The sequence below is a fragment of the Desulfovibrio oxyclinae DSM 11498 genome (assembly GCF_000375485.1).
Lineage (GTDB): Bacteria > Desulfobacterota > Desulfovibrionia > Desulfovibrionales > Desulfovibrionaceae > Pseudodesulfovibrio > Pseudodesulfovibrio oxyclinae.
On the sequence record NZ_AQXE01000002.1, the window covers coordinates 1 to 57,671 of the forward strand.

A 57,671-nucleotide genomic window follows, 5' to 3' on the forward strand; every position below is an offset into this window, starting at 1 on the left:
GAATATACCGGGCCAAATGGAACAGCTTTTACCATTCTCATTCCGATAGAATCAAAAGGAACGGCGTAAATATGAGTGCCAAGATTTTAGTTGTAGACGATGACAAAGCACACCTATCAATGCTTGAAACGATGCTTACGGGGTGGGGGTATGCTGTTGTGGGCGTGGAAGATGGGGCAGACGCCATTGANAAGGTGAAGGAGGCTCCCTTTGACGCTGTTCTGATGGACGTCAGAATGGCAAGAATCGGTGGCATTGAAGCCCTGAGCCAGATCAAGGAATATAACCCGGCCATTCCGGTTGTGATCATGACCGCATACTCTTCCGTTGATACGGCTGTGGAGGCGATGAAGTTGGGGGCGTATGACTACCTGACCAAGCCCTTGAACTTTGATGAACTCAATATGACTTTGGAGCGTTCTCTGGACCACATGACGCTCATCAAGGAAAACCAGTCCCTCAAAGAGAGAATATCGGAAGACTCAAGCCTGACGGACATTATCGGCAACAGCAAGCCCATGAACGAGCTTATCAGTATGGTTAAGACTGTCGCATCGACTGAGGCCACGATCTTGATCTCCGGCGAGAGTGGCACCGGGAAGGAACTGTTTGCCAAAGCGATCCACGCAAACAGCAACCGGAAGAAGGCATCGCTTGTGACTGTCAATTGCGCTGCCCTGACTGACACTCTCTTAGAATCAGAACTCTTCGGCCATGAAAAAGGTGCGTTCACTGGAGCAGACAAGAAAAGGGATGGCCGTTTCATGCAAGCCAACGGTGGTTCCATATTCTTGGATGAGGTTGGTGAAATACCGATGCCAATGCAGGCAAAGTTGCTCCGGGCAATTCAAGAGCGAGAAATCCAACGAGTCGGCAGTGACAAAGTCTTGAAGGTTGATGTCCGAATCATCGCAGCAACCAACAGAGACCTCTTGGTTGAAGTCGAAAAAGGGAATTTCCGAGAAGACCTGTATTACAGGCTGAACGTGGTGAACCTCTGGATTCCGTCTTTGAAGGAGCGTGGAGAGGATACACCACTGTTGGCTACATTTTTCTTGAAGCGTTTCTCCGAGTTCAACAGAAAGCAGTTGAAGGGATTTACCCCCATGGCAATGGATGTGCTCGTGAAATATGATTGGCCCGGAAATGTCCGTGAACTGGAAAACGCAGTGGAAAGAGCAGTCATTCTTTCCGCTGGTGAATACGTGTCTGAAAAGGATTTGCCTTCAGCACTTACGCAGCATTTCGAAAATGTTAGTGGCTCCAATGGAGGCCAGCATCACGTAGGCGGCAAGTCGCTGCAAGAGATCGAAAAGGTTGCCATCGAAGAAACGCTGACACAGACGGAAGGCAATAAAAGCGAGGCGGCAAAGCTGCTGGGCATCACGCGCACGACGTTGGACAATAAGATCAAGAAGTATGAAATATTTATTAAGAAATAACGATCGCGTTTTTTTACTGTCTCGCAATTAGAAATTATTATTACAACAGTCAGACATTTAAGAGGAGGGGGAACCACTTGGGGCGCTTTCTAAGCGTGCGTTTTTTCCCTTTCTATGGAGTGTCCCCTACACCGAAGAACAAATCGCCTTTGCCCTGCGCCAGGCCGAGCATGGGACTCCCGTGAAGGAAGTGATCCGTAAAATGGGGATCAGCGAGCAGACCTTCTATCGCTGGAAAAAGAAGTATGGCGGCCTTGGCACCAGCGAGCTTCGCCGTCTGAAGATGCTCGAAGAAGAAAACCGCAAGCTCAAGCAGATGGTAGCGGATCTGAGTCTCGACAAAGTCATGCTTCAGGATGTGCTGTCAAAAAAGCTCTGAGGCCTGATCGCCGTCGGGAGTTGGTGGACGACCTTCGGGGCGACTACGACGTGAGCATCCGTCGGGCATGCCGTATCGCGCTCATCTCCCGTTCGCTGTATGCCTACCGACGCAAGACCGACGATCAGGCCGAGCTCCGTATGAGAATCTGTGAGATCGCCGCAACCCGAGTTCGCTATGGTTACCGACGCATTCACGTATTGCTCTGCCGAGAGGGCTGGGAAATCAACCATAAGCGCGTATATCGCCTCTACAAAGAGGAGGGACTGTTGCTCCGCAGCAAAAGACCAAAGCGTATCGTAAGCGCTGTGCACCGTGAAAAAACAGAAAGCGCAACGCGGCCCGATGAAGTGTGGTCTATGGACTTCATGAGCGACGCTCTTTTTGACGGCCGCAGGTTCAAGCTGATGACGGTGGTCGACAACTATACGCGGGAAAGTCTGGCCATTGAAGCCGACCAGGGTATTACGGGTGAGCAGGTGACCGAGGTGCTGGCAAAGATAGCCATTGATCGGTCATTGCCAGCACGTATCAAGTGCGACAATGGACCGGAGTTCACGTCAAAGGCCTTGGACAAATGGGCCTATGAACACCACGTTGAACTGGACTTTTCCAGGCCGGGAAAACCTACAGACAACGGATATATTGAATCTTTCAACGGTCGTTTCAGAGACGAATGTCTCAATGTGAACTGGTTCTTGTCTCTAGAGGATGCCCAGCGTAAGGTCGAGGCGTGGCGGCAAGACTACAATGCGAGTCGTCCTCACTCGTCTCTGGGCAACCTGACGCCCATTGAATTTGCCATCCATTCCGGGCAATTGCCCGGAATGGATGGGCTGGAAAGACGCCGGGAACTCACACAAGCCCGGGCCTAAAACGGGGGCATCTCCAACCGGTCGGAAATCTCTACACTTAACTGGCCCTAAGATGGGGGACTTTACATGGGCTCTTATACCACTTTCAATACCTTTATAAGTTCCGTGCGCCCAAACGTGAGTTGTGATAACCAAATCTTTGCATCAAATCATTGAATGTCGAGTCCTTCATGCGCAAAAAGGATTTATATGTAATATCTTTATCTCGTTGAATCTTCGTTAAATTAAATTTCAATACGATAAATTTGTCAGCAAATTTAGCCGGCGGGACAAGGAAAAGCTTTTGCCCACCATGCTTATTGTCCGAATGTTTCTTTCTCGCGCGATTTATTGTATCGCCCATATACATTGACCCTGCTAAGCATATTTCTCCTTCGGCTTTGCAATTCGCTACATCGCACGGAGGGGTAATGTTGATTAACAACTTGTTCGTGCCACCCTTTCGATAGATAGTTCCTGACAAGCCTTCTCCGTCCTTACCCTCAAGAACTTCAAATATTTCAATGAAGTTCAAACGAGCGACAATGTCATCGTACGCTTCAATGTTTTCATGAGTTTTGGCGGATATTTTTTCTATTTTTTTCCCGATGTCTTTGAGAGAGCGCTTCTGTAGGCCATGTCCATTAGCTTTAAAAGTTTTCTCCATTAGCTTTTTCATGCCTAGGACAGAAAGTTTTCTGGTGTTGAAAACTTTCTGAACACTGTCAATGCTATCATCATAAATGCTCTCAGGAGCTCCAGTGCTAAACCGACTATTCATTTTATCAAACAAGATGTGAGAAATATAACAAAACGAAAACTTGGAGAGCACTTTTTCAAACTCATCACCAGGCTTACTGGGAAATCCAAAATGTTTATATGTTGCGTGTTTTACAACATCTAAAAAATTATCTTCTACACTATTGCCAACTTTATCTGTTAAGACTTCAGCACAGTCCCGTATATAATTGTATGACTCTGCCGTTGAGTCTAAAACCCCTGCCTGCCATGCAGAAAAAAAGGACGCTAATTTAGAATCGCTTAGCTTATTTTTTAACTCGGCAGTGAGCGTTCTAAAGAGATCCGACTTAGTTAAAAAACTAGGCTTATCTAAACTAGTGACAAAAAGCGGCTTGGGCTTTTCAAACCCTTTGCCGTCAAAAGCCTTGTTTATATAAAACAAGGCATCTTGGCCCTCGTCTGTGGGTACACCTTCCTCTCGAGACCATACGACAACACCATACGGGCCGCATTCTGGGGAGAGCCATTCGTTTAGTGCGCCAACCACAAAACTAACTTGATTTTTAAATGAATGCCCATGTCCCAAATCAATATCTAAAAAAACCAAGCCAAAGTTACTCAATGTGTTTTCTGGAAAAGAATCAATAACATTTTCAGCATCCTCTGCCGGGTTTGGGTTCACATATATCGTAGCAATCCCATTTGCGGATAACTGATAGTTCAAGTCTTTTACTTGTTCCCATTCATCATCGATGATTATTGCGGACTTAACCCAGTCGAGTCGTTCAATCTTTTCCATCAGTAACTCCAGAATACTTCTCTATTACTTACTCTTGAAATTTAACGATACAATTGCGCCTTTTGCAAAAGCCAAGTCATTATCAATATGATTTGACACAGTTTCAAAATCGGGGAAAGTTATCTTGCCACCCATCCCTGTCATTAGCTCATCAGCAATATACAGCCCTAGCCCTGACCCTATTGCCATTGGCTTGGTAGATACGAATGGTTTGATCAAATAATGTGGGTCATCTGGAAAGCCTGGCCCGTTGTCGGCAATAATCATGCTTATGTAACCGGTTTCCAAAGAATCGGTTACAGCTACAACTATCCTCTTTCCAAAATCCTTGGTATTGTTAAGCCAATAAATTGAGTTATCAAAGACGTTTAATATAATATTGGTGGCATGAGTTAACGATGCTTTGCATTTGAAGTCTGATTGCTCAAACTCTTTCATCAAATCTATCGAATGGTTTTTAATTCGCATCCGCAAAAAACGGTAGGCATTTGCAAATAGCTTAGATGTTTCTGTTTTCTTTATTTCCGATGGCTTAACTAAAAATGAAAACTTTTTTAAAGTCTCATCAAGCTGCCTCACTGCCTTTCTTGCTTTGTCAAAATCTTCTCCAGAATCAAAGATGGCATTGATTTCTTTAATAACCTTCTCAAGTTCATGGATTATTGAATGACTAAGAACCCCAATGCCTGCACTTTGATACAATCTGCCTATTATGTGCTTGTACTCTTTTTCAATTTTGTAAACAAAGGCTGTAAGCTCTTTCTTTTGACTATCATCTTCAACATTGGCTTGAATGTATTCAGCTGCCTCGCTCAAAAGAGTCACTACGGGCTCAACGGTCTTTCCATAAAATTCAGCAAGATGTCTTTTGTCGCGATTCCTTCGTTCTAAAAACACGTATGTGATGGCCCACTGTAGAGCCTGAACAAACTTTTTATATGCGACATTCTCGATAAAACCTTCTCGGTTAGTCTTTTCAATTAGATCCAAACTTGACTTTCTATCCAAAAAAACAAAGCCTAGTGTGTGCTCATTCCTAAGTTTTTCTCCGATACTGCCCACAGCAGTCAATCCAAGCCAATCGTTGCCCTTTTCTCCATAATCGTATACCCTGATACCATCACGATATACCCTGACTCCGCAATTCTCCTGCAAGTAATCCTTAACTGCTCCTCGAGCATCAAGATGTTTTGTGATTGATGTTGTTTGTTCAAAGACATAAATCTTCACATAAATTTGACCTATCTCAACGTCAGCGAGATCAACGTCCACAAATTTCTTGCTTTTTAGTAGCGGATTGCGAGCGTCCTCTTCATCTTCTTTTTCTTTCAGACGTTGAAGATTGCGTTCGATTGGCGTCAGTTCATCAAAACTAACTTTTCTGGGTGGAAAGTTTTCAGAAATTGACGGCCAAGGATTAAAGTTATATTCGAAATCTGTAATTCTATCTCCTTCCAATAATATATCACACTCATAAAGGGCTGACTGCTTAATATCATCGAAGCTTTTTAACCCTGCGAAAATGGTATCATTCCCTTCGCTTGCCACAGATACTTTAAATTCATCGCTTGTTGATTGGATTGCTTTAGAGTGAGCCAAAAAATTATTAGCCCTAGGGCTTGAGAGAAGACGGCAATCCTCTTCGGAAAAGCTCATATTTAACGCTGTAATTGCTCTGAATATGCTCCTGAGCTTACCTCTAGTCCACCCAGCCTTCTTTCGAAGATTTTCAATTCGAATAGTGACTCCACTATTTCTTTCAAAATTTCCCTTGTAAGGCTTGATTGGAAAATTAAAATCTTCCAGCTTTTTGGCCGTACTCAGGTTTGACCAATCAATCTCCAACTTAATGGCCTCAGATGATTTCGTTTTAGTTATCAGCGTAACTTTTTCACCAAGTTTATGAACTCCCAAACGCCCGATTCCTTTTTCTCCTAATGGCAATCGAGTGGCTTTGTCTGGGCAAGATTTGTATTCATCTATTATTTTTTGTTTATTATCCGTACCAACTGTTAGCCAGTGGTTGACAATGTCATCAGAAGTCATCCCTGTACCATTGTCTTGAATGTCAATACGAATTGGCAGGAACTCTTTCTTTTTATTGGGGTCAAAATAAAACGTCACTTTACACTTCGTCGCAAATGCGTCGTAAGCATTCTTAACTAATTCAGTAAGAGCTATGGCCTCATTTCGGATGAGTTCATCACCAAAATGAGCCAAAACTCTTGGTGTGAAGCTAAATGATTTTGTTGTCATCTCATTTCCTTGTAGTGCGATTATAGATTATCTCAACAAGTGTTCAGCATGTGTCGACCCTATCTGTCTCCACTTAACGACTCATTATCTCACCATGAGACTTCAACGATCACCCTCATATGTTGTCTTAGCCGCCACAATCTTGAAAGCTTGAACTCACATACAGTACGGAAAGACTATAATCAAGAGGTGAATGACCTGTTTTGACCCAATGTCAGTAAGTGAAGCCACTGATTAACTCTCGCAGCCCACCCGCCGACAGAGTCAGGTGCAAGCATACCCTTGTTACCTTCTGGCGCTTTTGGGTGGTGCACCCCCCTGTGGCCATTTTCACCGCATATAATATCAAGCTGTTTTAGGGGCCACCTGAGGGAGGATCTAACCAGTTCAATTGCAACCGTCTCAATATCATGTTTCCAGGATTTCGGATCGTTAGGGAGAAGAATCTGGGTGGACACAGAGCTTTCTGCATCTGAAGTATCTACCTCAAGCAGATGGAATGTCTTGCCTTGAACGCTCAGGGCCACGTCAGCAAGCGTCCTAGCAGAGCCATCGGCAAGAAGGTGCTTCTTGCTCTTTCCAACTTTTCGCAACTCAATGATCTCATTCGATATTAAAAAGCATCCATGCTCTTCAATCAGCATTTGAACCATTTTTGAAAAACATTTGAACTTACTAGCGTAGATTTCGCTATAATCTGTTTCGTCATCTAATATGTCCAGATCACCCCCGGGAAGCCCGTATCCTTGCACTCCCTCTTCTGTGCTGACAAACACAAGTCCGTCACCGCCATCTTCGTACGAATCACTGGCTGCCCGTTTTCTTTCTTTGGTAGTGACTTTGGACACATAGAAAGGATTCTGGAACTCCATAGACACAGCCTCAGCTTCCACCGTGATGGGCTGTATGTTGGCATTCGATTCAGTGTCATCACAGACAGTCAATGGCGCCTCACCATCTCCGCCAACAAGTTGAGCAATAGTACCTTGTCCAGGGACGAAATGCTCAAAATTCGGGTGCCAAATGCCAATGCTTTTATGCACCTGGTTGGGAATCCTTTTTAGTTTGACGATTTCAAAGACAAAACAAGTATTGTGCTCACGGGAATACTGACCGCGGACATGCAGTTCAACCCCTTTAAGTGGCGGAGGATCAAATTGGAAATTCCATCTACGGTAACTCTTGAAATCGATCCCATTCATTCGTTGATATCTTGTGATACTCTCAAAAGACTTTCGCACATCAACATCAAGCAAAATCCACGAAAGATAATTGCGAGATTTTGGTTCGTTGAGATGTGCTAAAGTGAAGCCAGATGATTCCATCACACTGATGAGGACATTATCCTCCTCATCAATTTCTACAGAGAATTCACCCTTCAGGCATTCAGACTCAATGGCGGTTCGTGAAAGGTAGTTTCCATGGAAGAAAAGGATGCGCGCCAACTCAAACTGAGGAAGATAAATAGTGAGTCCACTACTAAGACTGAAAACAAAACAGAACTGATGAGGATTCGTTTTTTTTTCCAAACGGTTGACCGGACATTCCCCGATGGTCTTGACAGTCCAGTTTGCGGTATTGGTAATATGAAAAGAATGCTCCCATCCTCGTTTACTATCCTTCACAGCTGGGTTGATGATGCGCCCCCTAACTGCTGATGATGCATTGGAAGCACTAAACGAATCTTTGGCCTGTTTTGGGGAAAGCTTTAAATCAACCCTCCACCTATTACCACCAACTGGCCGGAAATATGGTCCTACCCCAACTATCTCAACGTCGTTGTCAATGCCATTGTGTGTGAGTATCGTCATGTTGGCCATCCTAGAGTTCGCAAAAACAATCTGGTTTGCCTCTTCAGCCTCTCGTCGCTCAAACCGGACAATCGCAAAAGTTCCCAATATGGTAATTCAATAGTTGTATCTTGAGCCTGCAGGACCCGAACAATCCTCCTTATCTGATAACTGGCAACATCTTCGTTATTCTCTTCCAGAAAAGCCCTTGAAAATGGCAGCTTGTGCATCTTACGTATCATATTTCTGCAATCAGCTTGATCACAGTACCAGCCTTTGCTTTTGCGTGGGGAATCAAGCTTGTCAGTATGTGCCCGTTTTACACTCTCAAGTCTTTCAAGAATCTTCCTGTCGCGGTCTTCCCAATTGACTCGCCGATTTACAGATCGTGTGGTTCTTTTGAATTTCTCGCAAGCTTGCCTCAACCAAGCCCTATCGTGTCTGTTAAGCCAAGTGTAAATGGCATCACCGCCCGCGCGTCTCGCATTTCTTGTCCCCATTGCGCTCACCAAACCCAACCATTCTTCTCGCTTGGCATTAAGAATCGAGGGTGATGCCTGCTTCAATGGCGGATATTTGGACCTTTTTTTAGCGATTTGTCCCTGAACCTTCTTAAAGACATCCTCAAAACGCCACTCTGAATCAAGCAGGGACTCCAAAACTACAATATGCTGCAAATAGCTAAACGTTTTCCGGTGCTTGCGCATAATAAGCCTAAGCCAGTTCGAGGAGCTATCTGTAATCGAGATCCCGAGTTCTGCAAGCAACTGTGGAGGCCAACGGGATAAGACTCTGTGCTTCAACGCTTCAAAGACGACTTTGCTTTTTCGGGTAATCCCTGCATTTCGGGCTGCGTCTTGGTAGAAAAGACTCCACTGTTCGTAGCTAGAAGACTTTTCTGGTGGATGATTCATTAGTTCCTGCACCCTTCTTTCGATGCGCTTGTCATGAGGCTGTGACTTAGGTCGTTGAAGACAATAAACAGACGGTGCAAGGGGAATAAAGGCATGCCGATGATAGTGGCTCAGCATATGTTTCGTTTCGTATAGCCTCGCATGTTTGAGGCAGTATCGGCATCCTTTTACTTGCCACTGGCGACTCCAATATAGCTCGCCATATTTCGAAAGCTGTTCTTCCAGGCATTGAGGGCAAATTCGAAGATACTTACCACGCCGCACCAAGGACGTTGTGGCGCCCAAGGCCAAGTGGACAGAACCACTTGTTCGACACATCATCGCTTCAAATGTCTTCTTGCGTCGTGGTTCAGGAACGAAGGGAGCGTAGAGCGGAAACAAGGTGTGTCCATACACGAGTCTTTCCGGGGTCAGTCCAAGGGATGAGGGATATTTAGCAACTATGGATTCAATATGGGAAGGAAGGTCAACAGTGGCCACAGCTTTCCTGTCTCCAAAGACTTCATCAAGGAGTTGCTTTGGACTGGTTATGCCAAAATGAACACCGGCCCGCGCCACAGTACTGTAAAGAAGTTCATCAGGATATGGCACAGGAAAGTTAAGCATTGTCTTACCCTGACTTGCTCAGCCAGTTTTCCACATCAAAGATCAGGGAACGCTTCTCAAACTGCTCATACATTTCTTCAGGACCACCCTGAGAAAACATGAAACGGAGATCTTCGGAGTCAAGGGTATGCCACTTTCTTTGCGGAAGTAACTTGCACTTTTGAAGCTTACTAGACTTACGCGGAGCTTCGTATCTCTCTAGGGCCATTGCGATCATTTGGGACGTTGAGAGATTGGGATGCTCGTCCAGAATTTTCTCAACAAGAGAAGGAACGATCTCTTCATCGCAATCCATCCCGACGAGCAGGTTATACAGCCGTTGCGCTTGAGAATTGCCTTCCAAGGGCGCAGCCTTCTGAATAAGCGGCGCCTGACACTTGATCGTAGCCGTCAGTTCAAGCAATTTCTGATCGATATTGGGGACAATAAGATCAGAGTATTCGGCAATTCGCTCAGGATCTCCAGATCGCAATGCTGCCAACATAGGGTGTACTGGTTTTAGTTCGTCACGATACACCTGCTGCATAAGTCTTGGAGTAATACGCTCTGTGCCGGTTGAAATAGCACGGAGCTGAGACAGTACAAAGAGCTTGACGACTATGTCCAACACCCCTTGCGACAGATCAAACCAGCGGGCACGCAGGTCTTCGCTGAGTTTCTCATCACGCTTTTGAAGCCATTGATACTTCCAGAGCCTATCAGTGAACGCCTGCCACTCTTTCTGAGCTCTGATGCTTGATTCGGGTTCTTTCATTGGCTCCCATATCAGCGCACCAAGACCAGCCCCGCGCCTTGCTGAACGCAAATCTTTCTCAAAGATGGGGATGGCTTTGGGCGTCCCAACGAATATGACTGGCAGGCCAATCGTATTAACGAGCGTGACAAAAAAATTCAGCATCTTGGCCACGCCACCGGAACGCCGGCGATCCAAGTGTTGTATCTCATCAATGATAAGCACTCCGATCGCATGAAGATTAGCAACCTGACTCATCATAGCCAGAAGCTTTTCTACACCATGCCGCTTGCCGGTATATTTTGTCTCATAGTCAGTATGAAGAACCCGGTCGATCTCCCTGAAAAACTGAATACACAGGTTCTTCAATGTCCCGTCATGAGGGCAATCAACCTTGAGATAGGTTATCTGCGTGAAATTATACTCTTCGTGATAAATGACTTGCGGGTAGGTCGCAAAAATACGCGCAATAGTAGTTGTCTTCCCACTCCCAGAACAGCCGATCAATGAAAGGCTTGAAGCTGTTGATTTTGCGTGTTCGAACTTAAAGGCATCCAGTTCTCCCGTCATGACCCTCTCGTACCCATTCTGCATATGGGTATTGAGTGAGCCATCTGCCAGATTCCTTCCGACATACCCCTGCCTCATCATAATCGACACTTTCTCTTCGAGCTGGATATGGGCCGTGAGTGGTTGGAAGAAATCATCCAGGAGAGAGGATATCACATGCGCCCTTTCGCGCCCCTCAGCAAAAATCGTCTTGGGATCAAATTGTATTTTCCCCGTCAGATTTCTGATGACCTTCGTGTTGTTCATCAAAGGCGGCAAGGCCTCAATCAAAGGGTTGCCCTTGTACTGAGGGATGCAGCTCGGCTCATATACGGCTGTCACCATATTCCTTGGGAGAGGCATCTACTTATCCTCGTTACCAAAAATTTCATCCGTCAAGTCAGGATAGGAGTAGTCCTCTGCCTCCGTATCCTTAAACGGGATGGTTTTGGCCTTTACAGCCTTAGCCTTCTGACCATTTTGTTGACTGCGTTGCTGTCGCTCGGCTCTTTTTTCATTCTTCCTATTAGTTCGTATCTCCCGAATACGCTCAGCATTGTTCCGGCCCACATCCCTTGGCGCACGCTGCTGAGCTTTGTTTATTGTGTTCTGGACAAGCTGTTCATGCTTTCTTTTTTCCTCATCCTCTCGCAGTTTCCCTTTCGCAGTTGCTTTTTTCTGGGCGTCTTTCACTTGCCATACTTCCCAAAAGGAGGCTCCAGCAAATTCACGAGAACGTTGGGTTAATCGACATGGCCAATATTCACTGCCGTTTACATCTGGGAATAAGTAAATAATATCAGCGGACGCTGGATCATACGCGGCTTGCAACCCCTGTGGCCTCCGGACTTCCTTGGTCCGATGCAGCCATCCCCTTTCCAGAAGTTCCTGAGACGTATAGTAGACCCCAAATACAGATATCCCGAGTTCGGACACGGTTGCCTTCGTTCGTGGCAACAGACTGATTCGTATGGCTTCTTCGGATGCCGCCCGTAATCGCCCTGTTCTGTTTTGAATCCCCCAATTCCAAAGGGAAAGCGGTGTCATCTCCAAATCTGCCAGCATGTCCGGTTCCCGATCATACTTTTCCAGTACATGAAACCGGTTGTGCATCAATATTGAAGAAAGAATAATCGTTTTAAACTCACGAACAGAAAGCTTGGCATCAAGCCGATAGTCGCGCCCTCCATGTTTTCTAATCATAGTCTTGCCGACAACACCTGGGGCAAAGGGCTTGAAATCAGCTTGGAGAGTTCGGAAATTACGCTCAACAATTCCTTTAGCGTCTCCCCGGTAAGGTGGCGTGTTCTCAACCCGGATTGAGAAGTTGCTTTCCAGCGACTCAATCTGTTGGCCAAGCAACTCTCCCCTGTCAGCGAGTATGGCACTCGGCAAGCCGACGGTTGGCCAGTCTTCGCTGGCAATGTCAAATCCAAACTCGGCACAAAGCTCTACCTTGTCAGTCATTGCCACTGATAGGGCCTGTATGGCGGCAACATAAGAGGCGTTTTCAAAACCAACATAAAAGCCAGCGACCATCCTGCTGAATACATCTTTGACCAGATAGATAACCGGACGCCCAACTATATTGCCCCTCTCGCTGTCCGAGACCAGATAGATGTCAGCAATCGTCGCATCAATTTCATAGCGAGAACCCGGACCAAGGACATTGGTGTTTGCCGTAGAGTCGAGGGGTCTGACATCTTTGTTGTATTTGATGCGGTCCGTTCTTTTCTCCAGACTGTTCGCCTGAGCATATTCACGTTTATAAAAATGCAGCATTTGCCATTTGCTTGGAATTTCCTCTTCAGGAACGTCTGGGTAATACGCCTCATAACGATCCTTGAACCTGCGATGAAGGTAAGAAAAGCTGATTTCTGTGTCCTTCAGCCAGTGCTTGTCGATTGTGATTCGAAAAAGGCGTTCAACCTCATCATCGACAACGGCGCCTACGCCAGGTGTGTATATGCGAGGCCTGCCAAGCTTCTTGGTATTCGCTTTTCTCTTTTTCCCTTTCGCTCCCGAATTCTTGTAATTTGGCAGCAAAGCATTGGGCGTTTGCCCTTGCTGCCAATATCGGCGGATAAGCGTGTAAACTGTCGGCATTGAGACCTTTTGATTGGCAACAACCTCCTTGATCCGACTTGCACGCACATTCGGCTCATAGAAAAACGGGTCTGACACTATAGGCTGTATCAAAGCATGGTTTTTATCGCGTCGCTTTTGCGTAGCACTGCCACGTTTCGGGGTTACTAACGCGAGATCGGCAAAGGGATCATTGGTGCGTTTTAGAGCGTCCTCATCCAGCCCTTTGACGAGTTCGCGAACGAGGACAAGGGACGGAAACGCTTTGGGATCCTCAACCTTAATCCAAACCACCTCCTCAGCCAGCACGGACAGCACTCTGAATAACTGACCGTTGTAGTCAAGGACCTCATTTACTCTGAACATGGAGGACCTCCTGCATGATCTTCGTATCCGTTAAGGCCAAATCTGCCGGAGTCAGTTTGTGGATCTCTTGATGTATGTCGAACGTGAAAAAGCGTTGAGCGAGCAGTTGACGTATTTCCGTTAGGGATTCTCCGTTCGGCATCTCGTAATTAACGTCTAGCATTTTGGCGAGACCAATGACCGGCATGTTTGGGTTCTTTTCAAACTGATAGCTGTAAAAACTGACTCGATGAACCAGAGATTCATCTGGGATTGAGTCACGCTGTGCAGAGTAAAGCCAGTCTATGTTTTTAATCACAACAGGTGACACCTGCTTTTGGGTTACCAAGAACCAAGGAACGCTTTTCTGCTTCCAGTACCTTCGTTCCAGCTCAAGTTTTTCGATTACTCGCGGCTTCGCCAGTTCACTGGAATACTTCACCTGCAATGCGAACTTCGGAATATCTGAACGAGATGAATTCACCAGAAAGTCGGACGACAAATATTGGGGCACACCTCTGATAGACGGGTGTGCGATGCCATGTTTCGTCGATAACTCTTTTGTCACCTCTTGCTGAAGAGGGAACTGCTCCCTGATTTCCATGATGTCGGTCTGCCATTCCAGGATCAGAAATACAGCCAGCTCAAGATCGGAAAACAGGTGATGTGTGCGCTGGGACTTGTGCCCAAAGATACGATGTGAGCGGCCCTGAGAAGGGATATCTCTGACCGTCAGCCACGGTTTATACGCAGCCCCTCGGCCAGCCCCACGCCCTTCTTTGAGCCAGCGCTGAAACGTTGCTTCCGAGGGGGAATAATTCTTCCTCGCCATAAGAAAACCGCTCCTGGTTGTTTCCATTTTCAGGAATACCAGAAGCGGTTTCGCTTAACAACTTTATTACTTGCTAAAGAACTTTATTACTCACTTAAAAACTTTATTACTCAGCCACAAGCTACTAGCCGTTCGGTCGGGAGATGCCCACTGTTACGGTTTTGGCCTGATGCCTGATGGTGTCGATGGGGCGGGTCATTTCCTCGATAGCCTTGTTGAGGGCGTTGAGGATGGTGTCGAGTCTCGCTTCTTCCACGCTGACGCCGCCGGGTTGGGTGGCGAGCCAGAGCATGTAGTTGGCGAGGGAGGCTGCGACGCGTGCGGGCAGGGCGGAGTCGGTCATGCCGGACGCGGTACGGTCGAGGGCCGTGTTGAGGCTGGTGAGCAGCCTGTCGCGATCCCATGTCTCGGGATTTTCTATCATGTCGCCGAGGACCATGCGGGCTTCGCGGAAAGGGGTGGCCTGTTCGTCGATGGCCTTGGCGGCGGCGATGCCCCACCAGTGGCCGACAACGGTGGCGAGGACGAAGTCGAGTCCGCCGCCAACGCGCGGAGTCTTGAGGGTCTGTTCGGCGGCGTTGTCGAAGCGGTCTTCGTCCTCGGTGCAGATGACGAGGGGTCGTCCGTTGTGCGCCTTGAAGATGGTGGTTTCCTTCACCGTGTCCGAGACCACCATTTCGGGCAGGTCGTTGGCCATGACCATGGTCAGGGGTTCGGTGGAAAGGTCGATGTGTTTCTTGTCTTCGGTGACGTCGCAGGGGATGGATTTGTAGCACAGCTCGGAGAGCTTGATGCGCACCTCTTCCGCCGCAATGCGGTTGGGGCCGTTGCCGACCACCGCCCAGTAGCGGTAGCGTGGCGCGTACTGTTCGGCAACCGAGGTGATGATGTCCTTGTTGGCGAGCACTGCGTCAATCTTGTCGGGCAGGGATTCGAGGGCGTCCATGTCGTCTGCGAGCATGTCGCTGCTCATGGTGCCGAGCTGGTCGCCGATCCACATGGCGAGCAGCTTGCCTGCGGCGATCTGGGAGTAGAAGGCCTTGGTGGAGGCCACTGCCATTTCCACGTCGCGACCGTTGGAGGTGTAGATGTGCGAGTCGGACTTGCGCACCAGCGGCGAGTTGCGGCGGTTGACGATGGCGTTGACCCATGCTCCGGCTTCGCGGCAGATGTCCACCACGCGGTTGGTGTCGGTGGTGGTGCCGGACTGGGAGACCGGGATCAGCAGCATGTCGTCCATGCGCTCACCGGCCATGAAGCCGATGAGTTCGGAGCCGACGTAGCTCTCGACCTTGATGTCGGATTTGCCCAGTGCGCGCCGCATGAGCTGGGCCACGCCCATGGCTGCCACGGCGGCGGTTCCCTGACCGACGGCCACGATGCGCTTGATGGGGCGCTCCCTGTCCTGAAGCCGCTTCGCCAGCGCCGGACCGTTGCCGAAGCCTTCGGGGAGGAAGCGGACCGCGCGCTCTTCGCGCAGGTACTTGCCAACAAGGGTGTTCCGCACGGAATCGGAGGCTTCGTGCACTTCTTTTTCGATGTAATGGCTGAACTCACCACGGAAGATATCGCGGGAGAAAATCTGGATCACCTCGGGTTGCAGGTCGATGGCGGGCTGGTCGTCCAGCGGACGCGCCTGCGGCACGGAGTCCGCGGGATCGTCCGTGCGGAGCGTGACGCTGGCTCCTGCGGAGCCGGAGGCTGTCATGGGATAGGAGCTGCGGCAGCGCGCGGCGAGTCCGTATGCTTCGGAGGCCACGATCCAGCCGTCGAGGGTGCTTCCCACGTAAAAGCTCTGCCCGCTGCCTTTCTGGGCGAGGAACTGGCATTCGGGCAGGTTCATGTCCTGCATGACGACCGCCAGCGAGCCTTCGGAGCGCGTGAGCACGTTGCGGAACCGGCTTTCGGCGTCGGCTCCCTCGGGGGCGTCGAGGTGAAAAAGCACGGGCAGGATCTTGGCGTCGGTGCTGATGTGCTGCGGAATGGCGGCGCCCTTGGCGGCCACGCTCTGTTCCACGAGGGCGCGGTAGTTGTCCACGTCGCCGTTGAGTACGAACATGGTCTTCTCCAGCCCGGTGGAGACGTCGCCCTCCACCAGTCCGTCCACCGGGTGGCAGTTGGGGACGGAGATGATGCCGTTGGAGGCCCAGCGGGTATGGGCGATGATGTTCAGGCCGGTCATGCCTTCGCTCATCTTCCACAGCAGGCTGTCGGTGCGGATGAATTCGCGCAATGCAGCGCCGTTGTCACCGAGCTGGCCCACGAGCTGCGCCACCTTGTAGAGGAAGCGGCAGACGGTGCGGCCGTCTTCAAGGGGACGAACGATGACCTGACGCGTGTCCGCGTTGCAGATGTTGATTCGTTCGGAGAGTTCCTTGAGTTCGTCATCGGTGAGACCGGCCTCGGGGTCCCGGCCTGCAGGGAGCAGCACGGTGACCGCAATGCCGGCGGAGTCGCGTCCGCGCACTTCCAGCTTGTCAATGCTCTCAAGCACCTGCTCGGTGCCCCATGCCAGATAGTGCCTGTCGCGCAGGGAAGCGTCCTGTGCAATCGGCTCGGGCATGATGGCCCGGACGCGTCCGAGGTTGGCGAGGACTTCCTCGTTGACCTGCCAGAGGTAGTCTTCCAGCTTTTCGAGCAGCGCTTCAAGCTCGTCGGTACGCGGTCCTGCGGCGAGCTTGCGGGCGGTGCGGTCGCGCAGGGTGCGCATGCCGTCGCGAAGCTTTTCCATAAGCGCCAGCCGCTCCGCCTTGGACACAAGCTCCATGTGGAGCGCGAAAGACATAAGGTCCTGAAAACGGGATGCGAGAGTCTCAAGGGGCTGCTGCGCCTGTTCAAGCTCGCCGTTAGCCGCCGCTTCAACCGCGTCGGCCACGCCGTCGAGCCAGTCGCTGGATATTTCATCACGCCATCTGTTGTTGCTGAGAAAACTGGCGATTCCGCACATGGTGGGTGAGTCTCCTTATAATGAAAAGGGAGGGCGGGCCCTCCCGTTGTGTCGATGGTCCTGAATTACGTCACCTCAGGGCGCTTTGCAAGACCCGGGCGCGCGGCAACCCTTTCTCCGCGAAACGGGGTGCTCCGGGTTGCGAAGGAAATGGTTGAGCGGCGTCTTTTTCTAACCAATTTTGAGCCGAAAGACTGGATTTTCACGAGGCGATCAGCTACTCCGAAGGCGCGCGGGCGTTGGATCTTCATCGGGTCCGTGCGGGACGCATAGCATGATACGACATATAATGAACAAGTGGAACGGGTTCAGTGTTTCCGTGAAGCTGGGCATTGCGCTCGGCTGCATGGTGATGCTGCTCGGCTTCATGGCAATATCCGGCCTGATGATGCTGCACACCATTCAGCGTCATGCAGAGGGCGTCGTTGAGGAGAGCATGCTCTCTCAGCGGCTTTCTCTTGAGCTGGGCAACTCTTTGCAGCAGGCGAGGCAGGCTGAGAAAAACTTCTTTCTCTACGCTCCTGAACTGGGGGTGAGAAAGTCGCGGGAACGCTTTGCTCAAAAATGCTTCGACCAGATCGACGAGGTAGCTGCCGCAGCACACCGCCTGCGCGGAAGGTTGGCGCAAAGTCTGAGCGAGTCGCAGCGAAATCAGGTGATGGCGGACACCGGCCTTATCCTTTCGGCCTCCACCCGGTACCGGGAAACCTTTCGCCGTGCCGTCAATATGACCAAAGATCTGGGGGAAGGGCGCAAGCCGCTCATGGAGCAGCTCCGGCACGCGGTGCAGGAGGCCGCTGTGGCGGTCAAGGCGCTGGAAACTCCCGATCAGATGTGGCGGTTCCACCGCATCCAGCGTACCCTCGGAAAATTCTACGTGACCCATCGCAGCAGGGTGATGCTGGACGCCATAGAGATGATTCGCGTCCTCAGGGATTCCGCTCCCGACACCACGCGGGGAAAGCTTGCCCGCAGGTCGTTGCAGACTCTTATCGAGCGGGCGCTGCTGGTCAGTCGCGTTTCCGAGAGGCTGCGCATGAGCGTGGATCAGCTCGATGCGGAGGCCGTTGCCATGGAGCCTGCCGTGCTCAGGCTGGTCGAGCTCATGTCCGAAGACGCGAAGCGGGTCAGCGCGAGCATCATTTCGCACATCAGGACCCTTCGTTATCAATTCTGGGCAGCCGTGGGCTTTGCCTTTTTGCTGGCCCTGATTCTTGCCCGTGTGCTGCGACATGCTTTCGTGGACAAGATCACCGGCCTCACCCGTGCGGCGGACAGCTTCCGGCGGGGCGAATTCTCCGTGCGAGCGTCCTGCACCACCGATGACGAAATCGGGCATTTGGCCCGGAGTTTCAACAGCATGGCCGATCGCATCGAGGGACTCGTGCGTGAACTGGAGAACGAGGCGGCGCGGGCCAGTGACCGGCTGCTTGAGGCCATTGAGAGCATGTCCGAGGGGTTTGCGCTCTTCGACAATCAGGACCGGCTCGTGCTCTGCAATTCCAAGTACCGGGAAATTGATCTGGAGCAGGCCGAACACATTCTGCCGGGGACACATTTCGTGGATGTGGTTCGCCCCAACGTCATGGCAGGGGTCTATACCGGCATGAACGAAGGGCCGGAGGAGTGGCTGCGCCAGCGTGTGGAGCAGCATCGAAATCCTACGGGACCCTTTGAGCAGGAACTGGCGGATGGCCGGACCCTGCGGGTCAACGAGGTTCGGACGCCGACCGGCGAGACGGTCAGCATCGTGGCGGACATCACGGAACAGCGACAGGCCCGCGACGAGTTGGCAGAGCTCAATGAAAACCTTGAGGACACCATCCGCGACCGAACACAGAATCTCGTGCGCAAGGCACGTGAGCTGCGGCTGGCCAACCAGCGTCTCATGGAGCTGGACCAGCTCAAGTCCCAGTTCCTCTCCTCGGTTTCCCATGAACTGCGTACGCCGTTGACCTCGCTGCTCGGGTTTTCCAAGCTCATCCGCAAGGACTTCGAGCGTAGCTTCAAGCCCATGGCCGAGGGCGATCGTCCCATGGAGCGTGCGTCCGAGCGTATTCTTTCCAACCTCGACGTGATTCACCTTGAAGGTGATCGCCTCACGAGACTCATTAACGACGTGCTCGATCTTGGTCGCATTGAGTCCGGCCGTATGCGCTGGCGGGACGAGCTTCTGCACGTCCCTGATCTGGTGAACCGGGCCGTGAACGCGGTCTCGGGGCAGTTCTTGACAAAAAGCGGTGTGGAGCTGCTGCCGCCGAAGATCAGGGAAGGTCTTCCTAAAATCCATGCGGACAAGGACAGAATTCTTCAGGTGTTGATCAACCTGCTCAACAACGCCGCCAAGTTCACTCGCAAGGGCTCGGTAGGCGTGGAGGCGGAAACCGATGCGCAGGGATACGTCCTCATCAGGGTGCGCGACACCGGCGTGGGCATCAGCGAGAGCGAACTCCAGCGCATCTTCGACCAGTTCCATCAGGCGGAGCAGGGCGATACGCTTCGCGTGGCTGCGGGCGGGTCCGGGCTGGGGCTGACCATCTCCAAACAGATCGTGGAGCACTATGACGGCCGGATCATGGCTGAGTCGCGCCCCGGGCGGGGAACGGTCATGACCGTGATGCTGCCGCCTGCGGACAGGCATCGGCCGGAAAAGACCGAGGGGGCCGCAGACAAGACCGTGCTCGTGGTGGATGACGATCCCGTCATGCGTGAATTCATGGTGGGACTGCTCAAGGGGGCCGGATATCAGGTGTTCAGCGCCGTGGACGGGAAAGAAGCCCTGGAGATCGTGACCGACGTCCGTCCCGACCTCGTCACCATGGACCTGCTCATGCCCGGCATGGGCGGCGATGACGCTATCCGCAGGCTTCGGGATTCCGAGGAACTCTCGGGCACGCCGGTCCTGCTGGTGAGCGTGGAGCAGGGAACGCACGGGGCCGACGCGGCCATGCTCAAGCCGCTGCGACCGGAATCGTTTCTGCAGGCGGTAGGGTGTTTGCTCGGCGTCACGGGTGAGCCGGTACGCGCGCTTTGCGTTGGCGAACCGCCCGAGGATGCGCCGTGCAGTATTGAAATCGAACCCTGCGGAGTTCAGGAGATGCACAGTCGAATTGAGGCCGGTTTCTCCGGGCTGCTGATTCTCCGGGAAAGCTCTGTTTCCAAGTTGGATGCTTCGCTGCTGGAAGCACTGCCCGGCGGTGTTCTGCTGCTGCCTTGACCATTCACGAGGATCCCCTGTTTTCCCGTGCCGCGATGCTTGCCGTAACGCCGGAGTTGTTTTACAGTTTTTCGCAAGATCACCGTAATCACTCAAGGGGTTCATGATGGGCAAGAAGATTCTGATCGTGGATGATGAAGTCCACATCAAAATGCTTCTCGAACAGACGCTCGAGGAGCTTGAGGACGACTTTGGCGTGGAGCTGTTTACCGCGTCGGACGGAGAGGAAGGACTGGAGCTGATCCGCAGCCATCGTCCGGACCTCGTTTTCCTTGATATCATGATGCCTCGCATGAACGGCTATGAGGTTTGCCGCACCGTTCAGGGCGAGGAAGGTCTGGAAAACGTCAAGATTGTCCTGCTCACCGCCAAGGGACAGGAAGTGGACCGGCGACAGGGCCTTGAGCTAGGCGCCGTTCGTTACATGACAAAGCCGTTCGATCCCGACGAAATTCTCGGGGTTTCCAAGGAAATGCTCGGAGTTTGATTCCGGGAGCCTGCATGACGCACATCGCCAAATTTCTGCGTTCCGTGCCCGTGCGGCGGATGCTGGACAAAACGATTGAAAGCCTCGGTGGCGGCACGCTGGCGGTGTTCCGAAACGGGACCGCGCAGTGCGTATCGCCCGACGGCGCTTCCCCTCCCGACCCCGACGATCCGAAGGTAACAACCTTACAAACCGAAGAACCTGCCGGGCTGACTCTGCGGTATCGACCCGGCCCAGCCACTGCGTCGAACGCCTCTTCCGTACTGGAACTGGGACTTCATTCCCTGACACAGCTCGTGGAGCTGGAACTGGCTCGCCGCTCACTGGCGGACGAAGCTCTGAACAAGTACCGCGAGCTGGCGCTTCTCCATCGCTCCGTTCCCCGCTTCAACACGTCGCTCAGGCTCAACGACGTGGTGCGCGCGCTGCTCAACGAGTGCCGCCGCGAATCGCTTCCCGGGGAATCCTGCGCAGTTTTTCTGAACGATCCGGGCAAGGCCGATCAGGGTGCAGTGCGTTCCTTCGGCAAGTTGTCCGGAGCGGAATTGGAAGCCCTTCGCGGCTCCACGCTTTTCAGCGACGTTATCGGCAAGGCGCGTCCGGAGATCGTCAACGACCTCGTCAACGACGACCGCTGGGACGTTTCTCTGCCCTCGATACACTCCCTCATGGCCGTGCCGTTGGTTTCGCCCAACCGTTGCGAGGGAATGCTTATCCTCGCTTCGGGAAAGGCAGGTGTATTTCAGGCTGCCCACCGCAAGCATCTGGCTACCATGGCCTCGGTGGCGGGAACCTCTTTGAGCAACGCATTCCACTTCGAGGAGACCCAGATTCTCATGGACGCCATGCTGCAAGCGCTCGCTGAGGCAATCGACTCGCGGGACCCCTTCACGGCTGGCCATTCTCGCAGGGTCGCGCAGCTGGCCGCTGCCTTTGCAAGGGAAGTGGGCCGTGACACCCGGGATTTCCCTGATATCGCGCTGGCAGAGCATGAGATTCGCGAGATCTACTACGCCGGAATCCTGCACGACGTGGGCAAGATCGGCATCCGCGAGGAAGTGCTGACCAAGGATTCCCGGCTGCCTGCCAAGACCATGGACATCATCCGGACGCGCATGGAGCTTTTCGAGGAACAGGGCGACTTTGATCGAGAAGAGATGTTCAAGCGCCTGATAGAGCTGAACCGGGCCATGACACCATCGGCCGAGCAGCTGGAACTCGTCGAAAAGCTGGGTGAAATGTGCCGACGCACCGAAAGCCGCGAACTGCCGCTGCTTTACGGTGACGAGTGCGCCTGCCTGACGCTGCCTTACGGCAACCTCACCGAGTCCGAGCGCAGCGAGATCGAGCGCCACTCGGCGGAGTCGGAGCGCATTCTGAATCACATCCCGCTCGGGCGCGGCTTTCCGAACCTGCTGACCGTCATCCGGCAGCATCACGAAAGGCTTGACGGTTCCGGGTATCCGGACGGGTTGCGCGGCTCCGAGATTCTCTTTCAAAGCAGACTTCTGGCCGTGGTTGACGTGTTCGATGCCGTGACGCAGGAGCGTCATTACAAACCGGCCATGACCACCGAGGAAGCCGTGCGCATCCTGCGGCTGGAGGCCGAGAGCGGAAAGCTCGACATGCGTCTGGTGGAATTCTTCGTGGAAAACGTGGAAGCCATCGAAAGGCTTGCCGATGGTTTCGGGGTCGAGGGGTCATCCTTCGTGCAGGGCAATGCCTGCGCCTTGAACCGCTCCGTTGCCTAGCCGCTCTTGAACGTCCCGGTCCGAAGCGCTGCCTCGGCGAGATCGAACGGGGCTTCCCCACATTCCAGAACAGTTCTGCAAAAGTAGGCCAGATCGCCGTCGGCGTATCGCTCGTACAGCCGTTCGAGCTGAAAGCGACCGAGTACCGAGGCGATGCGTTCCCCCGGTTCCAGCATCATGTTGCGCAGCACGCGTAACGATTCTTCCTTACCGTATCCGGCCTGCGTGAGCATGGCCACGCAGTGGTCCTGATCCAGACTTTCGCTGTGCAGCGAGGTCTCGATGAAGGCGCTGGCGGCACGTCTGAGCAGACGCCGATGCAGCAGAAGCCGTTGGACGGGATCTTCCATGAGTCCCAGCCGCTCGGGGATGGTCTCTGCAAAGGTGCGCCATCCCCATGAGGAAAGCGGGTTGCGGACCTGTCCGAGGACGGGGTCGTCCAGCGAAAGTTTGACGGTCTCCAGCAGATGACTGCCGGGATAGCCCAGGCCCGCGGCGATGTGGCGATATTCCAGCGCGGCTCGGCGGTGCTTGGTCTTGCCATGATCGGCCACGGCAAACGCCTCGGGATGAACGAAAAGTATGGCCGGATCCCCGGAGCGGGTGCCGGGCGGCTCGTAGAACGCGGTCAGGGAAAGAGACATGGCATAGGGCGGCGGGGTGCGGACTTCGAGGCCGCGATCCCGGAGCATCCCGGGAAACGCCTTGCCCGAGAGTATTCCGCGCAGTTCCTCCATGCTTTCGCCAAAGGCCTCGCGCGGGTCCGGGATGTCGTCGGGCTCCAGGCCGGCCAGCACATCCTGCCAGTTCCTTCCGGGAAAATGCTCCGAGGCGATCTCATCCAGCGTGTCGAGGCTTTTCTGCCACTGCTTTTTCGCGATGATGCGGATGTCGTCCACCGATGCGTCGGTGCCGAGGCCGTAGCGCAGGACGTCCTCAAGCGGCGGTCCCTGCGCCTGCGTCACCTGCGGACGAGTGCTTACGAACCTGTCGAATTCGCGAAGGGCTTCCAGACAGCCGTCGAGCAGGCTGCGGAGCTTTGGCTCCGACGAAAACGGGGGTTCCGTGGCGATGGTGTTGATATAGCGTGCGCAGTCGCGGGTCATGGTCTGGGCGGTGGCCCGGGAGACGGTCGTTACCGCGTCGAGGTGCTCCTGCGAGCAGGCCAGCAGGCCCGGAACCGCCTTGAGCCGTTTGGCCAGACGCGAGTTGAGCTTGCGTGGCGAATCGCAGGGTTTTTCCAGTGCGTGGCGGATGCCGTCGAATGCGGTCTTGAGATACAGCGCCGGGGAGCGTTTCCATGGCTCGTTGGCGGTGAGTTCCAGCAGCAGGCCGTCGGCGTTCAGGGCCAAAGCACGGGCCCGGGCCTTGTCCCAGCCTTCGGAGCGGGTGGCCATGGCCCGGAAATCATCGCGGAACCGTCTGATTTTCTCCGTGATTTTCCTGAGGGCCTTGGGTGAAAAGTCTTCAAGGAGGTCGAACCGTCCGGCAGCGTCGCGGGCGGCGGGCAGATAACGCAGGCCGCCCGTGGCGCACAGGACCGGAAAAGACTTGGAGAGGAACGAGTAGTATTTTTGGATGGTTCTGTTTTTCATGTCCCCTCCGGTGGTTGTCGTGGGCGATTATACGGGCAGGAAGCGCTTGAGAGAGCTGATGAGGTTGCCAAGCTCGGCCTTGGAGACCTGATCGTCAGCGCCGACCGCCTGTCCCTTGTGCTGGAGGGTCTCGGTGATGATGGAAGAGCAGAGCACCACGGGGAGTTCCTTGAGCACGGGGTCTTCCTTGATGCGCTTGGTCAGGTTGTGGCCGTCCATGACGGGCATCTCGATGTCGCTGACCACCGCGTCCACGAAGTCCTTGACCGGGCGTCCTTCCTCGGCGGCCTGCCTGCGCATCCTGTCGAGCTGCGACCATGCCTGCTCGCCGTTTTCCACCGTTGTGACCTGATATCCGGCTTTCTTCAGGATGCCGGAGATCATCTTGCGGGCCATGTTGGAGTCGTCCGCGAGCAGCAGCTTGTAATGCTTGCTCTGGATTTCTTCGACGTCCTTGGTTTCCGGCTCCCGCAGGAAGTCGGCTTCGGGATTGAGGTCGGCGCAGATTTTTTCCATGTCGAGGATGAACACGATACGGTTGTCCATCTTGACCACGCCGGTGATGGAGTTGGCCGTGAGCGAGGAGACGTATTTGGTGGGGGCCTCCACCTCGCGCCAGTTGATGCGGTGAATCCGGGTGACGCCCGAAACGAGGAACGCACTGCGCATCCGGTTGAACTCGGTGACGATGACCTTGGGTTCGTCACTGGCGGCACGGGGCTTCTTGAGCCAGACGGCAAGGTCGATCAGCGGGATGATCTGGTTGCGGAGGTTGAATGCGCCGAGCACCGAGGGGTGCGAAATCTCGGGCATCTCGGTAAGCTCCGGAAGTCGAATGATTTCAAGAACTTTTGCTACGTTGATGCCGTAGTACAACCGGACGGGCTTGCCGCCTTCGGTCTTGGGTTCCTCGTCGAGATAGAACTCCACGATTTCCAATTCGTTGGTTCCGGATTCGAGAAGGATTTCGGACTGTTTGCTCATTCAGGCTCCTTTGGCGTGCCGTGAAGGGACGTGTCTGCGGATAGTACCATTACACCAATCGCGCACGACCCCGCAAGCGGGGTATTTTAGCTTTCCCGCTCCGGTGCGAGTTCGTATTTGTTGATCTTGTAATGGATGGCCCGACGGCTGATGCCGAGCTTTTCCGCGGCCTTTTTCTTGACCCAGCCGCACTGATCCAGCGCGCGCAGGATCGTGCGGCGCTCGTTTTCTTCCAGAGACAGCGGCTCCGGACCGGAATTCCGGTCGTCGGCGGGCGGCGGAGTGAGCTGAACGTGCTCCGGGAGCAGGGTTTCGCCGTCGCAGAACACGAGGCCGCCCTCAATGGCGTGCATGAGTTCGCGGATATTGCCCGGCCACGGGTGGACGCGGAGCTTCTCAAGGGTCTTGGAGCCGAGGCGGACCGTCGGACGTCCCATGCGCTCGTTGTACATGGCGGTGAATCGTTCGGCCAGTTCGGGGATGTCTTCGGGGCGCTCGCGAAGCGGCGGAATCTCCAGCGTGACTACCCGCAGGCGAAAGTAGAGGTCTTCGCGAAATTCGCCTTCGTGAACCATTCGCAGCAGGTCCGCGTTGGTGGCGGCGATGACCCGGCAGTTCACCTTGCGCTCGGTGGTGTCGCCCACGCGGCGGATCGTCCGTTCCTGAAGAAAGCGCAGCAGCCGTGTCTGCATTTCCGGCGAGATGTTGCCGATCTCGTCCAGAAACAGCGTGCCGCCTTCGGCTTCCTCGATGAGTCCCCGTTTATCCTTGACCGCGTTGGTGAAGGCGCCGCGGACATGGCCGAAAAGTTCGCTCTCAAGCAGTGAGCTCTGGGTGGAGCCGCAGTCCACGGGTACGAAGGGGCCGTCGGCCCGCTTGCTGCCGTCGTGGATGAGCCTCGCCGCGCGCTCCTTGCCGGTGCCGGATTCGCCCAGCAGCATCACGCTGACGTCGGCTGCGGCCACCCGCTCCAGACGGGAGACGAAGTCCTGCATGGCCGGGCTCTGGGTCCCCCAGAAGTCCTCCAGAGGCAGGCGCGACGGTTTCGGACTTTTGGGCGGACGTTGCTCAAGGGCGGATTTGATGCGCGAGACCAGTTCCAGCCCGTCGAATGGTTTGGTGAGGTAGTCCGCAGCCCCGTTTTTGAGGGTGTCCACGGCCTCGGGAACGTTGCCGTATGCCGTGAGGAGAATGACCGGAATATGCGGCCAGCCGTGAGAAACTTCATGCAGCAGGCCCTTGCCGCCCATGCCGGGCATCTTCACGTCGGAGACGATGAGGTCCACGGGTTCCTCGGCGATCATCTCAAGGGCCGTTTCGGCACAGTCGGCGGTGAGCACTTCGTATCCGGCGCTCTGAAGTCTGGCTTCGAGCACGGTGAGGATGTCGTCATCATCGTCCACGGCGAGTATCAGCGGGGTGTCGTTCATGCGTTATTCCTGTTCGTTGATTGCGGGCGGCAGCACGAAGGAGAAGCGGCAGCCTTCGCCCTCGGGGCAGTGCAGATGCAGGGTGGAGCCGTGCGCCTCGACGATCTTGCGGCAGATGGCAAGGCCGAGGCCCGCACCGTTCTTCTGCTCCCTGACGCCCTCGGAGCGGTAGTATTTGTCGAAAACCAGATCCTGCTCCTCTTCCGGGATGCCCGGGCCGTGATCCTGTACCGCGAACTCCGCGCCGCCGTTGGAGGGGGTCAGGGTCAATACGACGCGGGAACCCGAGGGGGAGAACTTCACGGCGTTGTCGCCGAGGTTGGTCAGCACCTGTCGGATTCGTCCGGCATCGGCGCGCACCGGATGCCGGGGCGCGGTGACGCTCGTCTCCAGCTCGATGCCTGCCTGACTGGCGGCGGGGAGCAGGCTCTCGGCCACTTCTTCCAGCAGGGCGCTCCCGTCCGTGGGCTCCGGGGAGATGGTCAGCCTGCCGGACTCCAGCCGGGACACGGTCATGAGCTTTTCCAGCAGGTCGGACAGGTTCCCCGCCTGCTGCTGGGAAATATCGATGAACTTGGCCTGCCGTTCGTTGATCTCGCCGAAGACGCCTTCGCGGATCATGTTCAGAGATTCCCGGATGGTGGTCAGTGGCGTGCGGATTTCGTGGCTGAGCATGGAGACGAACTCGGCCCGCATGCGTTCTTCGGCCCTGAGCCTTGCCCCCATGCGGTTGAAGGCGGAGCCAAGCTCGGCCAGCTCGTCGCGCGTGGCCACGCGAACGGGTGTACGAAGCCCGCCGGTGCGGACCTCCCTGATGCCGCGGCGAATTTCCCTCAGGCTGCGGTTGAGCCGCCACGCAAGAAAGAGGCTGCCGCCGGTGCCGAGGATGAAGCAGGCCACGAGGCCCCAGATGCCGGTAAGCATGGCCGTCCTGCCGGAGCGTTCCAGCTCGCGCAGGCGTCGTTGCATCTCCGAACGGTTGCGTTCAAGCGTGGTGTTGAGCACGCCAAGCCACTTGCGGATGGTCGGATTGGGTTCCAGCGCCTTGTCCGGCGGGCCTTCCTGATCGATGGTTATCGAAAACTCTTCGGTCAGTGGGGCCCATTCCTCGTTCATTTCCGGGTGCTCGTCGAGGGTGTCTCGCAGAATTTCGCCAAAGCGGTCGATGTCTTCGACCACGTAGTCCACGGCTTCTTCCGCGCCGAGCAGGGTGAAGCGCCGGATGTTTTCCTGTACGCTTTCAAGCCGCTCGGCCATCTGTCTTGCGGCGACGCCGATTTCGTGATTGCGTGCCACGAGGTCTTCGGCCGCGGCGGTGTTTTCCGAAACTCGCAGGATCAGCCAGCCCGAAGTCACGAAAAAGATGGTCACCAGAAGCAGGGACCAAAGCAGGAGCTTGTTCGAGATGCTGATTCTTCGAGCCATGGGAACCTGTTTGTTTAGGCGTTGGCAGGTCTTGGATTTATAGCCTTACCGGGGCCGCAATGCAACGGGCCGCCGGGACCCTCCGGTCCCGGCGGCCCTGCCCGTTCCTGAAAGTCTCGGGAATCAGCCCCGCATTTCGAATTGGTCGTATGTCTTGTCGTGGTCGAAGGGGTCGCAGCGGATTTCGTCCACTTCGGGCAGGGGCGCCTTGGTGCGCAGCTGGTGCTCGAACTGTTTGAGCTTTTCCGTGTCGCCCTGAACGAGAATCTCGGCCTCGCGATCCTGCACGTTGCGAACCCAGCCGGTCAGTCCGAGGTGCTCGGCTTCCTTCTGGACCCAGCCCTGGAAGTTTCCACCGTGAACCTTGCCTTTGACGATGCAGCGGTAACTGTTCATTTCGAATGCCTCCCTTGGAATTTTCATTCGACGATACATTATCCTGCGCATTTGGAAAAGTGGGGGGAAGTATTTTTGTGGGTCGGAAGTTTGAGGATGGCGTGGAAAAGGTGTGTCCATAAAAAATGGATGCCGAACCATGTTTCGTGGAAACTCTACGATTCATGGTCCGCTTGGGGCTGTGTGTTTCCGGAACCGTCAGGGAAAGATGCGACATTACGGCGTGTTGGAAGAGCAGGTGTGTTTGGCATGGATGGTGCTAATTGATGGGTGACCAAGAATACCAATCGAGGGCCGATCAATGACTGGCAAGAAGATACATACAAGCAACAAGTCCGGCATGGCAGCCGTGGAGATGGCATTCATCCTGCCGCTCTTCTTCGTGCTCATGCTCGGCATGTTCGACATCGGCCGCTGGTGCTGGGCTCGCAACGTGGTCAACGACGCGGCCTCTCAGGGCGCCCGCGCCGCCATGCTGCACGAATACACCGAAGCCGACATCTGGTCGGTGGTGGAAAGTGAAGTGCAGGGCGGCGGCATCAACTCCTCGCCCGAAGTGGTCGTGAGCGAACGGATTCCCGAAGAGCCCGTGAGCGTGACGGTCAGCGTGCCGTTCGAATTCTATACCCTAGCATCCGTTCTTGAAGGACTGGCGGAGAACAGGACGATAACGGCAACAGCGGTGGTGCGTCATGAGCGGTAACAGCAAGAGATACAATACCCGAAAAGGCAACAGCACCGTGGAATTCGCGCTTGCGGCAAGTCTTGTGCTGGTTCCGCTGCTGCTGTTCATGGTGGACGCCCACAGAATGTACACGCTGCACACGTCCCTTAACCGCGCCGCCCGCGAAGGGGCCGTGCAGGCATCGCGAGGCCATGACGCCCGTCAGGCCGTGGTGGACTCTCTCAGCTCCGCCGGCTTTGACCCGTCCCTGCTGACCATGGCCGTCCAGACGGCAGCCGCCGGCGATTTCGGCGAAGCGGTAGATGTGAACCTGAGCTACGACGCCTCCGGGCAGGTCGTCCTTCCGTTGCAGGACATTTTCTCCACGCTGGCTGAGGCTTCGGCTACCGCCAAGATGGAATAGAAGGAGGGACGGCATGAATATCATCAGACGATTCGTTCGCGAAGAACAGGGCATAACAAGCATTCTCGTGGCGGCGGCCCTCGTGGCCATCGCCGGGGTGGCCGCGCTGGCGGTTGACCTGGCCCACATGCAGTTTCGCAGAAGCGACATGCAAAGCGCCTCGGACGCCGGTGCGCTGGCTGGGGCCGATGCACTGCTCTCCTATGGAAACGATCACGCCCGCGTGGCGCAGGCCGCGGTGGAGTTTGCCCGCAGGAACCTGCGCGCCGACGATGCCCCCGCCTCTGCCGTGACCACCGCTGACGTACGCTTTTTGCGTGACGGCGTGGTGGTGACGGAAGATGCCAACACCGTCGAGGTGAAGGTGACCCGTAATGCCGCCAGAAGCAACGCCGTATCGCTCTCCTTTGCGCGAGTCTTCGGCGTGGACTGGGCTGACGTGTCCGTGGCGTCGAGGGCGCAGATTGTTGCTGCCGATTCTTCGCGCTGCGTGAAGCCGTTCAGCGTGCCCGACAAGTATATATGGGACGACGAAGCCGAGCCGGTGGGCTCCTCCTTCCGATCCAACGGACAGCTGGATACCGAAAGCGCCGCGGAGCTCGCCAGCGTTCAGGTCACGGGATATTCCGAAGAAGATGCCGGAACGGTGATCCTGCTCAAGCCGGGCGACCCGCATGACGCTATCGTGCCCAGTCAGTACAACCTCATTGACCTCCCGCCCGTGAACAAGGGCACTCCCGTGACGGGGGCGTCCATGGTCAACGAGAACATCATGGGCTGTACCGGCTCCAACGCGGAGGCTACCGTGGGACCGGAAGACGAGATTCAGCTCGAACCGGGCAACAGCAAGGGCCCCGTGACCAAGGGCGTGCGCGACCTCATCGCACAGGATCCCTATGCGTACTGGAATGACGCCGCCAACGCCATTGAAGGCAGCTTCGAGCCGGACCCCATGGACAGCCCCCGCGTGGTGCTGATTCCCTTCTACGATCCGGCCCAGCCGCCAGTCTCGGGACGCAACACCATTTTCGTGACGCAGGTGGCGGCGGTCTTTGTGGAATCCGTTTCCGGCGACGGCACCGTGACCGCGCGGTTCATCCACGCCACCGCCCATTCTCCGGAAACAGGCGGTTCCGGCGGCCTGCTGCGCATGACGAGACTGATTCGGGCGCAATAGCCGCCCGCGGGACTTTACGAAACCATGACTCCACCGTACAACGGGACCGGCTGCTTTGGTCGGTCCCTTTTTTCACGTCAACATCGGGGGATTCGTGTTCACACATCCGGGTTTCGATCCCGTTGCCATATCTCTGGGGCCGCTGGCAATTCGCTGGTACGGACTCATGTACCTGTTGGGCTTTGCCGCGGGCTGGTATCTCGGACGGCGGCGCACGCGGCAGGCGTGGCGGGGCTGGACCGCAGTCCAGCTGGACGATCTGGTGACGTGGGCCATTCTCGGCGTGGTGCTCGGCGGACGACTCGGCTACGTGCTTTTCTACCAGCCCCAGATCATCTGGACCGACCCGCTGGAGATTTTCGCGGTGTGGCACGGCGGCATGTCCTTCCACGGCGGCTTGCTCGGCGTGGTGACGGCCTGCTGGATGTTTGCGCGCAAAAACGGCAAGTCCCTGCTGGAAGTGGGAGACTTCGTGGCGCCGCTCATCCCGCCGGGGCTGTTCTTCGGCAGACTTGGCAACTTCATCAACGCCGAACTCTGGGGCCGCGTCACCGACGGGCCGTGGGGCGTGGTGTTTCCACAGGCCGGGCCACAGCCCCGGCATCCCTCCCAGCTCTACGAAGCCGGACTGGAAGGGCTGGCACTGTTCATCATTCTGTGGGTGTATTCAGTCAAACCTCGTATGCAGGGACGTGTGGGCGGCATGTTCCTTCTGGGCTACGGGACGTTTCGTTTCATCGTGGAATTCGCCAGAGAGCCGGACGCGCATCTGGGATACATAGCCTTCGGGTGGCTGACCATGGGGCAGATTCTCTGCCTGCCCATGCTGCTTCTCGGGGCATGGCTCGTGTTCCGTCCCGGCGGCGAATCGAGCTGATCCACTCCCTTTCCCCATTCTTCAACGATACTTGGCGCGATTGCGCAACGCAAGGAGGCCCCTCATGCGGGTAATCGGTATGGCATTGGTATTGATTCTCACCTCGGCCGCGGTAGTTTTTGCCCACGGGCTGGAGGAATTCGGCGTGGAGGCCAAACGGCAGTTTCTATGGGAGCAAAAGGCCATGGAGACTTCCTGCAGCCGGGACTCCCGTCTGGTCAACGGCAAGCTGCATCGCCAGATGTTCGGCTGGGATGCCGAGCGCGACGAATACTACATACTGGACGCCTTCGCCCGTCCCGGTGATGAAAACTGGACCCTGCGCCGCTATTACTTTGATGGGCACGCCTTACGCCGCATGAAGCTTGTGCGCTATCTGCCCAGCCGCATGGCGCGGGAAGCGGGCCTGCGGGAATGGAGCGGTCTGATCATGAATTTCGAGGACAAGGCCGTCAGGGTGGAGGAACTCTCCATCAGGGCCGAGGGCCGGGAAGACCGGACCACTCCGGCGGAAACCACCCGCAGGACGAGCCTTGTCCGGCTGGACACTTGCTCCCCCGAGGCGGGCGAACATCTGCTTCGGGCGTTCAAGGCCGTGAGCGACTGGACGGAGTTTGAAGACATGGCAGTGACCTTCAAGGCCGAGGGCGAGCACTAGCGCAGCCCCGGAGGATTTTTCAGTACGCCGGGAAGGGCGATGCGGAACATGGTGTCCCAGTCCTTCCCGGTGACGTACAGCCCTTCATTCCCTTCATCCCATGCGATGCCGTTCGCCACTTCGGCGCCGGCGTTCAGGCGGTTTCTGAGCGGAGAGAGGTCCAGCCGCGCGGCCACGATGCCGGTGGCGGGGTCGATGACCGCCAGTTCGTCCCGCTTCCAGATGTTGGCGAGCAGCCAGCCGTTGACCATCTCCAGTTCATTGAGCCGTCGCACTGGATGACCCTCGTCAATAATCATCCGGCTGCCGATGCGTCTGAAATTATGTGGTTCGTGAAAATGAATCCACGCCGACCCGTCTGACATGATCAATCGTTCTCCGTCGAACGTCAGTCCCCATCCTTCCCTGCGTGAAAACCGCTCCGGCAGCTCAAAGCGTCCTGACGGTTCGAGCGTGTGCGGATCGAAGGTCCACACCTGTCCGGATTTCCAGGTGAGCATGAACAGCCGTTCCTTTGCCACTGCGATGCCTTCGGCGAAGAGCTCGTCCGGCATCCGGTAGACGGAGAGTACCTGTCCGCCACTGTCTAGGCGTCGCAGGGTGGACTCCCCGTAATGGCCGGTGCTTTCCAGAAAACCGCCTTCGAACCGGATGAGTCCCTGCGTGTAAGCGCCTGTGTCGTGAGGCAGACGCTCAAGAACCGTCACCGGCAGTACCGGTGCGGCGAGCACGCTCACAGGTAGGCACAGGACGATGAGCAGGGCGAGCAGACGGGCCATGGGTTCCTCCGAATGAAAAAAGGGTGACGCACGAATGCGCCACCCTAGGGATACTGTCAGTATTGCGAAACGGTCAAGCTAGGCGCGATTGCGGCGACGCTCGTCGAAGCTCTCCTTGAGTGAACAGAGCACCGGGACCACCACCAGCGTGAGCACCGTTGCCACGGCCAGGCCGAAGATGACGGCCACCGCCATGGATCCCCACCACTGCGAGGATTCTCCGCCCACGTCCCAGCGGAAGTTCACGAAGTCGAAGCTGATGCCGGTCGCCATGGGCAGCAGGCCCAGAACGGTGGTAATGGCGGTGAGCAGTACGGGCCTGAATCGCGTCAGACCCGCCTCCACGAGGGCATCGCGAACCTTCATGCCGGAACGCTTGAGCTGTTCGAAGTAGTCGATGAGCACGATGGCGTTGTTGACCACGACCCCGGCGAGGCTGACCACGCCGACGCCGGTCATGATCACCCCGAAGGGCGTCCCCGTGACCAGCAGGCCGAGGAATACGCCGATGAAGGACAGCAGCACCGAAGTCAGGATGATGAACGGCGTGACCACGGAATTGAACTGCGTCACCAGTACGAGGAAGATGATGAAGATGGTGGCCACGAATGCCTTGGCGAGGAAGCTCCCCGCCTTGTTCTGTTCTTCCTGCTCGCCGGTGAAACGGTACGAGTAGCCGCGCGGCCACTGCATGTCCGCCAGCCGTTCTTCGGTTATCTCGCGGATGATGTCGTTGGCGAGGCGACCGTCCACGTCGCCCTCGATGGTCACCACGCGCTTCTGGTCCTTGCGGTTGATGCCGCCGAGGCCGCGCGTCACTTCGGCTCGCGCCACGGAGGTGATGGGGATGGGATCCCCTTCCGGACCGGACACCGTCAGCCGGCGCAGGCTCTCGATGGAGCTGCGGTCCGCTTCGGGCAGCTTGGCGATGATGTCATATTCGTCCTTGCCTTCGCGGTAGGTACCCACCTTGGCGCCGTTGACCGCGCTCTTGACGGTCCAGGCAACGGTGTGCGCGTCGAGGCCCATGAGAGCGGCCTTCTCCTTGTCCACGCGTATCTGGATTTCCGGCTTGGCGGAAACGTAGTTGTCCTTGAGGTCCACCAGCCCCCGCACGTTCTTGATGCGCTTTCTGACTTCCGAGGCCAGTTCTCCGAGCACGCGCATGTCCGGGCCGGTGATTTCCATGTTCACGGGCGCACCGGTGGGCGGGCCTTTTTCTTCCTTGTCCACGATTATCTGCGCGCCGCGTATCTCGCTACGCAGCCTGTCGCGCATGTCGGTGAGAATCTCGGAGGACGGACGCGAACGGTCGTGCATGTCCACGAAGTCCACCGTCACCTGACTCCAGTGGGTGCCGAACTCGTCGGCCTGACTGGTCTTGCCGGTGTTGGCGATGACGTATTCCACGTCCGGGCGATACTCGTCGCACACGGCTTCAACCTGCCGCACGATATCGTCGGAGGCGTCGAGGTTGGTACCGACCGGGGCCTTGATCTTGATCCACGCGCGCTTGGGGTCGGTCTCCGGCAGGAATTCGACGCCCTTGCCGAACATGCCGAAGGCCACGGTCATGAGCACCAGCAGGACGAAGGAGCCGCCCACGATCTTGATGCGGTTGTCCAGCGCCCATTCGAGCATGGGCAGGTAGAGTCGTTTCAACCGCTCCAGCGCCCGGTCGATGCGGGTGGGCCTGCCTTCGAGGTCCGCCTTGCGGATGGTCTGGAACCGCGCCGAAAGCACGGGGTTGATGACCAGTGCCACGAAGAGCGATCCTGCCAGCGCGATAATGACGGTCTTGGGCAGGAAGGCCATGAACTCGCCCATGATGCCGGGCCAGAAGACCATGGGGGCGAACGCGCCCACGGTGGTCAGCGTGGAGGTGATGACCGGCCATGCCACTTCGTCGGTGGCGTGTTGCGCCGCCACCTCGCGGCTCTTGCCTTCCTGCATGTGCCGGTAGATGTTCTCCACCACCACGATGCCGTTGTCCACGAGCATCCCCAGCGCGAGAATCAGCGAGAAGAGCACCACCATGTTCAGGGTGATGCCAAGCGCCTGCAGCGCGATGAAGGTGATGAGCATGGAGATGGGAATGGACAGAGAGACGAAGAGCGCGGAGCGGCCGCCGATGAAGGCGAAGACCACCGCCAGCACGAGGATCAGCCCGGAGATGATGTTGTTTTCAAGGTCCGCCACCATGCGGCGGATGTCCTTGCTGGTGTCCGAAGTCATGGAAATGTGCAGGTCCGGCGGCAGGTCGTGGCGCATCTGCTTCACGATGCCGCGCACGGTGTCGTTGATCTCGATGATGTTCTCGCCAGCGCGCTTCTTGACCTGAATGGTGACGCTGACCTCGCCGTCGAGTCGGGACTTGTCGGTGGGGTCCTTGTAGGAGTCCACGATCTCGGCCACGTCGCGCAGGTAAACGGGTTTGCCGTCTCGCACAAAGGCCACGATGTTGTCGATCTCGTTGGGATGGTGGAAATCTTCGGGCGTGCGCACGGTGTAGCGGCCCTTGCCGATGTCCATGGTGCCGCCGGGCATGTTCACGTTGCCCTTTTGCACCGAGTCCAGCAGCTTGGAGAACGGCATCTTGTAGAAGGCCACCCGGTCCATGTCGAACAGCACGTGAATTTCGCGCTCAAGGCCGCCAACGATCACCGCGTCGAGCACGCCGGGGATGGACTCGATGCGGTCCTCGAAGTCCTCGGCAAAGACCTTGAGCCGCCGCAGGCTGAAGGGACCGGAGAGCACCACGTTCATGATGGGCCGCTCGGAAAGGTTCAGCTCCCGGACCTCGGGCTCATCTGGCAACTCGTCCGGCAGGTCCGGCTTGGCCTGATCCACCTTGTCGCGCACTTTCTGCAAGGCGTCGTCCACGTCCACGTCGGGCGTGAACTCAATGGTGATCATGGAGATGCCGTCGTCCGAAATGGACTTGAGCTCCTTGAGGCCGGAGACGCCCTTGAGCTTGCGTTCCAGCGGGATGGTCACCAGCTTTTCCATGTCCTCCGGGGCCACGCCCTCGTAGGATGTCTGCACGAAGATATAGGGAACCTTGATGTCCGGGGAGTCCTCGCGCGGCAGGGACGCATAGCTGGAGAGCCCCGCCACCACAATGAAGAGCAGCAGGANCAGAACCGTGGATTTGCGGCTCAGGGCAAGATCGTTGATGATCATCGCACGTTCACCCGGGTGCCTTCCTCGACTTCGGTGTGGCCGGTGACGATGAGTCTGTCACCCGGTTCAAGCCCTTCGAGGATGCGGGCGCGCTCGCCGCTTATGACGCCCACCTTGACGGTGCGGGCCTGTGCTCTGCCGTCCTTTTCCACGAACACCAGCCGTTCGCCGCCCTTGTCCAGAATGGCGAAGAGCGGGGCGGTGGTAACCCCCTGCAGCGAGCGGCGCTCGAACGAGGCGCGCGCCAGCATCCCGGGACGGATGCTGTTGTCGTAGTTGGGCACCACCACGCGTACCTTGAAGGTCTTGGTGGCCGCGTTGGCCTTGAAGGCCACGAAGTCCACCACGCCTTTCCAGCGGCGCTCGGGGTAGGCGTCCACGGTCACTTCGACGGGGTCGCCCTTGGACAGGAAGCGCACGTCCATTTCCGGTACGTCAACATTGATGCGGATGGTGTCCACGGCCACGAGGTTGACCACGGGATCGCCGGGGCGCACGTACTCGCCGGGGTCCACGTAGAGGTCGTTGATGACCCCGCCCACCGTGGCGGTGACGAGTCCCTGCTGGTAATTGACGCGGGCTTCCTGAAGGTTGTTGCGGGCCAGGGCCAGGTCGGTGTTGGCCTTGTCCAGCTCTTCGTGGGAAACCACCTTGCGCTTGCGCAGCTTGGCCTTGCGGTCAGCGGTCTTCTCGGCGAGCTCGAAGCTGGCCTGTGCCCGGTTGAGCACGGCCCTGAGCGCGGAGACGTCGATCTTGGCGATGATGTCCCCTGCGGAAACCTCGTCGCCTTCGGTGAAGGCCACGGACTCGACGCTGCCGCCGCGTTCGGCGGAGAGGGTCACGTCGTGGCGCGCCTCGGTCTGGCCGGGCAGGGTCAAGGTGTCCACGATGTTCATGGGGGTGACGGTCTCCACGGTGACGTTGACGCCCGGATCAGGCTTCTCGGCCTTGGGGGCCTGAGGCTCTTCACCACGAAGGCCGTAGGCCGCGCCTGCGACGACGGCCAGTATCAGGACGAGCGGTATCAGCGTCTTCCTGTTCAGACAGACTCGTTTCATGGGGGCTCCGGGAGTTCCCGGTTAGATGGTTTCTTTCAGCGCCTTGAGACCGCCCAGCGTGAAGGCGACAACGTGGTCCGCAAATTCGTCGAGGTATTCCTGAACCCGGGGGCGCGGCGGGCGGAAGCGGTCGGTGATGGGCATCATGACCAGCGGATCGAAAAGCTGTGCCCAGATGCTTATGGAGCTGTCCAGCACCATGCGGTGGTTGGGCTCAACACCCAGATACTCGCTCACGAGCTGTCTCAGGTCGCCCGCGTAGCCCTGAATGTGTTCGTGCACCAGCGAATCCAGATGCGGACTCGGGGACGCCATTTCCATAAGGAAAATGGCCCAATGGTCGGAGGCTACGCCGCTCCAGCCCTCGTCTGCATAAATTTCGTGAATGTGTGTGCGGATATAGGCGCCGATGCGCTCCTCGATGGGTGCATCCGAAGCTACGCCGAACCGTTCGCGCAGCGCTTCGGTTTTTTCCAGATCGAAGGTGTGGTCGAGCACGGCGGCGTAGAGCGCGTCCTTGCTGCCGAAATGATAGTTGACCGCCGCCACGTTCGCGTTGGCCAGCTGGCAGATTTCCCGCACTGTCGCGGCCCGGAATCCCTTGCTTGCGAAGACACGCACGGCTGCGAGCAGAAGAGCCTGCTTGGTGCTGATGTCGCTGTTCCCGCTCATGTGTACCGCCTTGTTTGAAACATTCGTTGCAGATGCTTGAAAGCACATCACAGGACGGGTGTCAAGGCGACCGGTCCGGTCAGGCTTGCCAAACGAAGCCATGGAGTTTACACGCATGGGTTCCGACTCAGAGGCGCACGGGAGGTGGCATGAGAATAAAACTGGCCGAAACGGCAGGCTTCTGCATGGGCGTCGATCTGGCGCTCACCAAGCTGGACAAGATCATCGAAGAGGGCGTGACCGGACCGGTCTTCGTCCTCGGCCCCATTATCCATAATCCGCAGGTGCTGGAACGATATGCCAAGAAGGGCGTGCTGATTGCGGAATCGCCGGATGAGGTGCCCGACGGCAGCCGCGTGGTGATCCGGGCGCACGGCATTGCGCGTAAGGTGGAGCAGGGGCTCAGAAACCGGGGCGTGGATATTGTTGACGCCACCTGTCCCAAGGTGAAAAAAGCGCAGAAGCTCATCGCCCGGCACACCGCCGAAGGGCAGTTCCTGCTGCTCTACGGCGAGGACGACCATCCCGAGGTCCGCGGACTGGTCAGTTATGCCGGCGGCAGCGGGCTTGTCTTCGACGAGGTCGCCATGCTGGACGAGTTCTATTTTTCCCCCGAAAGGAAGTACGTGCTTGCCGCCCAGACCACGCAGGACCGGGATCAGTTCGACGAGCTTGCCGAGCGTCTTCAGGCCATGGAAGGCGTGGAAGTGACGGTGCTGAACACCATCTGCGACGCGACCAAGCTGCGCCAGCACGAAGCCATGGACCTTGCCAAGGAAGTGGACTTTGTCGTGGTGGTCGGCGGGTATTCAAGCGGCAATACACGCAGGCTCGCGCAGGTGGTGCGCGATCAGGGCAAGCCGTGTCTGCACGTGGAGACGGTGGACGAGCTGCCGGTTGACGACATTGCCGACTACAGCGTCGTGGGTGTCACGGCGGGCGCGTCCACTCCGAGGGACCTCGTGCTGGACGTGATCAGGCGTCTCGAAAGTATCTAATTTATTTTTCCGCCAAAAGAATAAAAGATGCCGGACGACTCGGGACGGGCTTCCGAGTCGTCCGGCTGTTTTTGACCGCTCCGGGAATGGGTCGGGACTTTGCAAGGCCGTTTCCCGCCGCGGGTTGTTGGAGGGCTGGGCGGCGGTTCCCGGTGGTTCTTCCTTCCTCGGTCCCAGGCGTCCTGGCCGGATGGACGCCTCGATTCGGACGGGCTGGCTTTTCTGCCCGGAGCGGCATGAGGGAGGAATCCTGATGTCAGGAAGTCCACACGGACTCCCTTGATGCTCACCATAAGCGGATTGAATAGCCGCATCATATTATATTCGGACATCGTTTTTTCGCTTTTTTCAGGTGCAGAACCTAGCGGATATGAAACAAAGGTTGCGGCCCTTGCCGCCCGGTACTATTGTGTGCCTTCGAATTGTAAAAACATCCGGAGGCATTCATGGATATTACCAAGGCGCTCAAGGACCTCAAGGCGGAGCCGGGATTCAAGGAAAACGTCGGCATGGTGCTGGTTCACAACGGCGTGGTGCGCGGCTGGTCCCGCAACGACAGGCAGGACGTGGCGGCCATCGAAATCACCCCGGACCGGGACAAGATGGAAGAAATCCGCAAGGAAATCGAACAGCGCGAAGGTATCTGGCGCGTGGTATGCCATGCCAATGACGGGCGCATGGAACCGGGCGACGACGTGCTGTTTCTCATCGTGGCCGGAGACATCCGCGAAAACGTTAAATCCGCGCTGTCTGACCTGCTGGACCGCATCAAGGCCGAGGCCGTGAGCAAGCGGGAAATATTCGCGTAGGCACCTCGTCCTCATCACTACACCAAGGAATGACGATCGAATGAACATCGGCGACTACACTTTCGAGGAGTTCAAGGAAAAGGCCCGCGAGTTTCATGGCTACCCCGCTCCGGGGTTGCTTATCGGCGGCTACATGGTCGAGCTGGCCAAATCGCACATGCCTGAGGGGACCCTTTTCGAGGTCATCGTGGAGTCCCACAAGTGCCTGCCGGACGCCGTTCAACTCTTGACCCTCTGTAGTACCGGCAACAGCTGGATGCGCGTGGTCAACCTCGGCCGGTACGCCCTTTCCATGTTCGACAAGTACACCGGCGAGGGCGTTCGCGTGTATATCGACACGGAAAAGATCGAACAGTGGCCCGACATAGCCGACTGGTTCCTGAAACGGACCGCCAAGGCGGATCAGGACACGGACCTGCTCTTTGCGAAGATCAAGGAAGCCGGCCCCGCCTATACTTCCGTGGAAAAGATCGTCATTCCCGAACACAAGCTGGGCCACAAGCAGATGCGCTCCATCGGCCTCTGCCCGGCCTGCGGCGAAGCCTACCCCCTCAACGACGGCGCCATCTGCCGTGGATGTCAGGGCGAGGCTCCCTATGTGACCACCGACCAACGCTCCGCGCCGCTTCTTTCCCCGGACCTTGATGCCGTGGACGTGGAAGAAGCGGTGGGCAAATCCGCTCTGCACGACATGACCCGCATCGTCCCCGGCGAAACCAAGGGACCGGAGTTCAAGGCCGGGCAGGAGATCACCGCGGGCGACGTGTGCCGCCTTCAGCGCATGGGACGTTCCCGTGTGTTCACGGATGAAGTGGATCCCGGCGAGGAATGGATCCACGAAAACGTGGCGGTCAAGGCATTTGCGCAGCGCATGGCCGGTGACGGCATCGGGTTCGAGGAAGACCCCTCGGAAGGCAAGATCGACTTCACGGCCACCTGCGACGGGCTGTTCACGGTCAACCGCGACCAGCTGGAGGCCTTCAATCTGGTGCCGGACGTCATGTGCGCCACCCGGCAGGGCGAGAGTCTTGTGCAAGGCGGAAAGCGCGTGGCCGGGACCCGTGCCATCCCGCTCTATATCTCTCGCGAGAACTACAGCCGGGCCATCTCCATGCTCGGCGACGAGCCGCTTCTGGAAGTGAAGCCCCTGCGCCGGGCGAGGGTCGGCATCCTCGTTACCGGTACCGAAGTCTTCAAAGGACTCATCGAGGACAAGTTCATTCCAATCGTGTCCGGCAAGGTCACCCGGCTCGGGAGCGAGGTCATGACCTCGGACATCGTGCCGGACGATCGTGAGGCCATCGCCGCCTCCGTGACCCGGATGATCAGCGAAGGGTGCGACCTTATCGTGACGACCGCCGGACTTTCCGTGGACCCGGACGACGTGACGCGGCCCGCGCTGCTCGACGCCGGACTCACCGACTATCTGCATGGCGCGCCCATCCTGCCGGGAGCCATGACGCTCACCGGGCGCATCGGGGCCGCTCAGGTGCTTGGGGTTCCGGCCTGCGCTCTGTTTTTCAAGACCACCAGCCTGGACCTGCTGCTGCCGCGGCTTCTGGCCGGGCTGACCATCACCCGCCGCGACATGGCGCGCATGGCCGAAGGCGGATACTGTCTGAACTGCCGCACCTGCACTTTCCCGAAGTGTCCGTTCGGCAAATAGCGAGGAATCATGGCCGGTAAACTTCTGGACGCCCATGGCCGCAAGGCCAGCTACATGCGGGTCAGCGTTACGGACCGCTGCAACCTGCTGTGCCGCTACTGCGCCAGCAAGGAGCGCGTGTTCATTCCGCATGACCGCATCCTGCGGTACGAGGAGATTCTGCGGTGCATGGGCATCGCCAGAGAGCTGGGCATCGAGAAGGTCCGGTTCACCGGCGGGGAGCCCTTTGTCCGCAAAGGATTCATGGATTTCGTGGAAGAAGCCGGAAGGCGCTTCCCGGACCTGACGCTTGCCGCCACCACCAATGCCACCATCATCGGAAAGCATATCGACAGGCTGGCCACCTCGGGCCTGTCACGCGTGAACATCTCGCTGGATACCCTTGATCGTGATCGCTACCGGCACATGACCGGACGCGACCTGTTTCAGGTGGTTCGCGACAACATTGACGCCTGCGTGGACGCCGGGATGACCGTGAAGGTCAATGCGGTGGGAGTGCGAGGCTTCAACGACGATGAACTGCCCGCGTTTCTCGAACTGGCCCGGACCCGGCCGGTGGACGTTCGGTTCATCGAGTTCATGCCCATCGGACAGGACACCGGGTGGAGTGAAGGCTCGGTCTGGACGGCCAGTGATATCATCCGCGAGGCCTCCGAATTGGAGAAACTGGTCCCCGTGGCCGAAAGACATCGCGGCCCCGCCACCATGTATGCACTGGCTGCCGGCAAGGGGCGGCTGGGCGTCATCTCTCCGTACAGCAATCATTTCTGCGGTTCCTGCAATCGGCTGCGCTTGACCTCCGAAGGGGACCTGCGTACCTGTCTCTTCTCCGACAGGGTTTTCCATTTGCGAAAAATCCTCAGACATCCTAGGCTTAAAGATGAGCACGTGGTTCGGGTGGTCCGGACCGCGCTCAAGAGCAAGCCCATCGGGCACGATCTGCTCGCCGCCAAGCGCGAGCGCGGGGTCTGCTCCACGAAAATGGCCGCCATCGGCGGCTGATCCGGGCTTTCGGGGGTGACGGCCCCGAGATTTAACCAACGGTTGAGGCATGGCATTCATAACTCGCTTGCTGCGTACGGTGAGAATCCGCACGCGGCTGCTTCTCGGTTTTACGGTACTGCTGACCGCGGCGCTGCTCGCCACCGCCTTTACGGTCAACACGTTCGTAAGCCGTGTCATCACGAAGGACATCGATCAGGAGCTCCGGAATACCAACCGGACGCTCGTTTCCATGATGGAAGCTGCGGTGGATGTCTCGGTGCGCAACCATCTGCGGGCCGTTGCCGAAAGCAACCGTCAGGTCGTCAAGGGACTTCACCAGCGTCAGCTTGACGGTGAGTTCACACCCGAAGAAGCCCGCGCCCGTGCCAGAAAGATTCTGCTAAGCCAGAATATAGGCCAGACGGGCTATCTCTACTGCCTCAACAGCAGCGGACGGACCGTAGTTCACCCGCATGAAGAGGTGGAGCACTCCGATACCAGCGATTATTCCTTCGTGCGGCATCTCATGCAGGTGCGGCGCGGATACATTGAATATGACTGGCGCAATCCGGACGATCTCAGGCCCATGCAGAAGGCGGTTTATGCGGAATATTTCGCGCCGTGGGACTGGATCATCGCGGCAAGCGCGTACCGTCATGAATTTTCAGACCTCATTACAGCGGACGATTTCCGCGACACCTTCGAGTCCCTGCACTTCGGAGAAAGCGGATACGCATTCGTGGTTGACCGTAACGGCGATGTCCTGCTGCACCCGGACGGCCTGCAGAATATTGCAGGACTCACCGATGAGCGGGGCCAAGACATCGGCTCCAGCATTCTCAACGAGCGAAACGGCATTATTCGTTACTGGTGGAAAGGTGGCCCGAACGGCGAGGTGCGCGAAAAATTCGCCATGTTCAAGCATATGCCGGAGATGGGCTGGATCGTTGCTTCCACCGGCTATGTGGATGAGGTCTATGCGCCTCTCAGGGAGGTCCGGATACTGACGTACGGCATCTGCGGCGTGACGCTTGTGCTGGTCCTGAGCCTGTGTCTGGCCGTGGCCGCGTCCATCACCGATCCGCTCGATGAGTTGACCGAAGCGGTGCAACATGCCGAAAACGGGGACTATTCGGTGCGCAGCAACGATACGCACTCGGACGAGATAGGCAACCTGGCCCGCAGCTACAACCGATTCATGGAGGCGCTCGTCCTGTCTGTCTCCAAGCTCGAAGCGGAGACGGAGTATCGCAAGTTCGAGGCGTTCCAGCGCCATTTGTTCGAAGAAGTGTTCGAAAACGCGCTGGAGGGCATTTGTATTACGGATCCCGACGGCTCGATCATCGCCGTCAATCCAGCCTTTACCACCATCACCGGTTACGCCGAGGAAGCGGTGCTCGGCCACAATCCCAGCGTGCTCAAGTCCGACAGGCACGATGAAGGTTTCTATGCCGATATGTGGCAGAAGATTCAGGTGAAGGGACACTGGGCCGGAGAGATCTGGAACCGCCGGAAGAGCGGTGAGGTATACCCCGAGCTCCTGAGCATCAGCGCAATATACGACAGTGAAGGAAACGTGCGCCACTACGTGTCGGTTTTTCACGACATGACGGACATCAAGCGCAAGGAAGAGCAGCTTTACATGCAGGCGTATCACGACGCGCTGACGGGGTTGCCCAACCGCGAGCTGCTTCTGGACCGTCTGGTCATGGCCCTTCGCCATGCGCGCCGTGAGGAATCGGGGGTCGGCCTGTTGTTCATCGACCTGGATAACTTCAAGAACATCAACGACTCCCTTGGCCATTCCGTGGGCGACGTGCTGCTTCAGCAGGCCGGACAACGTGCCAAGCTGTTCGGCAACCCCGATGACACGGTGGCCCGTTACGGGGGCGATGAGTTCGTGCTGTTGGTCAATGACGTGAACGAACGCGACCTCGTGCGGCTTGCCCAGACGCTGCTGGAGGACTTCCAGAAGCCGTTCCACGTGAACGGACGGGAGATATTCGTCACCACCTCGGTTGGCATGTCGCTCTTCCCTGAAGACGCCGAGGACCCGGAAACGCTGGTCAGAAATGCGGAAATGGCCATGTATCAGGCCAAAAGCTCCGGAAAAGACAGCTACAGCCTGTTTGCCAAGGAAATGGATGAGCGGATAGCCCGCCGTCTTGAACTGGAAGGCAATCTGCGAAACGCGTTGCGAAAACGCGAGTTCGTGGTGCACTATCAGCCCAAGGTAGCACTGAGTTCCGGACGCGTGGTGGGCGCGGAGGCGCTCGTGCGTTGGGCATTGCCGGACGGGACCATGGTCAGTCCGGGAGAGTTCATCCCGCTAGCCGAAGAAACCGGCATGATCGTTCAACTGGGTGAGCAGGTTCTGGAGACCGTCTGCACCGACATGGCTGAACGCAATTTCCCGGAAGGGTTCAGGGTTTCGGTGAATCTCTCGGCCAATCAGTTCCGGCAGGAAGATCTGCTGGGCAGCCTGCGCTCCATTGTCGAGTCGGCAGGCGTGTCGCCGGGAAGGATTGAGTTTGAGGTCACCGAGTCCGTGCTCATGCACGACATCGACGAGAATGCCAAAATCCTTCAGCGGCTGGTGGACATGGGCTTCTCCGTGTCCATTGATGACTTCGGCACCGGGCATTCCTCTTTGTTCTATCTCAAGAAGTTGCCCATCAGCACGCTCAAGATCGACCGCTCATTCGTCCGCGAGTTGGGCAGCAATCCCAGCGACTCCCTGATTGTCCAGACCATTCTGCTTATGGCCGGCAGTCTGAACCTTTCCGTTGTCGCAGAGGGGGTGGAGGAGCAACAGCAGGCGGACCTGCTCATGCGCTACGGCTGCGGCACGGCTCAGGGATTCCTCTTCGCCAAGCCGGTGCCGTTCCGTGAATTCCTCGCCCTGATGAAAATCAGGAACTCCTAGCCAGCCTACCAGTAAAGCCCTATTACCTCAGGTGTTTCCGGGTTCGTTCCGGTTCCTTCAAGATCATACAGCCGCTGGCCTTCACGCCACGGCAGGCTGTGCAGATTCAGCGAAGCGAAATGGCGGCCCAGCACCACTGCGTCGCTTTCGCGTACCATCGCCTCGGGGTCGGTGGTGAGCATTTCCTCGTAATGAGGCGCCGTCTCCCGAAGGTAGCAGAGGTTCAGGGCGCACAGGTGCTCCGGGTCCAGCGCCGGATCATAGGCAAGCACCTTCACCCCTTTGCCGCGCAGTTTTTCCGCCAGCTTCAGGAGAGCCGAATCTCGCAGGTCGTCGGTGTTGGCCTTGAACGCCAGACCGAACAGGCCGACGCTCTTGGGCGAGTGCGAAAGGATGCGTTCCACGAGCTGTTCGACCTGTCGTTCGTTGGATTTTACAACGTGGGCGAGCATGGGTACATCCACGTACTCACGGCGGCAATAGGCGGTGAGTGCGCCGAGGTCCTTGCCGAGGCAGCTACCGCCGTAGGCAAAGCCGGGCCTGAGGTATTTGGATGAAATGTTGAGTTTGGTGTCTTCACAGAACATGCGCATGACCTCTCGGGAGTCCACACCCATTTCGGTTCCGGCCAGCCCGATTTCATTGGCGAAGGTGACCTTGAGCGCATGGAAGCAGTTGTCGGCGTACTTGAGCATGGCGGCTTCCAGCGGACCACAGTGCAGCACCTGTGCGTCGATGCCGGGGTACAGGTCGGGGCAGGGGCCCCAAGCGGCATCGTCGCTGGTGCCGAAAACAATTTTGGGTGGTGCAAAGAAATCGGCAACGGCAGTGCCTTCGCGCAGGAACTCCGGATGCACGGCGTAGGCCAGCGGTTGTCTGTCGCCCAGCACATCGCGCGCCTGCTCCATGATCTCGCGGTGAAAAACCGGCAGGGCAGTAGAGCGAACCAGCACGGGAACCACGCGCCCCTGATCAAGCCTTGCCCGCATTATTTCCAGCACCACCGAGCGCAGGGTGGAGGCATCGAGGGAGCCGCCGCGTCCCGATGGAGTGCCGACGCAGACGAAGACGCAGTCAGACTCGCGCACTCCTGACGCGAGGTCCGTGAAGGCTGTGATGCGTCCCTGCGCGGCATGGGTGGTGACCATGTCGTTCAGTCCCGGTTCCGTGACGGGCACCGCGCCGGCCATCAGGGCTTCGGTACGTGAACGATCCACGTCCATCCCGACGATCTGGTGTCCCAGTTCCGCCATGCAGCCAACCGTGGTGCTTCCTACGTAACCGAGTCCGACAACTCCGATCCTCATGAGTCCTCCATTGAAAATGTGTTATTGTAAGTATCAGTATTATTGTTTTTTTGATTCAAATTCCAAGGGTGAGTTTGATGAAGTCCCAGGATGGCGGATGCAGGATGCCGATGTATACCAGCACCGCAAAAAAGAGGCAGAGCACATAGACCAGCGTCAGGTACGACGCGAACAGGTGCTTCAGCCGCCATTTGAGGGTTTCCTCAAAGTTGAGGTGCTGGTCCTTCCTGTTGGCCCAGCGCTGCATGGGCAGCCTGAAGAGGATGTATATTTTCACGGCGGCCGCCACCAGTTGGTTGGCGTACAGGATGAACGGGAAGGACAGGTCAACGCGCTTGGCGTAGTAGAACAGGAACATGCTCAGGATCAGCCGTGTGGAGAGAACCCACAGAATGTATGAGGAGAAGAAAACCGGGGAGATGGCAAATCCGGCGGAGAGCATGGCAAGGGGTCCGCACAGGCTGGTCCACATGGCGATGCGTTGATCCACGATGCACCACCAGATGAACAGTCCCACGCGCCTCGGGCCCAGCGCAATGGCGCGGGAGCCGTTTCTGAGCATGTTGCCGGACCAGCGCAACAGGTTCTGAATGGCGCGGTCCTTGGGGTCCCCCTCCACCACGTCGATGGTCCAGACCAGTGCGTCCGGAATGTAGAGCATGCGCGAGCCCTCCTTGAGCAGCGCATACCATGTGCTTTTGTCGTCCCCGGAAAGAAACCGAAAACGTCCCCACAGCCAGTGGGAGAGCTGATCCTTTTCGATCATTTCCACAAATTCAGGCCGGAGCACCCGCGATGCGCGAAAGATGCTCATGCGTCCGGTCAGCGTCAGCACCCTGCCCGCCAGCGCGTGCGATTGCATGGCGAGGTGGCGCTGGGCGAAGCGAAGGTCAAGCCAGCGCTGCATCCACTTGGGTCCGCGCACCACGCCCATTTCATCCGTGGTCAGCGCGTGCATGCCCTTGTCGAGATGGAAATGGGGCAGGCAGCGCCGCAGGCATCCGGGCGCGAGGATGGAGTCGCCATCCATGAACACCACCGGCGTATCGCCGGCGAGTCCGCGTCGCGAGATGGCCCGAAGCGCCAGCCCGATGGCCACCCGCTTGCCCGGCTGGTTCTGGCGAACGAAGATGACTTCGATGTCATCGTTTGGGGCGTGGCGGCTCATGATGGACGTAATGAGTCGCTCGTCGCTGTGATGGCCCGTGCCCACGAAAAGCTTGGCCGGCACACCGATATCCCGCGTCTCCTGCACGATGCTGCGCACGACTTTGTCTGTGATGTCGCGTTTTTCGTGAAAGGTGGTCATCATGTAGATGAGACCGTTTGGCCTCCAGCCGCTGTCCCAAAGGTCTTCCGCCCGGCTTCGCAGCTTGGGGTAGTGCAGTTTGGCATAGATCAGCGAACGCACGAAGTGGGTGAACCACCAGAGGTAGCGCCACGTCCCCAGCACGCCGAGGATGATGATGACCCGCCCTGAATCGCTGTCCCAGATGTTGTTGGCGATATTCTGAAAGCCGATCAGCAGCAGGCCGATAAACACGTACAGCTTGAAATACTGGGCGGGGCTCATGCGCCGCCGTTCGAAGTGGCCAGCCGGTCCGGGCATGGTTTATTGCTCCGGGCGGGTGCCGCGCAGGCGGTCCGGATTCGGATTGACCGGGGCGTTGTAGATGTTCTTGCGCGCCTTGTCCGCGTCCCTGATCTCGATGGTTCGCTCGTTTTCAATGCCGAGCATGGTGAAAATGCCGGAGAACAGTTCCGAGCTGGCGACCCTGCGGAAATTGACCACGGCGGGCAGCCCGGCGGGAACGCTCCTGTTCAGTCCGGGGCGTTCCGGGTCGTCGAACTCCACGATGGCCACTGCGGAACGGTCCTGGGTGGAGCGCCACTGGAAGCGGCCTTCCATCTCGTTGACGAACCCGGTGGTGCGGTCGATCATCACCACGCGTCCGTCCACCCTCAGATCCAGTGCCGGGATGAACACAAGCGCGTTGTCGCCCAGCCGGACGTTTTCCACCTCATCCTGCGTGAGGTACGCGGTGACGAAGCGGTCTTCATGCTCTTCGATCATGGCAATCTGCTCACCGGTCTTCACCGTGTTGCCCACCGTCTTGAACACCTTGACAACGGTGCCGTCGAAGGGCGCGCGCAGCATGTACTTCTTGAGTTGATCACGCGCCACCTCAAGTCGCTTCTGTTCGATTTCCACTTCCTTTCGGGCGGCATCCACCTGCGCCTGCAGGGCCAGAGTCTCGCCCTCCACCTGATTTCCGGAGAAGAACAGCCCCTTTTTCAGCGCGTTGTATGCATCCTTTGCAAGCTGAAGTTCTGCCCGCGCCTCAAGCAGATCACGTTGGATGATCGTGACTCGCTGCTGTTCGCGCTCAACCTCGGAGCGGCTGAGCACGCCTTTGTCCAGCAGTTCCCGCTTTCTCTCCAGTTCGGCGCGGGCCAGCTGAAGCTCTTCGTTGTAGGTCTCCACCCGGTCCCGGGCAGCTCGCAGGCGTGAGTCACCCACCTTGCGGTAGATGCCGATGGTCACGTCTTCTGCGGAGAGTCGTTCCCGCAGGTTCTCAAAACGGTGTCTGGCGGCCTCCACCGCAACCTCGGCCATGCGGACGGCCTCCATCTGCTTTGCATTGTAGAGCATGATGATGGGGTCCCCCTTTTCCACGCGGCCGTCGTCGGGGACAATGACCTTTTCGAGTATTCCGTCCTGAGGGGAAATAAGCGGCTCAACATGGGCGGAGACCACACCGGAATCCACCTGAACACGGAAGATGGTGGAGTAGAGGGTGATGCCTATATAGATGGTGATGGCAAGGCCCAGCGTCAGATACACGGCCCCGATGAGCACTCGGCTGATGCGCCGTTTGGTGGGGATCTTTTCGCCCTTGGGCTCGCCGGAGAGTTCGGTAGGTGTCACGGGGGTGTCGATTCGCCGGATGGCCTCTCCCGCAGTGCCCATCTCCCCGGAGACAAGGCCCTGACTGAAGTAGGCCAGCACCTCGCGGGTGCGCTCATCCATGTCCACGAATTCGGTGGCGAGCGTTTTGTTCTCGGAGTCGTAGCGGACCACCCGCGCCTTCTGGTCGAAGGTGATGGCGTAGCCCTGAAAATTGACGGAGACCGTGCAGTCTATGACCGTGCCGGATTGGAAGGGGCCGTCGATGTCTTCAATCCGGAAGCCGCCCATGGACCAGTCCGCGGACTTGTACTTTTTCTGGCCGATCCCGATGGTGATGGGAACGGTGATGCGGTAGTGCATGCGCTGGCTTGGTGCTTCGTGCTTGATGTCGGCCATGGCGAATCCGTTCAGTTTGAGGGTGTTGTGAGTATTCTTACCCTACGAAATGATCTGAAAAAAAGGAAGGTTCCGGCGAGAATAAATAAAGGTTTTAAAACATCGCGAGGATTCGTTCGCCGAACAATTTCAGAAAGGTCTTTTCGTCAGCCGCGACGGCACAGCGGCAGCTTGGAATGGCGGGCGCGTCGGTGAGGAAGTTGCCGTCGGGCCGCAGCAGAATGTCCATATCCACGCTCATTTCCCGGAAGTGGAAAAGCTCGGGGCGGAATGCGGCGGCAAGGGCCAGCGGGTCATGCAGGTGCATACCGGGGATGCCTCGTTGGGTCCGGCTCCAGCGGATCCATGGCAGACAGGTCTCGTGCAGGAAGCGGCTGAAGGCGGAGGCTTCGGGGCCGGGAACGGGCAGCGCGTCCTCCGTCAGGCAGGTTTGCATGGTTACGTTGGCGGGCATGAAGGTCACCGCCGCGCCGCAGTGCAGCACAATCTCCGTGGCTTCCGGGTCGTAGAGGGGGTTGAAGCGAAGCACATCGCGCCATATCTCGGGCGGGATGTCCGGGGTGGCGTTCTCCCACTGCTCTTCACCGGGCTCGACCGGCCATGCGCCGCCCATGTGGAAAATCCCGTTCAGCTCTGCCGCGATTTCGGGGGCCTGTTGCAGCGCAAGCGCGACGTTTGTCAGGGATCCCGTGGCCACGATCACCAGCTCGCCGGGGTGCTTGCGGACGGCGGCGATGATCACGTCGGCGGCCGATGTGTCGGGCGGGTATTTGTCCGGAATGCCGATGGCAGGGGCGTTATTCCACAGCTCGCATCCGCTTTCGCGGCGCTTGGCGTCAAGGTGTGCGAAGTGCGGCCACCTGTCGCGCCTGAGCGGGTTGTCCGGTCCCAGCCCGAGGGGAATGTCAGGGCGCTCGGCCAGCATCAGCATGTGCCGGGTGACCGCGTAAGATTCCCGGGCAAGGCAGTTGCCGGCAGACGCGGTGCAGGCCACAAGCTCCACCTCGGGGGAAGCGAGAGCGAGCGCCAACGCCAGCGCGTCATCCACATCGGCGGCCGGAATCGAGCAGGCGTTGTCCATGTCGAGCAGAATAGGGAGAGCCATTGCGGGCTTATAGCACGAAACGTTGATTTGCGAAACGGTTCGCTTGCGGGCGGTCTGTGGCTGCGATACAAGCGCCGCATGCGAATCTGCCATACTGTAAGCTTCNTGAAGTCAGTGGTCGAAAAGGTCATGGAGCCCGGCTGCATTGCCGTGGACGGCACCGTGGGCAACGGAATCGACACCCTGTTTCTTGCCCGTCTCGCCGGGCCGCTGGGGATGGTGCACGGCTTCGACATCCAGCAGGCCGCACTTGACTCGGCCAGGGATAGACTGCGCCGAGAAAACGCGCCCGACTGCGTGCGGCTGCACCTCGCCGGTCACGAATCCATGTGTGAGACGTTGCCGCAGGGAGTCCTCGGGCAGGTGCGGGCGGTCATGTTCAACTTCGGCTATCTGCCCGGAAGCGACGGCAGCGTCATCACCCGGCCGGAAACCTCCTGTGCCGCGGTGGATGCGGCCATATCCGTCCTCGCTCCGGGCGGGCTGATCACCATGGTACTCTATACCGGACACCCCGGCGGCGCAGAAGAGGCCGACGCGCTGGAGGCCCACTGTGCGGGTCTGTCCACGGAAACGGCATGGGTCATGCGCAGCGTGCTGCTCAACCATCGCAACGCGCAGACGCGTGTGCTTCTGGTGGAAAAACGGTAGAAGCGTTTTTGAGAAACCGTCTTGTTCGGCCTCTCACGGTATGATGCGATTCAGGGCAGATCTTCCACCGGCTCCCAATCCTCGCCGGGGTCGATGCCCGGCAGGGAGCAGGGCTTGATGTCGAGGAAGCGGTTGCCACGCCCCTTGTCCACCACGGGGCCGGATTTTCCGAGAACGGAATTGCCGTCGCTGCCGAAATAGAAGTTCCCCCGCAATGCGTCGAAGCCCGACGCCTGCGTCCAGCCGAAGGTGTTGCCCGCCGCACGGAAGTTCTCGAAGGGCGCGGTGTAGACCGCGTAACGGCCCATGCCCCGGATGCGGTTGTTCATGAAGAACCCGAAGGAACCGGTCTGGGCGATGCCCATGGCGTCTTCGCCGCCCGCGAGGATCAGGTCGTTGCAGACCGCGACAGCGTTGTTGGCGAACAGCGCCAGTCCGATGGAACGGTCTCCGCGCACCTCGATGCGGTTTCTGGAGACAACGGGGGGAGCGCCCGCGCTCGGAGATGCGCCGGTGGCGGTGTCGAGAAACCAGCCCGCCGCGATGCCGTTTGGGGTGAGCGGGTTGGGATATTCGATGCCTTCGCGGTCGGTGATGATGTTGTTGCCCTCTATTTCCAGCACTCCGTCCGGGCCGGTGTAGTTGTCGAAGGCTTCGATGCCGTTGCGGGTGGCGTTGCGGACCACGTTGCCCGCGATGCGGATGGCGGCGGCATGGGTCCATACGCACATGATGCCCCTGCCGAGGGTGCGCGAGGGGTGGTCCACGTCCATGTAGAAGCGGCTGTCAGTGATGCGGATCTTGCCGGTCACCGCGTCCTTGATCGGCTTGCGTCGCTGCGCAAGGCGCGTGCCCACCACGATCCCGGCGGCAAACTTGGCGCTGCCGTTCTGGAACCCCTTGAGCCGGATGGTTTCCGGCCTGACCTTCTCCACCACGATGTTGCGGACGGTGAGCGCGCCCACGTACTCGAAATGCAGCGGCGTACCGCGTGCGCCGGTGAATCGCAGATTCTTCAGGGAGACGATGGGCCCGGGATTGGACGGCGGCGCCCCCGGGACGGGCAGGGGGGAATGCAGGCTCCAGCGCCCGCCCATGATGGTGGTGTCGGGTCTGCCGTCACTTCCCAGCACACCCGAGATGCGCGTCTGCTGGCGAATCTTGATGCTGCCGTCCGACCCGAAGTCGAAACGTCCCTTGAGGACGATCTCTCCGCCCGCGTCCACGGCTTTTTGCACGTTCTTGAGGTCCATGGACGGTTCACCGGTTCCGGTGACCGTGACGGCGGCCCCTGCAATGCCCGGCAGACAGAGGATCAACCCCAGCAGGAGCGAGACGGCAAGGGCCGGTGCAGAACCGTGGATATCTATATGCGTGTCGATAAATAATGGATTACGTGTTCTCATATGATAGCAATTTACTGACTGGAGCCCTGTTGGTCCAGTCCCGGGAGACCGGGAAGTCAAACTATCTGTTTTTGACGAGGGGGACATGCCATGCGCCTGCGGACGCGAATGACGCTTTTTCAGTTCGTGATGATCGGACTGACGGTGGCCTGCCTGTGCGCCGTTTTTCTTTATGACATAGAACAGTACGCTGGCGAGGAGATGAGCCGGTATCGTACCGAAGCCATGGATCGCGAGCGGTTGCGGCTTCGCGAGTTCCTGTCCATGGCCGCATCCGTGGTGGATGAATTCCACCAGCAGTCCGAGGACATGGAGCAGCTCCAGCGTGAGAAGTCCGAAGACCTGGAACGGGTCGTGGACGCGGTCTACGGTCAGATTCAGGCGCTCAAGCGCGACCTCCTGCCCCGGGTGGGACGCGATGCCTTTCTCGAAGAGGTGGCAGAGCTGGTGATGGCCGCGCGCTTTGACGGCGACAACTACCTTTGGCTGAACGATCTGGACAGCCGCATGGTTGCACACGCCAATCGCGACCTTGTCGGCAAGAACCTCGGCGACCTTCAGGACGATCGCGGCAACCACATCATCCGCGACATGACGGAGAAGGCGCTTGCCGAAGGCGAGGGCATGACCACGTACTACTGGCCGCGCCCCGGCGAGAGCGAGCCGAGCCTCAAGATATCCTACTTCCGTTTGCTCCCCGACCTCGGGCTGGTGCTGGGCACCGGCGCGTGGGTGGAGGACATCACTGATGAGATGAAACGCGCCGCGCTCGATCAGGTCGCGGAGATGCGACTGGAGAGCGGCGATTACTTCTTCGTGCTCGACGAAAAGGGAACCACGCTGATGCATCCGGCGAATCCCGAACTCGTGGGCAAGAGTCTCATGGGGATGAAGGATAAGCAGGGCAAGGCGTTCATGCGCGAGATGGTGGAGCAGGCCAATGCCGAGGGCGGCGGTTTCACCAGCTATATGTGGACGCGCCCGGGACAGCAGGGCGAATTTCCCAAGCTGACCTACGCCCGCAAGTTCGACCCGTGGGGCTGGGTCATCGGCATGGGTGTGTATGTGGACGAAATAGACAAGGCCATTGCGAGCAGGCGGGCCGCACTCGACGATACGATAGCGGGCATGATGCTCATCGTGTTCGTGGTGGCGGCGGTCATCCTGTTGGCGGCGACGTTCGCCTCCGTGATTTTCGCCAAGCGGGTGACGGACGCCATCGGTGGCGAGCCGGAGGAAATCGCCGGGCTGGCCGGACAGGTCAGCGAAGGAGACCTCACCGCGACGGACGGGGAGGAACAGAATAAAACCCGCGGCATCCGCCGGGCCATGGGCAGCATGGCGCAGAACCTCAAGCGCATCGTGGGGCAGGTGCAGGACTCGACCAGCAATGTGGCGGCAGGAAGTCAGGAGCTCGCGGCATCTTCGGAGACCCTCTCACAGGGCGTGACCGAACAGGCGGCGTCGGTGCAGGAGGTCTCCTCATCCATCATGCAGATGGCGGGAAGCATCCGGGAGAATGCCGACAACGCCAAACAGACCGATGAGATCGCGACCAAGGCCTCGGAAGATACCAGAAAGGGCAGTGAGGCTGTCCAGCGAAGCGTCGAGGTCATGCAGGAGATCGGCGAGAAGATCACGTCCATCGAGGAAATCGCGCGACAGACGAACCTGCTGGCGCTCAACGCGGCCATCGAAGCGGCCCGTGCCGGGGAATCGGGCAAGGGCTTCGCGGTGGTGGCGGCCGAGGTCCGCAAACTGGCGGAACGCAGCGGCGGCATTGCCGGGGAGGTCAGCTCGCTGGCCGAGGCAAGTCAGCAGACCTCGAAGGAAGTGCATGACCTTTTCGAGAGCATCGTGCCACAGATTCGTGAAACCGCGGAGCTGGTCAGCCGCATCAGCAAGGCCTGCGAAGATCAAAGCTACGGCGCCCAGCAGGTGGAAACGGCCATGTCGCAGCTTGACAGCGTGATTCAGCAGAATGCGGCATCGGCGGACGCCATGGCCAGCACCGCAGAGGAATTCTCGGCTCAGGCGGAAGAACTCCGCGCCGTGCTCGGTTTCTTCAAGACCGATGACGAGGCCGAAGTGCAGCGGGCCGCGCTGGAGTCGGAAAGGGGGCGCGGAGCCTAAAAGCCCCGACGGCGTTCGAGATCGTGCCGTTCCTCCCGGCTGCCCTCGGTGCGGCGGTCTTGCTGGTCCTGACGGTTCCATGCGGCAGCCACCGCTTCGCAAGCTTCCTGTGGGGAACCGCCGCTACGCAGCTTGCGTGCCTGTTCCTTGAGAGCGTTGCCGATGATGGCCTGAATGGGATCCGCCGGGTACGCTTCCCAGTGCATGGCGGCGGCCTCGGCGTCATCCAGCTTGGCATGGGCGTATCCGGCGTGAAGGCGCGCCTCCGATTCGTATCGCCCGGATTCGATGACCGGCGCAAGCCATTCAAGCGCTTCCTCGGTCTTCCCGCAACGGACACAGGAAATCCCTGCCTTGAGCCTGTCGCGCAGGACCGGGGAGCTGCCTTGTTCAAGCGCCTGTCGGTAAAGAACGGAAGCTTTTCGATAGTTTTCCTGAGCCTTCGCGTAGCTGCCGTTTCGTTCGGCGCGTCTGGCGCGGTCGAATGCACCGGCGGCGCGGCGGACCAGCGGAGTAAGGTCCTTGAGAAAATCGAGCAGTCCCACGAGTCAGTCCTTGGTGTCGGAGTCGCTGCAGACGCGGTTGCGACCGTCGCGTTTTGCCTTGTAGAGCCGTTCGTCGGCGCGGTCCAGCGCGGATTCGAGAGAGTCGCCTTCGCGGACCTGCGTCACGCCGATGCTCACGGTGAATTCGATGATTCCGTCCGGTGTTTCCACCGGGGTGGCAGCCAGTTTTTCGCGGATGCGCTCTGCAACTTCGGTGGCTCTTTCCCTCGTCGTCTCCGCCAGGCAGAAGGCGAACTCTTCGCCGCCGTATCGTCCGAAGGTGTCGTTGGCGCGAATCGCATTCTGGCAGACGCGGGTCAGGGCCTTGAGCACCTCGTCACCTGCCTGATGTCCGTAGGTGTCATTGACCTTCTTGAAGTGGTCGATGTCGAGCATCATATAGACCACGGGAGTGCCGTAGCGGCGGAACCGCTCCATCTCTTCGGAGGCGCGTTCCATGAACTTGAGCCGGTTGTGGGCTCCGGTGAGCATGTCGGTGGTGGCCATCTTCCGCAGCCTGAGTTCAAGCTCCTTGCTGTGGTTGATGTCTTCGATCACCGCGATGGCCGCCGGAGAGCCACTCTCTTCATCCTCAAGGCGCGAGACGGTTATGTTGGCCCATACCAGCGAACCGTCCTTGCGCGTGAAGCGCATCTCCTTGCCGAGGGATTCCTCACCCTCGCGAACGCTCTTGAGCAGGGCCTTGACGCTCTTGGCATCCTCGGTGGATGCGATCTTCGGCAGTGCGCGGCCAAGCAGCTCCACTTCCGAATAGCCAAGAAAATCGCACAGACGCGGATTGACGCGGATGAATTCCTCGTGCCGGTTGAGCATGCAGATGCCGACGCCCGCGTGATTGAACGTGGCCCGGAAGCGTTCCTCGCTCTGCCGCAGAGTCTCCTCGGCGCGCTTGCGTTGCGTCACGTCGCGGCTGACGCCTGCAATGCCGAGGACCGTGCCGCCGTATTCGGTAACCGGGACCCTGAGGGTTTCGTAGATGACCCGTTTGCCGTCTTCGTCCGTCCCCGGTTCCTCGTGGACGGTGTTCTGAAAGCTCTCCAGTACCACCGTATCCCGACGTCCCTGTTCGGCTGCGTCTTCCTCGTCGAAGAGGCTTTCGGCCTTGCGCCCGATGACGTCGTCGGGTTTTTTTCCGAGTCTCGCGGCAAAGGCCTTGTTGCAGCCGATGTATGTTCCTTCGGTGTCCTTGAAGAAGACGAGATCGGGCAGGGCGTTGATGACGGTGTGCAGCATGGCGCGCTGCCGCAGGGACTCGCGCTCGGAGCGACGCTGTTCGGTTATGTCCTCGAAAAGCCAGATGGAATCGTCTCGCCGTGGCTCTTCCGGGTTGATGGCGTGGCCCACGAAACGGCACCAGAGCTTGCGTCCATCCTTGTGGCGGAAGCGGTAGACGGCATCGAAGCGGTCGCCGTGGGCGATGGTTCGGTATGCTTGTCTGCCAAGTTCGCGGTAGGCCTGATCCGACTCGAAAAGCGTGCGGGTGGGAGCACCGGAGAGCTCCCGGACACTGTAACCCGTGATGTCCGCCATGCGGGAGTTGACCCATTCGAAATGGCGGTTCCTGATCAGCGCAATACCTACGATGCTGTTGTCGAGGATGAGCGACTGCAACCAGTTCGTTTCGCGCAGTTCGTTTTCCATGCGGCGGCGTTCGGTGATGTCGCGCAGGGCTCCCCGGTAGGAAAGAGGGCTTCCATTCTCGCCGCGCTCGACTCGCAGCTGCCCGTAGAGATATCGGTGATCACCGTTGGGAAGCACGGCCGG

Annotated in this window: 41 protein-coding genes (1 of these 41 running past the window's edge); 17 read left to right on the top strand and 24 right to left on the bottom strand. The window is 57.7% G+C overall.

Annotated features, from left to right (window positions below; genetic code table 11):
- Window positions 1-71 precede the first annotated feature (71 nt).
- Both B149_RS0102695 and B149_RS16225 read left to right on the top strand, forming a co-directional pair.
- The gene (locus B149_RS0102695; RefSeq protein ID WP_026167413.1) at window positions 72-1,442 is read left to right on the top strand and encodes a sigma-54-dependent transcriptional regulator; all 1,371 of its coding nucleotides are present in this window, start codon (window positions 72-74) and stop codon (window positions 1,440-1,442) included.
- A gap of 142 nt (window positions 1,443-1,584) precedes the next feature.
- A protein-coding gene (locus B149_RS16225) for an IS3 family transposase (protein ID WP_425386871.1) occupies window positions 1,585-2,696 on the top strand; the annotation gives its coding sequence in 2 pieces (ribosomal slippage) (window positions 1,585-1,819 and window positions 1,819-2,696; 1,113 coding nt in all).
- A 94-nt stretch (window positions 2,697-2,790) separates the two neighbouring features.
- Here B149_RS16225 and B149_RS0102710 read toward each other — a convergent pair.
- The 8 genes from B149_RS0102710 to B149_RS0102745 all read right to left on the bottom strand — a co-directional run bounded on the left by B149_RS0102710 (window position 2,791) and on the right by B149_RS0102745 (window position 17,272).
- Entirely contained in the window at window positions 2,791-4,215 is a 1,425-nt protein-coding gene (locus B149_RS0102710; RefSeq protein ID WP_018123624.1) for a hypothetical protein, read from the bottom strand.
- Window positions 4,216-4,239: 24 nt separating this feature from the next.
- On the bottom strand, window positions 4,240-6,471 hold the full coding sequence (locus B149_RS0102715; RefSeq protein WP_018123625.1) for a sensor histidine kinase: 2,232 nt from the start codon (window positions 6,469-6,471) through the stop codon (window positions 4,240-4,242).
- Between the two features lie 182 nt (window positions 6,472-6,653).
- A complete protein-coding gene (locus B149_RS0102720; RefSeq protein WP_018123626.1) occupies window positions 6,654-8,282 on the bottom strand; it encodes a Tn7-like element transposition protein TnsE in 1,629 nt (542 codons plus the stop codon).
- Window positions 8,279-9,781, bottom strand: coding sequence for a TnsD family Tn7-like transposition protein (locus tag B149_RS18195; RefSeq protein ID WP_026167415.1), 1,503 nt, complete (start codon window positions 9,779-9,781; stop codon window positions 8,279-8,281). Before B149_RS18195 ends, B149_RS0102720 begins: the two co-directional genes overlap by 4 nt.
- Before the next feature lie 4 nt (window positions 9,782-9,785).
- Window positions 9,786-11,330 carry an AAA family ATPase gene (locus B149_RS0102730; RefSeq protein WP_245533183.1) on the bottom strand — a complete coding sequence of 515 codons (1,545 nt, stop codon included), beginning with the start codon at window positions 11,328-11,330 and terminating at the stop codon, window positions 9,786-9,788.
- A 96-nt stretch (window positions 11,331-11,426) separates the two neighbouring features.
- Window positions 11,427-13,514 carry a Mu transposase C-terminal domain-containing protein gene (locus B149_RS0102735; protein ID WP_018123629.1) on the bottom strand — a complete coding sequence of 696 codons (2,088 nt, stop codon included), beginning with the start codon at window positions 13,512-13,514 and terminating at the stop codon, window positions 11,427-11,429.
- Window positions 13,498-14,325: a heteromeric transposase endonuclease subunit TnsA gene (locus B149_RS0102740; RefSeq protein ID WP_018123630.1), complete on the bottom strand. Its 828-nt coding sequence runs from the start codon at window positions 14,323-14,325 to the stop codon at window positions 13,498-13,500. The genes B149_RS0102735 and B149_RS0102740 overlap by 17 nt, the downstream gene beginning before the upstream one ends.
- A 124-nt stretch (window positions 14,326-14,449) precedes the next feature.
- Entirely contained in the window at window positions 14,450-17,272 is a 2,823-nt protein-coding gene (locus B149_RS0102745; RefSeq protein WP_018123631.1) for an SIS domain-containing protein, read from the bottom strand.
- A 274-nt stretch (window positions 17,273-17,546) separates the two neighbouring features.
- Between B149_RS0102745 and B149_RS17710 the strand changes: the two genes are divergently transcribed.
- The 3 genes from B149_RS17710 to B149_RS0102760 all read left to right on the top strand — a co-directional run bounded on the left by B149_RS17710 (window position 17,547) and on the right by B149_RS0102760 (window position 22,727).
- Window positions 17,547-20,489, top strand: coding sequence for an ATP-binding protein (locus B149_RS17710; RefSeq protein ID WP_083909130.1), 2,943 nt, complete (start codon window positions 17,547-17,549; stop codon window positions 20,487-20,489).
- Between the two features lie 106 nt (window positions 20,490-20,595).
- Window positions 20,596-20,976: a response regulator transcription factor gene (locus tag B149_RS0102755; protein ID WP_018123633.1), complete on the top strand. Its 381-nt coding sequence runs from the start codon at window positions 20,596-20,598 to the stop codon at window positions 20,974-20,976.
- Between the two features lie 14 nt (window positions 20,977-20,990).
- Window positions 20,991-22,727 carry an HD domain-containing phosphohydrolase gene (locus tag B149_RS0102760; RefSeq protein ID WP_018123634.1) on the top strand — a complete coding sequence of 579 codons (1,737 nt, stop codon included), beginning with the start codon at window positions 20,991-20,993 and terminating at the stop codon, window positions 22,725-22,727.
- On the opposite strand, the gene B149_RS0102765 is transcribed toward B149_RS0102760, so the two are convergent.
- The 5 genes from B149_RS0102765 to B149_RS0102785 all read right to left on the bottom strand — a co-directional run bounded on the left by B149_RS0102765 (window position 22,724) and on the right by B149_RS0102785 (window position 28,557).
- Window positions 22,724-24,322, bottom strand: a complete 1,599-nt coding sequence (locus tag B149_RS0102765) for a DUF885 family protein (RefSeq protein ID WP_018123635.1) — start codon at window positions 24,320-24,322, stop codon at window positions 22,724-22,726. The genes B149_RS0102760 and B149_RS0102765 overlap by 4 nt on opposite strands.
- A gap of 27 nt (window positions 24,323-24,349) precedes the next feature.
- Window positions 24,350-25,306 (bottom strand): chemotaxis protein, encoded by a 957-nt coding sequence (locus tag B149_RS0102770; RefSeq protein ID WP_018123636.1) that lies wholly within the window; start codon window positions 25,304-25,306, stop codon window positions 24,350-24,352.
- A gap of 86 nt (window positions 25,307-25,392) precedes the next feature.
- Complete coding sequence (locus B149_RS0102775; protein ID WP_018123637.1) at window positions 25,393-26,736, bottom strand: sigma-54-dependent transcriptional regulator; 1,344 nt, start codon at window positions 26,734-26,736, stop codon at window positions 25,393-25,395.
- A gap of 3 nt (window positions 26,737-26,739) precedes the next feature.
- Window positions 26,740-28,161 (bottom strand): sensor histidine kinase, encoded by a 1,422-nt coding sequence (locus B149_RS0102780; RefSeq protein ID WP_018123638.1) that lies wholly within the window; start codon window positions 28,159-28,161, stop codon window positions 26,740-26,742.
- 123 nt (window positions 28,162-28,284) lie between these two features.
- A complete protein-coding gene (locus tag B149_RS0102785; RefSeq protein WP_026167416.1) occupies window positions 28,285-28,557 on the bottom strand; it encodes an acylphosphatase in 273 nt (90 codons plus the stop codon).
- 301 nt (window positions 28,558-28,858) lie between these two features.
- Here B149_RS0102785 and B149_RS0102790 point away from each other — a divergent pair, with 301 nt between their 5' ends.
- The 5 genes from B149_RS0102790 (at window position 28,859) to B149_RS0102810 (ending at window position 32,357) form a co-directional block, all read left to right on the top strand.
- Window positions 28,859-29,260: a TadE/TadG family type IV pilus assembly protein gene (locus B149_RS0102790; protein WP_018123640.1), complete on the top strand. Its 402-nt coding sequence runs from the start codon at window positions 28,859-28,861 to the stop codon at window positions 29,258-29,260.
- Window positions 29,250-29,645, top strand: coding sequence for a TadE/TadG family type IV pilus assembly protein (locus tag B149_RS0102795; protein WP_018123641.1), 396 nt, complete (start codon window positions 29,250-29,252; stop codon window positions 29,643-29,645). Before B149_RS0102790 ends, B149_RS0102795 begins: the two co-directional genes overlap by 11 nt.
- Window positions 29,646-29,658: 13 nt before the next feature.
- The gene (locus tag B149_RS0102800) at window positions 29,659-30,822 is read left to right on the top strand and encodes a pilus assembly protein TadG-related protein (RefSeq protein WP_018123642.1); all 1,164 of its coding nucleotides are present in this window, start codon (window positions 29,659-29,661) and stop codon (window positions 30,820-30,822) included.
- A gap of 94 nt (window positions 30,823-30,916) precedes the next feature.
- On the top strand, window positions 30,917-31,699 hold the full coding sequence (gene lgt / locus B149_RS0102805) for a prolipoprotein diacylglyceryl transferase (RefSeq protein WP_026167417.1): 783 nt from the start codon (window positions 30,917-30,919) through the stop codon (window positions 31,697-31,699).
- A gap of 64 nt (window positions 31,700-31,763) precedes the next feature.
- Window positions 31,764-32,357, top strand: a complete 594-nt coding sequence (locus B149_RS0102810) for a hypothetical protein (RefSeq protein WP_018123644.1) — start codon at window positions 31,764-31,766, stop codon at window positions 32,355-32,357.
- Here the strand turns inward: B149_RS0102810 and B149_RS16235 are convergent.
- The 4 genes from B149_RS16235 to B149_RS0102830 all read right to left on the bottom strand — a co-directional run bounded on the left by B149_RS16235 (window position 32,354) and on the right by B149_RS0102830 (window position 38,049).
- The gene (locus B149_RS16235; RefSeq protein ID WP_018123645.1) at window positions 32,354-33,136 is read right to left on the bottom strand and encodes a glutaminyl-peptide cyclotransferase; all 783 of its coding nucleotides are present in this window, start codon (window positions 33,134-33,136) and stop codon (window positions 32,354-32,356) included. The genes B149_RS0102810 and B149_RS16235 overlap by 4 nt on opposite strands.
- Before the next feature lie 78 nt (window positions 33,137-33,214).
- Window positions 33,215-36,319 carry an efflux RND transporter permease subunit gene (locus B149_RS0102820; RefSeq protein WP_018123646.1) on the bottom strand — a complete coding sequence of 1,035 codons (3,105 nt, stop codon included), beginning with the start codon at window positions 36,317-36,319 and terminating at the stop codon, window positions 33,215-33,217.
- Entirely contained in the window at window positions 36,316-37,377 is a 1,062-nt protein-coding gene (locus B149_RS0102825) for an efflux RND transporter periplasmic adaptor subunit (RefSeq protein WP_018123647.1), read from the bottom strand. The genes B149_RS0102820 and B149_RS0102825 overlap by 4 nt, the downstream gene beginning before the upstream one ends.
- Before the next feature lie 21 nt (window positions 37,378-37,398).
- On the bottom strand, window positions 37,399-38,049 hold the full coding sequence (locus tag B149_RS0102830) for a TetR/AcrR family transcriptional regulator (RefSeq protein ID WP_018123648.1): 651 nt from the start codon (window positions 38,047-38,049) through the stop codon (window positions 37,399-37,401).
- 149 nt (window positions 38,050-38,198) lie between these two features.
- Between B149_RS0102830 and ispH the strand changes: the two genes are divergently transcribed.
- From ispH to B149_RS0102855, 5 genes are all read left to right on the top strand, one after another.
- Window positions 38,199-39,047, top strand: a complete 849-nt coding sequence (gene ispH, locus B149_RS0102835; RefSeq protein ID WP_018123649.1) for a 4-hydroxy-3-methylbut-2-enyl diphosphate reductase — start codon at window positions 38,199-38,201, stop codon at window positions 39,045-39,047.
- Between the two features lie 446 nt (window positions 39,048-39,493).
- Window positions 39,494-39,856 carry a molybdenum cofactor biosynthesis protein MoaE gene (locus B149_RS0102840; RefSeq protein ID WP_018123650.1) on the top strand — a complete coding sequence of 121 codons (363 nt, stop codon included), beginning with the start codon at window positions 39,494-39,496 and terminating at the stop codon, window positions 39,854-39,856.
- A gap of 40 nt (window positions 39,857-39,896) precedes the next feature.
- Window positions 39,897-41,522 carry an FmdE family protein gene (locus tag B149_RS0102845; protein WP_018123651.1) on the top strand — a complete coding sequence of 542 codons (1,626 nt, stop codon included), beginning with the start codon at window positions 39,897-39,899 and terminating at the stop codon, window positions 41,520-41,522.
- Window positions 41,523-41,531: 9 nt separating this feature from the next.
- Window positions 41,532-42,524, top strand: coding sequence for a GTP 3',8-cyclase MoaA (moaA, locus tag B149_RS0102850; RefSeq protein ID WP_018123652.1), 993 nt, complete (start codon window positions 41,532-41,534; stop codon window positions 42,522-42,524).
- A 49-nt stretch (window positions 42,525-42,573) separates the two neighbouring features.
- Entirely contained in the window at window positions 42,574-45,432 is a 2,859-nt protein-coding gene (locus B149_RS0102855; RefSeq protein WP_018123653.1) for a bifunctional diguanylate cyclase/phosphodiesterase, read from the top strand.
- A 5-nt stretch (window positions 45,433-45,437) separates the two neighbouring features.
- On the opposite strand, the gene B149_RS0102860 is transcribed toward B149_RS0102855, so the two are convergent.
- From B149_RS0102860 to B149_RS0102875, 4 genes are all read right to left on the bottom strand, one after another.
- Window positions 45,438-46,739, bottom strand: coding sequence for a nucleotide sugar dehydrogenase (locus B149_RS0102860; RefSeq protein ID WP_018123654.1), 1,302 nt, complete (start codon window positions 46,737-46,739; stop codon window positions 45,438-45,440).
- Window positions 46,740-46,794: 55 nt separating this feature from the next.
- Window positions 46,795-48,348 carry a glycosyltransferase gene (locus B149_RS0102865; RefSeq protein ID WP_018123655.1) on the bottom strand — a complete coding sequence of 518 codons (1,554 nt, stop codon included), beginning with the start codon at window positions 48,346-48,348 and terminating at the stop codon, window positions 46,795-46,797.
- 3 nt (window positions 48,349-48,351) lie between these two features.
- Complete coding sequence (locus tag B149_RS0102870; protein WP_018123656.1) at window positions 48,352-50,046, bottom strand: PilZ domain-containing protein; 1,695 nt, start codon at window positions 50,044-50,046, stop codon at window positions 48,352-48,354.
- Between the two features lie 94 nt (window positions 50,047-50,140).
- On the bottom strand, window positions 50,141-51,151 hold the full coding sequence (locus B149_RS0102875) for a nucleoside hydrolase (protein WP_026167419.1): 1,011 nt from the start codon (window positions 51,149-51,151) through the stop codon (window positions 50,141-50,143).
- A 78-nt stretch (window positions 51,152-51,229) separates the two neighbouring features.
- Here B149_RS0102875 and mnmM point away from each other — a divergent pair, with 78 nt between their 5' ends.
- Entirely contained in the window at window positions 51,230-51,802 is a 573-nt protein-coding gene (gene mnmM, locus B149_RS0102880) for a tRNA 5-(aminomethyl)-2-thiouridylate-methyltransferase MnmM (RefSeq protein ID WP_026167420.1), read from the top strand.
- Window positions 51,803-51,852: 50 nt separating this feature from the next.
- Here mnmM and B149_RS0102885 read toward each other — a convergent pair whose 3' ends face one another.
- Window positions 51,853-53,208: a right-handed parallel beta-helix repeat-containing protein gene (locus B149_RS0102885; RefSeq protein ID WP_156816724.1), complete on the bottom strand. Its 1,356-nt coding sequence runs from the start codon at window positions 53,206-53,208 to the stop codon at window positions 51,853-51,855.
- A 108-nt stretch (window positions 53,209-53,316) separates the two neighbouring features.
- On the opposite strand from B149_RS0102885, the gene B149_RS0102890 reads away from it, so the two are divergent.
- On the top strand, window positions 53,317-55,341 hold the full coding sequence (locus tag B149_RS0102890) for a methyl-accepting chemotaxis protein (RefSeq protein WP_169332897.1): 2,025 nt from the start codon (window positions 53,317-53,319) through the stop codon (window positions 55,339-55,341).
- Here B149_RS0102890 and B149_RS0102895 read toward each other — a convergent pair.
- Entirely contained in the window at window positions 55,338-55,886 is a 549-nt protein-coding gene (locus B149_RS0102895; protein ID WP_018123661.1) for a hypothetical protein, read from the bottom strand. The two genes, B149_RS0102890 and B149_RS0102895, sit on opposite strands and share 4 nt — an antisense overlap.
- A gap of 3 nt (window positions 55,887-55,889) precedes the next feature.
- On the bottom strand, window positions 55,890-57,671 hold the 3' portion of the coding sequence (locus B149_RS0102900) for a PAS domain S-box protein (RefSeq protein WP_018123662.1). The gene runs 837 nt beyond the window's last position; only the last 1,782 of its 2,619 coding nucleotides appear in the window; its start codon lies beyond the right edge, outside the window; its stop codon occupies window positions 55,890-55,892.

Bases quoted from the DNA above. Each gene is read 5' to 3' on its own strand.
- B149_RS0102735 (WP_018123629.1), bottom strand. From the start codon at position 13,514: ATGTTCAGAGTAAATGAGGTCCTTGACTACAACGGTCAGTTATTCAGA.
- B149_RS0102720 (WP_018123626.1), bottom strand. From the start codon at position 8,282: ATGACGATACTCACACACAATGGCATTGACAACGACGTTGAGATAGTT.
- B149_RS0102770 (WP_018123636.1), bottom strand. From the start codon at position 25,306: ATGAGCAAACAGTCCGAAATCCTTCTCGAATCCGGAACCAACGAATTG.
- B149_RS0102825 (WP_018123647.1), bottom strand. From the start codon at position 37,377: ATGAAACGAGTCTGTCTGAACAGGAAGACGCTGATACCGCTCGTCCTG.
- B149_RS0102710 (WP_018123624.1), bottom strand. From the start codon at position 4,215: ATGGAAAAGATTGAACGACTCGACTGGGTTAAGTCCGCAATAATCATC.
- B149_RS0102730 (WP_245533183.1), bottom strand. From the start codon at position 11,330: ATGAACAACACGAAGGTCATCAGAAATCTGACGGGGAAAATACAATTT.
- B149_RS0102885 (WP_156816724.1), bottom strand. From the start codon at position 53,208: ATGAGAACACGTAATCCATTATTTATCGACACGCATATAGATATCCAC.
- B149_RS0102855 (WP_018123653.1), top strand. From the start codon at position 42,574: ATGGCATTCATAACTCGCTTGCTGCGTACGGTGAGAATCCGCACGCGG.
- B149_RS0102800 (WP_018123642.1), top strand. From the start codon at position 29,659: ATGAATATCATCAGACGATTCGTTCGCGAAGAACAGGGCATAACAAGC.
- B149_RS0102775 (WP_018123637.1), bottom strand. From the start codon at position 26,736: ATGAACGACACCCCGCTGATACTCGCCGTGGACGATGATGACGACATC.
- B149_RS0102785 (WP_026167416.1), bottom strand. From the start codon at position 28,557: ATGAACAGTTACCGCTGCATCGTCAAAGGCAAGGTTCACGGTGGAAAC.
- B149_RS0102790 (WP_018123640.1), top strand. From the start codon at position 28,859: ATGACTGGCAAGAAGATACATACAAGCAACAAGTCCGGCATGGCAGCC.
- B149_RS0102740 (WP_018123630.1), bottom strand. From the start codon at position 14,325: ATGGCGAGGAAGAATTATTCCCCCTCGGAAGCAACGTTTCAGCGCTGG.
- B149_RS16235 (WP_018123645.1), bottom strand. From the start codon at position 33,136: ATGGCCCGTCTGCTCGCCCTGCTCATCGTCCTGTGCCTACCTGTGAGC.
- B149_RS17710 (WP_083909130.1), top strand. From the start codon at position 17,547: ATGATACGACATATAATGAACAAGTGGAACGGGTTCAGTGTTTCCGTG.
- B149_RS0102860 (WP_018123654.1), bottom strand. From the start codon at position 46,739: ATGAGGATCGGAGTTGTCGGACTCGGTTACGTAGGAAGCACCACGGTT.
- B149_RS0102840 (WP_018123650.1), top strand. From the start codon at position 39,494: ATGGATATTACCAAGGCGCTCAAGGACCTCAAGGCGGAGCCGGGATTC.
- B149_RS0102760 (WP_018123634.1), top strand. From the start codon at position 20,991: ATGACGCACATCGCCAAATTTCTGCGTTCCGTGCCCGTGCGGCGGATG.
- moaA (WP_018123652.1), top strand. From the start codon at position 41,532: ATGGCCGGTAAACTTCTGGACGCCCATGGCCGCAAGGCCAGCTACATG.
- B149_RS0102875 (WP_026167419.1), bottom strand. From the start codon at position 51,151: ATGGCTCTCCCTATTCTGCTCGACATGGACAACGCCTGCTCGATTCCG.
- B149_RS18195 (WP_026167415.1), bottom strand. From the start codon at position 9,781: ATGCTTAACTTTCCTGTGCCATATCCTGATGAACTTCTTTACAGTACT.
- B149_RS0102765 (WP_018123635.1), bottom strand. From the start codon at position 24,322: ATGAAAAACAGAACCATCCAAAAATACTACTCGTTCCTCTCCAAGTCT.
- B149_RS0102795 (WP_018123641.1), top strand. From the start codon at position 29,250: ATGAGCGGTAACAGCAAGAGATACAATACCCGAAAAGGCAACAGCACC.
- ispH (WP_018123649.1), top strand. From the start codon at position 38,199: ATGAGAATAAAACTGGCCGAAACGGCAGGCTTCTGCATGGGCGTCGAT.
- B149_RS0102870 (WP_018123656.1), bottom strand. From the start codon at position 50,046: ATGGCCGACATCAAGCACGAAGCACCAAGCCAGCGCATGCACTACCGC.
- B149_RS0102745 (WP_018123631.1), bottom strand. From the start codon at position 17,272: ATGTGCGGAATCGCCAGTTTTCTCAGCAACAACAGATGGCGTGATGAA.
- B149_RS0102715 (WP_018123625.1), bottom strand. From the start codon at position 6,471: ATGACAACAAAATCATTTAGCTTCACACCAAGAGTTTTGGCTCATTTT.
- B149_RS0102780 (WP_018123638.1), bottom strand. From the start codon at position 28,161: ATGGCTCGAAGAATCAGCATCTCGAACAAGCTCCTGCTTTGGTCCCTG.
- B149_RS0102865 (WP_018123655.1), bottom strand. From the start codon at position 48,348: ATGCCCGGACCGGCTGGCCACTTCGAACGGCGGCGCATGAGCCCCGCC.
- B149_RS0102810 (WP_018123644.1), top strand. From the start codon at position 31,764: ATGCGGGTAATCGGTATGGCATTGGTATTGATTCTCACCTCGGCCGCG.
- B149_RS0102830 (WP_018123648.1), bottom strand. From the start codon at position 38,049: ATGAGCGGGAACAGCGACATCAGCACCAAGCAGGCTCTTCTGCTCGCA.
- B149_RS0102845 (WP_018123651.1), top strand. From the start codon at position 39,897: ATGAACATCGGCGACTACACTTTCGAGGAGTTCAAGGAAAAGGCCCGC.
- B149_RS0102890 (WP_169332897.1), top strand. From the start codon at position 53,317: ATGACGCTTTTTCAGTTCGTGATGATCGGACTGACGGTGGCCTGCCTG.
- B149_RS0102755 (WP_018123633.1), top strand. From the start codon at position 20,596: ATGGGCAAGAAGATTCTGATCGTGGATGATGAAGTCCACATCAAAATG.